This is a genomic window from Gulbenkiania mobilis, assembly GCA_004346645.1.
In the GTDB taxonomy this organism is placed as follows: Bacteria; Pseudomonadota; Gammaproteobacteria; order Burkholderiales; family Chromobacteriaceae; genus Gulbenkiania; species Gulbenkiania mobilis.
This window is the reverse complement of the sequence record SMDA01000006.1, coordinates 46,052-102,316: the sequence shown is the minus strand read 5'-3', so window position 1 is coordinate 102,316 and position 56,265 is coordinate 46,052. Positions and strand designations below refer to the sequence as shown.

Here is a 56,265-nt window from a genome sequence, read left to right as displayed (position 1 = left end):
GCCGATGCCGTTTACTTCCCCAATCGCCACCTGCCGATGCGTGCTGACCTCTTCAACCGTGTAGCCTGGCAGATCCGCACCCGCACGCCGGTGAAGCGCCTGTACGCCTGGATGCCGATGCTCGCCTTCGAGCTGCCGGCCAAGGATCCTGCAGCAGGCGACAAAGTGGTTACACAGCCCAACAAGGCCAACCATGTCTCGATGGGCTACCCGCGGCTTTCGCCCTTCTCGCCGCGTGCCCGGCAGGCCATCCGCGAGATCTACCAGGACCTGGCCCGTGCCGCGCCCTTTGAAGGGCTGCTGTTCCACGACGACGTGACCCTGTCCGACTACGAGGATGCCAGCCCCTGGGCGCTGGCCACCTACAAGGCCTGGGGGCTGCCGCAGGACCTACAGGCGATCCGTGCCAGCGACAGCCTGCTTGGACGCTGGACAATTCTCAAGATCAACGCGCTCGACAACTTCGCCCGTGAACTGGCGGACGTGGTGCGACAGGACCATCCCGGCCTGAAGACGGCACGGAACCTTTACGCCAGCGTGGCACTCAATCCGCGCTCCGAAGTGTGGTACTCGCAGGCGCTTGAAAACTCGCTGAACAACTACGATTTTACTGCCATCATGGCCATGCCCTATATGGAGAACGCACAGGACCCGAAGGCTTTCTATCGGGAAATCTTCGAGCGCGTTTCCGAATACCCCAAAGGACTGAGCAAGACCGTGTTCGAACTGCAGGCGATCGACTGGCGCAACAACGAACCCGTGCCCAGCAAGGAAATGGCCGACACCATCAAGATGCTGTATGGCTGGGGCGTGAAACATGTGGGCTACTATCCGGACGCCTTGCACCGCGACCATCCGGATCCGGCAGTGCTCAAGCCCGTCTTTGCCAGCAAACCGAACGCCCCGCAACTGCCCTGACCTGACCGGACGTGATGCCGAATCTGATGAAAACCCTCTGGCAGGGCCTCCTGGGCTTCGTGTACTACTATCCGCTGTTCATGTCCTACCTGTGGATGGTGGGCGCCGCCCTCTTCTACTGGCGGCACGAGCGGCGCGACGGGCCGTACAACCGGCCGGTTTCGCTGCCCGGCACCCCGCCGGTCAGCGTACTGATCCCCTGCTTCAATGAGGGGGAAAACGCCGAAGAAACCATCAGCCATGCGCTGAAGCTGGACTATCCGGACTTCGAGGTCATCGCCATCAATGACGGCAGCCGCGACAACACCGGCGAGGTGCTGGACCGGCTGGCCGCCCGCCATCCTCGCCTGCGGGTGGTGCACCTGGCACAAAACCAAGGCAAGGCCATGGCCCTGCAGGCCGGCAGCTTGGTAGCCCGTCACGACATCCTGCTGTGCATCGACGGGGATGCACTGCTGGACCCGTATGCGGCGCACTGGATGGTGCGGCATTTCGTGCAGGCACCGGACGTGGCGGCCGTCACCGGCAACCCGCGCATCCGCAACCGCTCCACACTGCTGGGCCGGGTGCAAGTGGGCGAGTTCTCATCCATTGTGGGCATGATCAAGCGGGCGCAGCGCAGTTTCGGCCGACTGTTCACCGTCTCCGGCGTCATCACTGCCTTCCGCCGATCAGCGGTGCACGAAGTGGGCTACTGGAGCCCGGACATGCTGACCGAGGACATCGACATCACCTGGAAGCTGCAGCGTGCCGGGTGGGACGTGCGTTTCGAACCCAAGGCACTGGTGTGGATCCTGATGCCCGAAACCCTCAAGGGCCTGTGGAAGCAGCGCCTGCGCTGGGCCATGGGCGGCGCGCAGGTGCTGCTGAAAAACCTCACCATCCTCGGGCGCCCCAGCCAAAACCATCTGTGGCCACTGATGCTGGAGCTATGCCTGAGCCTGGTGTGGTCCTACCTGATGCTGTTGACGACGCTGCTGTGGATGGCGAGTCTGGTGCTTCCCGCTGGCACGGTGCCCGCAGTCGGCTCGCCGCTGATTCCGCAGTGGAGCGGCATCATCCTTGGGGCGACCTGCCTGTTCCAGTTTGCCCTGAGCAAGTGGCTGGACAGCCACTACGACAAGGGGCTGGGGCGCAATTACTACTGGATGATCTGGTACCCGTTGGTGTTCTGGATCATCAACATCGCTTCCACGGTCACCGCCTTTCCCAAAGTGCTGCGCCGTGGCGACGGAAAAAGAGCGCGCTGGGTCAGCCCCGACCGGGGTATCCGCGTTAAATCAGATAACCCCCCTTCGCAGGGGTCTTGAACCCGCAACTTGTATTGAGGCTGCAGAAAAGACGATGTCCGACAACCTGATCATCAACGCCCGGGACCAGCTCAGCTGGAGCCAGCGCCTGCTTTCGAACGCATCCACCGCCGCTCTGTGGGCAGGCTGGCTTTACCTGTGGCGGCCGTTCGTCAATTTTGGCAACTGGGTGTACGGCTTTGGCGCCAACTATCACAGCGTGGTGCTGAAGATGGCTGCGAGCCTGGCCCCCGGCTCGCTGGAGCATTCGGTGTACGCCTTGGTAGGCACCTCGGGTACCCTGCTGCTGTGGTCGCGCTTGCCGGCACGCCGAGTGAGCGACGCCCAGCCTAGCCGCGAGATCACGGAGTACGCCAGCCACTTCGGTTTGCCGGAAGAGGAGCTGGCCGCCGCGCGTGAAGCTTCCATCACGGTGGTCCATCACGACGATCACGGGCGCATCATCCGTATCGAACGCCGCGCCTGACTCCTACGGCAGGCCCAAAAAAACGGGTCGCATTGCGACCCGTTTTTCATGCCCCGCCGATGGGCAGGGTTGGCCGAAGCCTGTTCATTTCCAGAACCGCCACCACGGCATCTCTTCCACCTTCCACCCGTTGCGCAGATAGGCGCTGTTCGGGTAGTTGAGCGCCAGCACGCGCTTGGCGTCGTTGGACAGATCGGCCATGCCCAGCTTGTCGTAGGCCACGGCCATCAGGGCCAGTGCTTCCTCGTTGTAGCCGGTGTTGGCGTACTCCTTGATCACCGTCTGGGCCCGGTTGGCGGCGGCGAGGTAAGCGCCCCGCTTCATGTAATAGCGGGCCACATGCATCTCATGCCCACCCAGCGCCTGCACCAGGCGCCCCATCTTCTCGGTGGCATCGGCGGCGTACTTGCTTTGCGGGTAACGGCTGGTCAGCTCGCGGAAGGCAATGAAGGCCTCGCGGGTGGCCTTGGGGTCGCGCTCGCTCATGTCCTGCCCGGCCCACTTGGAGAGCAGCCCGGAGTCATCGTTGTAGTAGACCAGGCCCTTCAAGTAGTAGAGGTAGTCAAGGTTGGGATGGGTGGGGTGCAGCTTGATGAAGCGGTCGGCTGCAGCGATGGCCAGCTCCGGCTCGTTATCCTTGTAGTGGGTGTAGGCCAGGTCCATCTGCGCCTGCTGTGCAAAGCGGCCATACGGATAACGCGCTTCCAGCGTTTCGTAGAGCTTGACGGCACGGCTATAATTGCCGCTATTCAACTCTTCGCGGGCTTCGCTGTACAAACGCTCCACGGTCCAGCCGCGCGTTTCGTCATGGGTGTCCGTGGTCGCACAACCGGCGAGTCCCAGCGCCACCAACATAGCTGCAACGTATCTTTTCATGACCGATCCTTATTTTGATTCCGAAGATTATAGCGATATCTCGGAAAACGAGGTATCCGCACCTGTTGTGCTGGATATCCCCTCCTCCCTGTGCGGGGAACGCCTGGATGCCGCGCTGGCCCGTCTGATGCCCGAGTACTCGCGCAGCCGCCTCACCCAGTGGATCAAGGAAGGCAAGGTCAGCGTGGATGGCGCACCCGGCCAGCCCAAGACCCGTCTCCTTGGCGGCGAGCAGGTAGAAGTGGTGCCTGGCACCCTGCCGGAGGCCGTGGCCTTTGCGCCTGAACCGATGGATCTGCCCATCATCTATGAAGACGATGACCTCATCGTCATCAACAAACCCGCAGGACTGGTGGTGCACCCGGCCGCCGGCAACTGGACGGGCACGCTGCTCAACGGTCTGCTGCACCATTGCCCTGCCCTGGCACAGCTGCCGCGCGCTGGCATCGTGCACCGTCTGGACAAGGACACCAGCGGCCTGATGGTGGTCGCCAAGACCATGGCAGCCCAAACCGACCTGGTGCGTCAGCTGCAGGCCCGCACCGTGAAGCGTATCTATCGTGCCATTGCTGATGGCGTAGTGCCCTTCGACGGCAAGATCGAGACGCAGATCGGCCGCGACCCCAACAACCGGCTGCGCATGGCAGTGCTGAAGTACGGCGGCAAGCCGGCGATCACCCATGTGCGCGTGCTGATGCGCTTTGCCACGCACTCTTATGTGGAATGCCAGCTGGAGACGGGACGCACCCACCAGATTCGCGTACACATGCGGGAAGCCGGCCATCCGCTGGCGGGCGACCCGGTTTACGGCAATCCGCGCCACCCCATGCCCGAGGCACTTGCCGCTGCCGTCCGGGCCTTGGGGCGGCAGGCGCTGCACGCCTACAAACTGTCGCTGATCCACCCTGTGACAGGGCGGGAAGCCCATTGGAATGCCCCCTTACCGGATGACATGAAGGCGCTTTTGGCCACGCTGCGCGCCGAGGAAGGCGAGCGCATGCGCCCTGCCGAAGCGTCCGAAGACTGGGAAGGGGAAGATTGGGACGACGATGACGAGGACGACGGCGATGTGGAGGTGATCTATGTCCGTGAATGAGTGGTTGCAGGCGGACTGGCCAGCCCCTGCTACGGTGCGCACGCTCATCACTACCCGCGCAGGCGGCGTCAGCCAAGGCCCTTGGGCCGGTCTGAACCTGGGCGATCACGTAGGCGACGACCCCGTCCATGTTTCGGCCAACCGCGCTCGGCTACGCAGTCATCTTCCGGCCGAACCCGTATGGCTGCAGCAGGTGCATGGCACCCAGGTGCTTGATCTGGCCCGCTACACTGGCGGCACTCCGCCCGAAGCGGACGCCAGCGTTGCCCATGCGCCCGGGCTGGTGAGTGTGGTCATGACGGCGGACTGCCTGCCGGTACTGCTGTGCGACCGCGCGGGCACCGTGGTGGCTGCCGCCCACGCCGGGTGGCGCGGGCTATGCAACGGAGTCATTGAAGCGACCGTGGCGGCCATGCAGGTCGCACTGGGAGAAGTACTGGCTTGGCTGGGCCCGGCCATCGGACCGGACGCCTTCGAAGTGGGCGCCGAAGTACGCGCGGCCTTTTTAGAGCGCGACGCGTCGGCAGCCAGTGCCTTCACTCCCATCGGTGACGACAAATACCTCGCCGACATCTACGCCTTGGCCCGTAAGCGGCTGGGGCGTCTTGGAGTGGACGCCGTCTACGGTGGCGACTTCTGCACCGTCATCGACCGCGAACGCTTCTACTCCTACCGACGCGACGGCACCAGCGGCCGCATGGCCAGCCTGATCTGGCTGGAGACCTGATAAAAAGCCACCCTGCGGGGTGGCTTTTTATCCCCGTGGCAGCCATGCCACACCTCTCTGGCGTCACAGCCATGTAGCATACGTGCATCATCCTGCCGAAGCCTTGCGGATCAAGGCTCAAGCGATTTTTCCCTTCTCCCACCCTCGCGCCGCTTCATTTCGCAAAACCGGCGCAAAGCCAGAAACGGCGCGGTTTTGCGTTTTTCCCGGCTCTGTCAAGGCCTTGTGCCCGCCTACCTTAACCACTAGAATTTGCGACCGTTTGGCAGTACAAACAGTACATATTGTGTTTGTACACAGGCCGCTCACAGTTTTTCAACAGTTTTGTCCACAGGGCACATCGACCCTGTCCCACCACCGAACAGAGGGCACCATGCAACCGACGACCTTTGATGGGCAGATCGCCGCCGAACTCGGCCGCTCCGCCGCCCCGGAAGCCGACTATAGCCAGTACAAGACCATCCGCCGCAACGGCGCAGTGGTGCCTTTTGAGCCGGTGAAAATCTCCATTGCCGTCACCAAGGCCTTCCTGGCCGTGATGGGCCAGCAGAGCGCTACCTCCGCCAGCATCCGCGACAAGGTGGCACACCTGACCGAACAGGTGGTGAACGCCCTGATGCGCCGCAAGCCCGAAGGCGGCGCCATCCACATCGAAGACATCCAGGACCAGGTCGAGCTGTCACTGATGCGTGCCGGCGAACATGATGTGGCCCGCGCCTACGTGCTGTACCGCGAACAGCGCGCGCAGGAGCGCGCCGCCCGGGGCGAGGCGCTGACGCAGATCCAGATCAACGTAGTGCGCAAGGATGGCCGCAAGATGCCGCTGGACGTGGCCCGTCTGCGCGCCACCATCGAGTCCGCCTGCCAAGGGTTGGCCGAAACCGACGTGGACGCCATCCTGACCGAGACGCTAAAGAATATTTATGACGGCGTCTCGGAAGAGGAGGTGAACAAATCCTCCATCCTGGCCGCCCGCGCCATGATCGAGCAGGACCCGGCCTACGACTACGTCACCGCCCGCCTGCTGCTGAACAATATCCGCCTGGAAATCCTGGACGAGGCCGTCAGCCAGGAGGAAATGCGCATCCAGTACGCGCACTACTTCCCCAGCTACATCCGCAAGGGCATCGAGGCCGAACTGCTGGACGAGCGTCTGGGCGAGTTCGACCTGGCGCGACTGGGCGCGGCGCTCGATGCCGAGCGTGACCTCAAGTTCGGCTACCTCGGCCTGCAGACCCTGTACGACCGCTACTTCCTGCACGTGGATGGCACCCGCATCGAGATGCCGCAGGCGTTCTACATGCGCGTGGCGATGGGCCTGGCCCTGAACGAGGTAGAGCGCGAGGCGCGCGCCATCGAGTTCTACAACATCCTCTCCAGTTTCGACTTCATGTCGTCCACCCCCACGCTGTTCAACTCTGGCACCCGCCGCAGCCAGCTGTCCAGCTGCTACCTGACGACGATCGCCGACGACCTGGACGGCATCTACGAAGGCATCAAGGACAACGCACTGCTGTCCAAGTTTGCCGGCGGCCTGGGCAACGACTGGACGCCAGTGCGCGCCATGGGCAGCCACATCAAGGGCACCAACGGCAAGTCGCAGGGCGTGGTGCCGTTCCTGAAGGTGGTCAACGACACCGCCGTGGCCGTCAACCAGGGCGGCAAGCGCAAGGGCGCGGTGTGCGCCTATCTGGAAACCTGGCACGCCGACATCGAGGAATTTCTCGAGCTGCGCAAGAACACTGGTGACGACCGCCGCCGTACCCACGACATGAACACCGCCAACTGGATTCCGGACCTGTTCATGAAACGTGTGATGGAAGGGGGCGAGTGGAGCCTGTTCTCCCCCTCCGAGACGCCGGATCTGCACGACCTCTACGGCCAGGCCTTCGAAAAGGCCTACACCGCCTACGAGGCCAAGGGCAAGCGCGGCGAGCTGAAGGTATTCAAGCAGATCCCGGCGCTAAGCCTGTGGCGCAAGATGCTGACCATGCTGTTCGAAACCGGCCACCCGTGGATCACCTTCAAGGACCCGTGCAACATCCGCAGCCCGCAGCAGCATATGGGCGTGGTGCACAGCTCCAACCTCTGCACCGAGATCACGCTCAACACCAACGATGACGAGATCGCAGTGTGCAATCTGGGCTCGGTCAACCTGGCCGCGCACCTCAAGGCGGACGGCTCGCTGGATCAGGAAAAGCTGCAGCGCACCGTGAAGACCGCACTGCGCATGCTGGACAACGTCATCGACATCAACTTTTACCCGGTGAAAAAGGCGCGTAATTCCAACCTGAAGCACCGCCCGGTGGGCATGGGCATCATGGGCTTCCAGGACTGCCTGCACGCCAAACGCATCGCCTATGCCTCCGACGCGGCCGTGGACTTCGCCGACGAATCCATGGAAATGGTGGCGTACTACGCCTACTGGGCCTCCACCGAGCTGGCCGAAGAGCGGGGCCGCTACCCCTCCTACAAAGGTAGCCTGTGGGATCGCGGCATCCTGCCGCAGGACAGCATCAACCTCCTGGCGGCCGAGCGCGGCGGCTATGTGGAGGTGGACCGCACCGAGCGCATGAACTGGAACGCCTTGCGCGAGCGTATTGCCAAGCACGGTATGCGCAACTCCAACGTCCTGGCCATCGCCCCGACTGCCACCATCGCCAACATCATTGGCGTGTCGGCCAGCATCGAGCCCACGTACCAGAACCTGTTCGTCAAATCCAACCTGTCCGGCGAATTCACCGTCACCAACGAACATCTGGTGCGCGATCTGAAGAAGCTGGGCCTGTGGGACGAAGTGATGGTCGCCGACCTGAAATACTTTGACGGCAGCCTGGGGCGCATCGACCGCATTCCGTCCGAGCTGAAGGCCATCTATGCCACTGCCTTCGAGATCGACCCGAAATGGCTGGTGGAAGCGGCCAGCCGCCGCCAGAAGTGGATCGACCAGGCACAGAGCCTCAACCTCTACATGGCCGGCGCATCGGGGAAAAAGCTGGACGAACTGTACAAGCATGCGTGGGTGAAGGGCCTGAAGACCACCTACTACCTGCGCACCTTGGCCGCCTCCAATGCCGAGAAATCCACTGGCCGCGGTGGCGAGCTGAACGCCGTACCGGCTGCCGGTGGTGTGGGCAGCAGCGCACCGACAGCCGCAGCCCCAGCCGCCACGGTGGACAATACCCCGGCCACCGATGCCAAGTTCTGCAGCATCGACAACCCGGACTGCGAGGCCTGCCAGTAACTGCCTGACGGATGCCGCCCCGGCAACGCCGGAGCGGCCCAAGGTTGGCCGAAGCCTTCGGCCAACCTACATTCTCAAGCCGCTTGTTCCAGGCGGTTTCTGAATGGACGCGGCGCCCTCCCACCAGACGGCGCGCCAGACACCACAGTACATCCACGATTGAAAAGATACGGAGACCCCGATGAGCCTGAGTTTCGACGACACCCCACTGGCCGCCCCCACCGCCAACTCCATGGACGCCCACGGCACCGGCCGCGTCAACGTGGTGGACAAGAAGGTCATCAACGGCACCACCGACGTCAACCAGCTCGTACCCTTCAAGCACAAGTGGGCCTGGGAGAAGTACCTTGCCCAGTGCGCCAACCACTGGATGCCGCAGGAAGTGAACATGCAGCGCGACATCGAGCAGTGGAAGACCGGCCAGCTCACCGAGGACGAGATGCGCATCGTCAAGCGCAACCTCGGCTTCTTCGTCACTGCCGACAGCCTGGCCGCCAATAACATCGTGCTGGGCACCTACCGCCAGATCACCAGCCCGGAATGCCGCCAGTTCCTGCTACGCCAGGCCTTCGACGAAGCGATCCACACCCACGCCTACCAGTACATCGTGGAAAGCCTGGGCCTGGATGAAGGCGAGGTGTTCAATGCCTACCACGAGATCAAGTCCATCCGTGACAAGGATGAATTTCTGATTCCGTTCATCGACGTACTGTGCAACCCGGAATTCAAGACCGGCACGCTGGAAAACGACCAGAAGCTGCTCAAGAGCCTGATCGTGTTCGCCTGCATCATGGAAGGCCTGTTCTTCTACGTGGGCTTCGTGCAGATCCTGGCGCTGGGCCGCCAGAACAAGATGACCGGCGCCGCCGAGCAGTACCAGTACATCCTGCGCGACGAATCCATGCACTGCAATTTCGGCATCGACCTGATCAACACCATCAAGTTGGAACAGCCGGAAATCTGGACAGAGCAGTTCAAGGCCGAAGTGACCGACCTCTTCCGCAAGGCCGTGGACCTGGAATACGCCTACGCCGAGGACACCATGCCGCGCGGCGTGCTGGGCCTAAATGCCAGCATGTTCAAGGAATACCTGCGTTTCATCTGCAACCGCCGCATGCAGCAGATTGGCCTGGATCAGCTCTTCCCGGGGGTAAACAACCCCTTCCCGTGGATGAGCGAGATGATCGACCTGAAGAAAGAGAAAAACTTCTTTGAGACGCGTGTGACCGAGTACCAGACAGGCGGCGCGCTGAGCTGGGATTGACACAAAATCGTGTCGAGCGACACATAAGCTTGCCAGAACGATAGATAAGCTTGCACTCGACGACACATAAAGTTGCACTCTAGTTGAGTTCAGCACAAAAAAGCCCCATCCTTGATGGGGCTTTCGCATGGGCTATTTTTTAGGACATGCGTTTAAAACCAAAATGATCATTCATGCTTTTGTGCTAGCACGGCTGCTACGAATGATTGACGGTCATGTTGATGTGCTGGCCGGACCCACTGTCGGCCAGGGGCAATCATTCGGGACTTGTACTGAAAGCGGGCATTCGCAAGGTGGGCTCGGAGTTGAACGACACCTCACCCTCCCCCTTTGTAAAACCCATGCTGAAAAATTCGAGTTTGACCCTTTTAATCATCACGCAATTTAGTAAAGAGCCGATCCATCAGAAGGGAGCTTGGATAGGCTGTATACGCCTTGGTGCGTAAGAGAAATCAAGGAAGAAAACAGTAAGCTGGGCTGATGCCGGTGTCGTGGACACCGACCTAAGCTTCTTGAGCTTTCTCGAACTGTATCGGACTGACGTAGCCGAGCGTCGAATGGCGCCGCCTGGGGTTATAAAAGCGCTCAATGTAATCGAACACGTCCGCCCGGGCCTGCTCTCGGCTGCGGCAGACCTTCCTGGCAATGCGCTCGGTCTTCCTTGAACTGAAGAGGCTCTCCATGGCCGAGTTGTCCCACACCTCGCCCGCACGACTCATGCTGCCGGTGATGCCGTGCTCCTTGAGCAAATCTTGGAACTGCTTGCTGGTGTACTGGCTGCCTTGGTCGGAGTGATGCAGCACGGCCATCGGTTTGCCTTGCCGCCACACAGCCATCATCAAGTCGTCCGCCACCAACTGCGATGTCATGCTGTCTTGCATCGACCAGCCCACGATCCGACGGGAATACAAGTCTAGCACCACAGCAGCATACAACCAGCCTTGCGCTGTCCAGATATAGGTGAAGTCGGCCACCCACTTCTGATTGGGGGCTGCAGCGGTGAACTCTCTGTCCGGCACGTTGCCGTGTAATGACGCTGCGCTCACCTTTGTCCTGGGGCAATCCGCGCCTGCGGTGCTTGCGCACGCATGAGCCGCTCAATGCGATGCAGGCCACTCTCATAGCCAAGCTCCAGCATGTCGAACCAGACGCGTCTGGCGCCGTAGGTGCGGTCACTTGCAATGAAACTGTGGCGTACATGCGGCGCCATCTCCTCATCATCGCGGCAGCGTTGGCTTTGCGGCCTCGATAGCCAAGCATAAAAGCCACTGCGGGACACACCGAGCGCCTCGTACATCATCGCCACAGGCCAGGCCCCTCGGTGCTTCGCCATGAAGCCGAACTTCACATCAACTCCTTGGCGAAATAGCCCGCCGCTTTTTCAGCAGGTCACGCTCCATCTTGAGCTTGGCATTTTCTTGCGTAGGCGCTTCAGCTCGGCTATCTCTGGCTTCATCACGCCTTGGCCAAGGAAGGCGTACTGCGGGTCAGCCTTTGCATCCCGGACCCATTTGCGCAGGACGTTCTTATGAACATCCAGATCTTTGGCCCCTTACGCCACGGACACACCACACTCAGCGACCAGCTTGACTGCCTCAAGCTTGAACTCGCGGCTGAACAGCCTTCTCGTTGCCATAAACCACCTCCGATTCAACTTCACACCTTAACAAGGTGTACTTCAAACCGGCAGCAGCCCATCCCCCAGCCATTGGGATTGGCATGGCGGAGAGCCATTCACGGAAACTCCTCAGTAGCGTCCAGAGTGCCCGTCTCGGCCGGCGGCTGGAAAATAAGGAATTAGAAAATGGGGGCGATTCAGACCGTTCATACCTTGTGAAGCTCCGCGACAGTCATCGTGAACATCAGAGTGCTGTCGCCCTGATTCGCATAGCGATGCGGCACGTCGGTCTTGGCCACCGCCGAGCAGCCGGCGGGAACGATCAGCTCGATTTGCTCCACCGTCAGCGTCAGCTGACCTTGCTCCACATGGAAAAGCTCGAACGTCCCCTGTGGATGGCCGGGCGATTCGAATAACTCCCCCGGCGGCATTTCCCAGCGCCACAGCTCGATCATGTTGGGCCCCGAGGTGCCCGCTAGCAGCCTGGCGCCCCCCCCCTTGGGTCCCGTCCACAGGGTCGGGATGTCCTGACCCTCAATCAGGTGTACCGCGGGTGCGCTCGCGACGTTCACGATATCCGCCACCGACACACCGAGTGCCGCCGCGATCTTGCACAGGATGGCGATGCTGGGGTTGGCGGCGCATTTCTCGATCTCTACCAGCATGCCCTTGCTGACGCCCGTGCGCCGCGATAGCTCGTCCAGCGAGAGCTTCTGCTTTTTCCGGTGTTCCTTGAGCCTGGCGGCAACCGCCTCGCTGACGCTTTGCACATCGGCGCCCGAATCGGTCGATATATTGACTTTTTTTGCCATTGGTCGGTAAATTAGAATGAATCGGTCACCAAAGGATTCTCCAATGTTCTCTGTTTCACCGTCAATCGACCCGCGGATCGCCAGCCTCGCTCCCGGCTTCCGGGCGCTCAGCCTCAGCGTTAACGCAGCTCCGATCGTCAACCCGGACGTGGCAGGCGAGGCACTGCGCCGCGCCTGCCAATTGCTGCTTACAGGAGGGGCCGCTTGGAGCGAGGCCCATCTGGTGGCTTGGGCCGAGGTGTTCAGGCAATTCGGCGCCAAGCCGCAGCGCACGCCGTGTTCCGCCGAAGCATTACGTAAGCGGGTACTGCGCGACGGCGGGCTGTCGAGCATCGACCCGGTGGTCGACCTGTATAACGCTATCAGCCTCCAGTACGCCGTTCCCGTCGGCGGCGAGAACTACGCCGCCTATGTCGGCACACCCCGGCTGACCATCGCGGAGGGTGCCGAACACTTCGACACCATGAAAGACGGCGCGCTGGCCCACGAATCCCCCGAGGCGGGCGAAGTCGTCTGGCGCGACGACGCCGGCGTAACCTGCCGACGCTGGAACTGGCGGCAAGGCGTTAGGACCCGACTCAATGCCGAAGCAAAGCAGATGTGGTTCATTCTGGAGAGCCTCCCAGCGATGCCGCTCGAGGCGCTGCACGAGGCCGGCGATCAATTGACCCAAGGGCTACGGCTGATGATGCCGGGTGCCGCCATCGCGTCGACGCTGATCGGCTTCGGGGCCCCATAGCCGACACAGGACGCCGACCATGCTGCCATCCCTGACTTTCTTGCTCGCTGCCACCCTGTTGGCTATAACCCCGGGGCCCGGCATCGCCTATGTCGTCGCCTGCACTGTCTCTGGCGGGCGGGCCGAAGGCATCAAATCCACATTGGGTACCGCCGTTGGCGGCATGGTACACGTCTTGGCGGCCGCGCTCGGCCTGTCGTTGCTGATTGCCCAGTCGGCTTTCGCCTTCGCGGCCGTGAAGTACTGGGAGCGGCCTATCTGGTCCATCTCGGCATCCGGATCCTGGCGTCCAAGACAGAGCCTCTGGAAACACCCATCGTCCCGCGCGCAGGAGCCCGCAAGGCATGGCGGGATGGTGTGGTCGTCGAAGTGCTCAACGTGAAGACAGCGATGTTCTTCCTCGCCTTCCTCCCGCAATTCGTTTCCACCCAGCACGCGCTGGCCCCGCAATTCATCCTACTCGGAACCGTCTGCGTGCTGCTGAATAGCCTGGTGGATCTGATCGCCGTTTTCGCGGCAAACCGCATTCTCGCGTCCGGCTCGGCTAAGGCGGCGCGGCAACGGCTGCTGTCCCGTTGCTCTGGCGTCACCATGCTGGCCCTCAGCGTGCTGGTCGCGATAGCGAATCGCGAGTCTTGAGTGGCGGATGGACAACACGCGGGCCCGCCATTCAAGCCCCTACCAACCCGGCATGGAACCGACACATGTACTTACCCGCTCATATCAACGAGTCTCGCACCGAGGTCCTGCACGAGTGCATAGCCCGGCATCCGCTCGGCACCCTGATCACGTACGGCCAAAACGGGCTGGACGCCAACCATCTGCCGTTCGAGCTGTCGGCAAACGAAGGCGAACTCGGCGTGCTGCGAGCGCATATCGCGCGTGCCAACCCCTTATGGCAGGACGTCGAGAGCGGCGCGGAAGTGCTGGCGGTGTTTCGAGCGGGCGATGCCTACGTCTCGCCCAATTGGTATCCGAGCAAACACGAGTCGCATCGACAAGTGCCGACATGGAACTACATCGTCGCCCACGCCTACGGCAGAATCCGTTTTTACGATGATGAGAACTTCGTCAGGGGCGTGGTGGCCCGGCTGACCCGCACCCACGAGGCGTCGCAACCCGCCCCGTGGAAGATGACCGACGCCCCCGGCGACTACATCGCTGGCTTGCTGCAGCGAATCGTCGGCGTGCAGATCGACATCACCCAGCTCGTTGGCAAGAGCAAGCTGGGGCAAGATGAGGAAAACCGTGACATCCTGGGCGCCGGTCAGGCGCTCAAGGAGGGCGGAGATCATGAAATCGGGGACGCGATGCTCGAGGCCATCCAAGCAAAGAGGGGCTAGCGCGATATCGTTTTGAATCACTCCAACTTTTCTAGATACCTTTCATCAAAAAAAGAAGCCGGAATCATCCGGCTTCTTTCCCTGAAAACGCGATGCTGCGTTTTCAGCCCTTTACCACGATAGAACCCCTCAGGCTTTCGGTGCAGTGCCTTCTGCGTGCGACACTACCGCATCGATCTGCACCAGCGCGTCGTGCGGCAGGGCCGATACGCCCACGGTACGGCGGGCAGGTACACCGCCAGGGAAGTAGGCGGCATAAGCTTCGTCCACCGCTTCCATGTCCTCGATGTTCTTGAGGAACACGTTGACCTTGACCACATCGCCCATGACGTGGCCGATGCTTTCCACGATGGTCTTGATGTGCTGCAGGCACTGTGCGGCCTGTTCCTTTACGCCACCAGCGACGAGTGCGCCGGTCTTCACGTCCAGCGGCAGTTGGGCAGAGATGTGGTTGTAGTGGGAGAAGGCCACGGTCTGAGTGGACAGCGGGTTCTTCGGGGCGGCCTCGGTGTTGTTCGGCTTGATGACGATGCCGTGACGGTCTTCAACAGCCTGAGGCGGGGTGCCGTCGCCATGCGATACCACAGCTTCGATCTGCACCAGGGCGTCCATCGGCAGGGCGGCCACGGCGATCACAGTGCGTGCAGGCATGTAGGCCACAGCGCGGGCGATGGCGGAATCCGGGAAGAAGGTGGTGTAAACCTCGTTCACTGCATCGATGTCGGCCAGGTTCTTGAGGAACACGTTGATCTTGACGATGTCGTCAAACGGTACGTCGATGCCTTCCAGAATGGCCTTGACGTTGCGGAAGCACTGCGCAGCCTGCTCCTTGACACCACCTGCCACCAGCTTGCCGGATTTCGGATCGATGGGCAGCTGGGCCGTGATGTTGTTGTAATGCGAGAACGCCACGGTCTGGGTGGACAGCGGGCTTTGCGGAGCTGCTTCGGTATTGCGGGCCAGTTTCACCAGATCACCGGCCTGGGGGGCATTGGGGATGGTGCCTTCGCCGTTGGAAACCAGCGCTTCTACCTGTACCAGCGCATTCAGCGGCAGAGCCGACACGGCAACGGTGGTCAGCGCCGGCACATAGATCGGGAAGAAGGTTTTGTACACCTGGCTGACCGTTTCCAGGTCGGCAATGTTCTTCACGAAAATGGTGATGCGCACCACGTCGTCCATGACGTGATCGATGCTCTCAACGATGGCCTTGATGTTCTTGAAGCACTGTTCGGCTTGCTCTTTCACACCGCCGCTGACCAGCTTGCCCGTAGCGGGGTCGACCGGCAATTGGGCCGACAGGTTGTTGTAATGCGAGAAGGCGACGGTATGCGAATAGGGACCGATGGCCTTGGGGGCTTTTTCAGTATTTCTTGCCAGGACTGCGTTATAGCCGCTCATGAGATGATCACCTGATTGATGTGAGTGGGGTAATTGGCGTGCCAGGCACGCCACCCGTTACGTTATCGACATTTGCCACGTTTTTACGGGCGGTGGGTATGACGTGGCGGGATTTTATGAGCGGCCACCCAGGCATTGTCAACACGGTTTCTTAAAAAAAGATCCGGATCATAATTCCAGATGCGTACAGGTCCGTCATTGCTGAATCTACGTATTTATCATCTTATAAATAACCATTAAACTGCCGTTCCGGATTCAATCATATAGCTACGCTATATCATTTGCCGAGACCCGGCTCTAAAAACCTAATTTTGCTTTAAACAACGCAAAAAGACATCAATGCGCCATGCGGTTTTCTTTTTGGGACAGTAGTGTCTTTTAAAACCGCCATTCTGAAGTTTGTTTGTGTTTCGGCAAAGAAATGACAGGAGCAGAAAACATCGCACCACCCGACAATTCGTTGGGCTTGGCGTAGTGAAGCCCGGCAAGCCGGATGGGGCGTGCTATAGCGGATGAGAGCGCAGGGCGGGCAGAAGTCGGGCGGAAACCGAAAGGTTGGCCGAAGCCTGCAGGAGAGCACCGTGCGCAGGAAAGGTGGCAGGTGTTCTGTACCGGTGCAGCGGCTGCAGCCCTGCCGCAGGGCCTGGATCTTCCTTGGCAGGAAGCACGGGGGCGCAGGCTGGCGATAACTTATACAGCACAGTTATCGCCCGGCCCGGACAAAGGACCACGCCCCTCCGCGTCCCCTGCCCGGCCGTGAGCCCACCGCGCGGCACAGCAGCCGGTCTACACGTTATCGAGGTTAGAGAGGCCTCAGGTCAGCCGACTTCCAGCACTGACAACCCGCCTCCACCCAAGGGCTTCAGTCTTATCTGCACCGCAATGCGCTCCTTCAGGCTCTCCACATGGCTGATCACGCCGATGGATTTGCCGCTGGCATTGAGCGCATCCAGTGCGTCGAGCGCCACGTCCAGCGTTTCGGCATCGAGCGTGCCGAATCCTTCGTCGAGGAACAACGAATCGATGGAAGCCTTGTGGCTGACGAGATCGGACAGGCCCAGCGCCAGAGCCAGGCTGACCAGGAAACTCTCGCCGCCGGACAGGGTGCGGGTGTCGCGCGCCACGTCTGCCTGCCAAGTATCGACGATTTCCAGCTCCAGCTCGCCCCCGGTCCGGCGGCGCAGCTGGTAGCGGCCCTGCAAACGCAGCAGGTGCCGGTTGGCCAGGTGCAGCAGGTGATCCAGCGTCAGCCCTTGGGCAAAGCGCCGGTACTTGTCTCCCTCGCGTGAGCCAATCAGGCTGTTGAGCCGCTGCCAGATGTCGGCCTCTTCCGCTTGCAGGGCGATCTGCTGCCATAGCACAGACTGCTGCTGCCGGCGCTGGGCATCCTCGTGCAGCAGGGCCTGCAGGGCCCCCTGTTCGCCAGAGAGCGTCTGACGGCGCGCATCCAGGTCCGCGAGGGCCTGATCGAGCGTGGGCAGGTCCATCGTGGTAAGGGCCTGCGCCTGCAGGCCTGCCAGCGTAGTCTCTGCGGCCTGGCGCACCGCCTGACTGCGAGCAAGGTCATCGTGCAGCGCGCGCTGCAATGTTTCCAGCCTGCGTCGTTCTTCGGCAGGCAGCAGGGCCTGCAGAAAAGCAGGGGTATCGGCAAACGGGCTGGCCTCCAGCGCTGCCAGCCAGTCCGTTCGAGCCTGGCTGGCGGACTGCTGCTGTGCCTGCAGGTCGGCCTGCAACTGCGCCTGCTGGCCCTGCAGCCGCGACACGGTGGCGGTCAGGGTCTCGACCTGGTCGCTGCAGGCAGCCAGCACCGCCGGGGTGACTTCGCCCGGGCGGACCGTTTCGGCTGGCCCTATCCCGAGCTTTTCGCAACGGGCCTGCCAGGACTGCGCCGCGTCTTCGGCCTGTGTGGCCGCGGCCTGCAGGCGCAGCAGGTCGGCAGCGCATTGCTGTCGTGCCTGCTGTCGGGCGAGCCAGCTTTGCCAGTCGTGCTGCCGGGCCTGTAGCCACAGCGCCATCTCGCCTTCGATCACAAAGCCCTGCCCGGCAATCGCCTGCAGCAAATCGGCCTCAGCCTCCTGCAGGCTGCGGCCGGTGGCATGGGCCTGTGCCTGCAGGTCGGCCAGGCGACTGGCGGCATGGGTGACACCTTCCTGCAGCAGTGCCTGCTGACTGTGCGCCGTCTGCAGGGCGGAGGCGCAATGCGCTTCCTGCTGCCGGGCAGCGCCGAGGGCCTGTTCCGCAGCCTCGGCCTGCTGCAGCGTTGCCTGGCTATGGGTGGCGTCCTGTCGTGCCTGTTGCAGCGCCTGGGCCAGCTGCTCGGCGCCCTGCCATTGCTCCGCCTCCACCCCCAGCGACCCGGCCAGCGTCATCCAGCGTTCGTGTGCTTGGTCCAGGCTGGCTTTCAAGGTCTCCAGCTCGGTCTGTTGTTGTGCCAGCTGGCCTTCCAGCCGGGCCACCTCGCCGGCAGCAGCCAGCCCGCGGGCCTCCAGCTGCTGCAACTGGTCTTGCTTTTCCTGCAATGCACGCGCCGTTGCAGAAACATCCAGCGCCTGATATGCCTGGATGCCCGGATGGTCCAGCGCCCCACACAGCGGGCAGGCTGCTCCAGGCTGCAGGCGGGCACGATGGGCCTCCAAGCTCTGGATGCGCTGCTCCTGCTCCAGCAGGCGGCGCTTGTCCTCCACCTGCTCCTTCAATCGGCGGTACGCCAGCCGCAGTGCTTCACGCGACACCTGGCCGGCCGCATGCTGCTGCCGGGTTTCGGCCAACCGTGCAGCCGCCTGCGCCTGTCGTGCGGCTTGCTGGCGTAGCTGTGCAGCCAGTTCCACGAGTTGCTGCCAGTCTTGCACCCTGCCCTGACAACGTTGCCACGCCGTCCGCAAAGCCGCCAGTGACCGGCCGGACAGCAGCGCCTCCACTGCCGCTTCGGCGGAGCGGACGCCGGTTTGACTGCGGGTGTGGGCGGCCTGGGCGGCCTGCAGGGTCTGCTGCTGTGCGCATAGGCGCGCTTTGGCACCGGCCAGGGTGTCTGCTTGGGCCTCAAGCTGGGCCAGCAGGTGTGCATGCTGCTGGCGCCCCTGTTCGATCTGTTCGTGACGGCTGCGCCAGCCGCTCAGCGCTTCTCCCAACACACCGAAGTGTGCATGGGCCTTCAGCCACGCCTCCTCCCCCGCCAGCGCATCCCGGGCGCGGCCGTGCTGTGCGCAGGCTGCGGCGGCGAGGGCGTCCGCCACGGCCTTGGCCTGCCAGTGGCCGACCAGCGCCTGCTGCTGTGCATCTTGCAGGGCCGCATCGGCGGTAACCAAGGCTGCGCGCGTGCGGGCTTCGCATGTGGTGGCATCCTGCCATGCCTGGTAGAGCGGGCGTAAGGCTTCGGCAGGGGCAGCCTGGGCAAGAGGCTTCAATTGGGGGCTCGCGGCGTGCAGGGCAGCCTCGGCGGAGGCTTCGGCCAACCTTGCCTGCCGCAACGCCTGCTCTGCTTGCTCCAGATCGTACCGCCACTGCCGGAGTCTCTGCGTGCGGACCAGCGCCTCCTGCAGAGTGGCAAGCTGTCCGATCCGCTCGCCCACTTCCTGCTGCATGGCCTGACGGCGTTCGTCCGACAGCAGCTCCACCCCTTCGGCCCGGGCGCGCAGCTGCTCCAGCGCCTGCTGGGCGCTGCGGGCGGCCTCGAACACCCGCTGCGAGATATGGCCGTAGATCTCGGTGCCCGTCAGCTGCTCCAGAAGCTCGGCACGATCATTGGCGCTGGCGTTGAGGAAGGCGGCAAACCCGCCCTGCGCCAGCAGCATGGACTTGGTGAACCGGCCAAAATCCAGCCCGGTAATCGACTCCATGCGCCGCAGCTTGTCATTGATGTGGGTGGTGAGGATGGTGCCGTTGCCATCCGCCAGTTCCACCTTGGGTGCCTGCAGCTGGCCATCGGCCTTGTCACGTGCGCGGCGCTGGCTCCAGAACGCCCGGTACACCTGGCCCTGCACCTCGAACTCCACCTCGGCCAGGCAATCGGCGGTATGACGGGTCATGATCTCGTTGGTGGAGGCAGAAACCGTCTTGAGGCGTGGCGTTTCGTGATAGAGCGCCAGACAGATCGCGTCCAGCAGGGTGGACTTGCCCGCCCCCGTGGGGCCGGTGATTGCAAAAAGCCCGTTGTCGCGAAAGGGCGCGCGGGTGAAGTCGATCTTCCACTCGCCCTTGAGCGCGTTGAGGTTCTTCAGCCGCAGAGTAAGGATCTTCATGCTGCGCCCTCCGTCAGGCTGTCCACCACGCTGCGGTAGCACGCACGCAGCCGTACCTGCAGGGCTTCGTCCAGTGTCTCCTGCGCCATTCGCTTGTCGAACACCTCGAACGGGGTCAATTCGTCCAGCGTCTCGCGCTCGGCGGCGTGCAATGCCCCGGCCGTCTGGGTGCGCTCCCGGCGCAGGCGCAGCACTTCCACTGGCAGCCCTTGCGCAATCTGCTGCACCCGTGCCTGCAGATCCGAAAGGTAATCGTCGCCCCGAACGGTGACTTCCAGCCAGACCGGCTTCTCCGGCAGGGCCAGGCCTGCGGCCTGGTGGATGGCGATCTCCAGCTCGGCGAGCGTGCCGCGTACCGACGCCAGCGGCTGGAAGCACGGGACCTCCAGTGGATGCACGCGTGCCGGGGCTCCCGTCTGAAGCTCCACCAGCAGCACCTCCTTGCGCTGGCCGGTTTCGTCGAAGCTGAGCGGAATCGGGGCACCACAGTAACGCACATGGTCCAGCCCGCCCACCTTCTGCGGTCGGTGGATATGCCCCAGTGCGATGTAATCGGCCGGTGGGAAGGCAGCGGTCGGAAAAGCCTCCAGACTGCCCACGTAGATCTCGCGCACCGACTCGCTGGCGCTGGCGCCTACCGTGGTCAGGTGCCCGGTGGCCACAATCGGCAGCGCCTGCCCCAGCGCCTCACGCTGTCGGCACGCGTGGTCGTGCACCCTCTGGTAGTGATGGCGGATCGCTTCCTGCAGCGCGCGCTGCTTGTCCTCCGCACTTTGGCCCGACTGGCTGTGCAGCACGTCGCGCGGACGGATGAAAGGGATGGCGCAGACGATGGCCCCGGGGGAACCATCGCGCCGGCACAGGGTGAGCACCTGCCGGGCCGGGTCTTCAGCCAGGGCGGGCACCACCGTCACCCCCAGGCACGACAGCACAGGACGACTCTCTTCCAGCGTGGCCACCGAGTCGTGGTTGCCGCCCAAGAGCAGCAGTGCCACCCCGGCGCGATGCAAGTCCACTACCAGCCGGTTGTAGAGTTCACGCGCGTAGCTGGGGGGCGCGCCGGTATCGAAGATGTCACCGGCCACCAGCACGGCGTCCACCGCGTGTGCGTCCACCTGCCGAACGAGCCAGTCGATAAAGGCCTGATGCTCGGCATGCCGGGTCTTGCCCATGAAATGCTGGCCCAGATGCCAGTCGGAGGTGTGAAGAATGCGCATGGAATGAGAAACCGAAAGGATGGGGCAGATTGTAGCAAGCGGCACGGTACGGCTCGCGCTCTTCGAAAGCGGACTGTCCCTGTGCGCCTTTATGACGGCATGCGGACGCAGGCTCTCAGCCGGCACAGACCGCGTGTACCACACCACGCAGCCAGCAGTGGAGCGGGTCTGCATCCAGCCGCGGCGGCCATAACATCGACACCGTGATGTCCGGCAGGGCCACGGGCAAGGGGATGACCGACAGACCCTGCCGCAGATGGCGGGTGTGGTGCTCGGGTACGGTGGCCACGAGACCGGCGTCGCGCACCAGTGCCAGCGCCGGGGCAAAGCCGCCCACCGTGGCCACGATGGTGCGCGCCAACCCCAGCGCGCTCAGGGCGCCATCCACCGGGTCCTGCGCCGGGGCGTGACGGTCGTCGACTACGTGGCGTTCTGCAGCGTACTCGGTCGGGGTGAGCCCTGCCTTGTCCAGTGGATGACCGGCCCTGACAACAGCAACGAAGCGGTCTCGGAACAGGGCACGAGCATGGAAGTCGGGCGCAGTGGTGGCACCGACCACACCGATTTCCAGATCGGCGGCCCCTTCGCGCAAGGGTGCATTGCTGCGCTGCCCCTTGGGGCGAAAATGCAGATGAATGCCTGGCGCTTCGGCGGCCACCCGAGCCAACAGAGCGGCGCCGAAATTCTCCACGAATCCGTCGCTGCACAGCACGGTGAAGCGTTGCCGGACGGTGGATAGGTCCAAGGGCGCGGCCGGGCGCAACATCTGGCCGACTTCCTGGACCAGTCCACCCACGCGCGCACGCAAAGCCAACGCCCGGGGCGTGGGCACCAGGCCCCGTCCGGAGCGCACCAGTAAGGGGTCGCCCGTGGTGTCGCGCAGCCGCTGCAGGGTGCGGCTCATCGCAGAAGCGCTCAGACCCAGTCGCCGGGCGGCTCCGGCCACGCTGCCGGTGTCCAGCAGCGCTTCCAGAGCGATCAGAAGGTTGAAGTCGGGGGAGGTCATCGCGACAGCTTAGCACCCTGCCCTCATGCGTGCACCGGACGCAGGTGTCACTTGCAATCCATGCGTCTTCCGCCCGCACTGGCCACGACTTACGCTTCGGCCAACCCTGCAGCGGAAAAGGCCGCAGGGCGTGGCCCCGCTGGGGGCTCCGATTCTTCCCGCGTCCGGAGATACCCATGACCCTACCCTCTCTTCCTCCGACCTTACGCCCTCCACGGGCGGCGCTGACCAGCCTGGCGCTGGTATCGCTGTTGTCCTCGCTGGGTACCAGCATCGCCCCTGTAGCCCTCCCCGCGCTGGCAGCCGCCTTTCACGCACCATTTGTCCAGGTGCAGTGGGTGGTGGTGGCCTATCTCTTGGCGCTGACCACGGTGATCGTCAGCGCGGGCCGTCTGGGGGACCTCACCGGCCCACGGCGGCTGTTGCTGGCCGGCGTGGCGCTCTTCACGCTGTCGGCGGCCATTGGTGCAGTACCGCGTTTGCCGGTGGTAATCGGCGCGCGGGCCCTGCAGGGGGTGGGCGCGGCAGTGATGATGGCACTCAGCCTGGCCGCCGCCCATGCGCTGGTGACGACGGAGCGGGCGGGCCGGATAGTGGGGCTGCTGGGGACGGTATCGGCGCTGGGTACGGCATTGGGGCCGGCCGTAGGGGGAGCCCTGCTCGCGCTTGGCGGATGGCAGGCCCTGTTCCTGGCCCAAGTGCCGCTGGGCCTGCTGGCCTGGGGCCTGCTGTGGCTTCACCTGCCACCCGACCTGCCGCGTGCGCAGCTGGCCACGCCGTTCGATTGGGGAGGCAGCCTGCTCCTCGCAGCTACGCTGGCAGTTTATGCGCTGGCCATGACAGCGCGGGCCGAAGCCCCTGCCGCTCCACGCCTCATGCTGCTGGCGTGCGCAGTCGCAACCGGCACGGGCTTGGTGCTTCACCTTGGCCGAAGCCCGCATCCGCTGCTGAAACTGGCCCTGCTGCGAGATCCGCTGTTAGCCAGCGGGCTGGTCACCAGCGCCGCAGTTGCCAGTGTAATGATGGCCACGCTGGTGGCCGGCCCCTTCTACCTGTCGGGCGCCCTGAGGCTGGAGGCCGCACCGCTTGGCGCGGTCATGGCGCTGGGCCCGCTGGTGGCGGCTCTGTGCGCCTGGCCTGCCGGACGTTGCGTGGACCGGCTGGGTGCGCCGCGCATGGCGCTGGCCGGGCTTGCCGGCATGGCCGGGGGGTGTGCGGCCTTGGTCTTGCAGGCCCCAACAGGCGGAGCACTGGGGTATGCGCTGTCCTTGGCCGGGCTGACAGGCGGTTACGCATTCTTCCAGACGTCCAACAACACCCAAGTGCTGGGCACTGCCGGCCCGGCGCAGCGTGGGCTGGCAAGCGGCCTGCTCAACCTCGCACGCCATCTGGGCCTGATCACCGGGGCTACGCTGATGGGGTCGGCCTTTGCCGGGGCAGCAGGCGGCCGGGACCCGGCGCACGCCTCCGCCTTCGCGCTGCGTCACGCGCTGGCCTACACCTTCAGCCTCGCCATTCTCGTGCTGGGTCTGGCCGTGCTGGCAACAGTATGGGGGCTGCGGTACGGCCGACGCGCCTGAGCGCAAACCGAGCAAGAGCGGGCCACGTCTGCAGCGGTGGCGTGCTTGGTGTATCCTGCGCGCCTGTCATCCTCACCGCCCTGCCCGTATTCACATGCGCATCCAGGATTTCCACCAGGCACTGGCCGACATCGGTGCCCGACCCTGCCATATCGGCCGCATCACCCGCGCCTGGCTCAAGGGGCTGCCGCTCGATCACGGCACCTTGCGTCAGCGGGGCGAGCACTATTTCCCGCGTGTGGTGCGCGAAGGCCTGCCACAGGTGAGCCACACTCTGGACACACTGGCCCGCATCCATGCGCAGCATGCGGCCGCGGACGGCTCCCTGCGGCTGCTTGTTGCTCTGGCCGACGACCAACTGGTAGAGAGCGTGTTGTTGCCACGCGACGGCCTGTGCGTTTCCAGCCAGGTAGGCTGCGCGGTGGGCTGCACTTTCTGCATGACCGGTAAGAGCGGCCTGCTGCGTCAGCTGGGCAGTGCCGAGATCGTGGCGCAGGTGGCGCTGGCGCGACGGCTGCGTCCGGTAAAGAAGGTGGTGTTCATGGGGATGGGCGAGCCGGCCCACAATCTGGACAACGTACTGGAGGCCATCCAGCTGCTTGGCACCGACGGCAACATCGGCCACAAGAACCTGGTGTTCTCGACCGTGGGCGACGCCCGGGTGTTCCAGCGGCTGCCGACGCTGGCGGTGCGGCCGGCGCTGGCCCTGTCGCTACACACCACGCGGGCCGACCTGCGTGCTCAGCTGCTGCCACGCGCGCCGCGCATCACACCCGAGGCGCTGGTGGCGCAGGGTGAAGCCTATGCCCGTCTGGTGGACTATCCCATCCAGTACCAGTGGACGCTGCTGGCCGGCATCAACGACACTCAGGAAGAGCTCGATGCAGCGGTAGGCCTGCTCAAAGGCCGATACGGCGTGCTCAACCTTATCCCTTACAACAGCGTGGTGGGCGACAGCTACCGTCGCCCCAGCAGCGCCCGCATCGAGACCATCCGTCGGTACCTGCAGAGCCATGGCATTCTTACCAAGATCCGCGACTCGGCGGGTCAAGAGGTGGAAGGCGGCTGCGGGCAGCTGCGGGCGCGGGCGGCCGGGCTGATCGACCATAGCCGCCTGCTGCGCCGCAAGGCGAGCGCCGGGGCTGCGCCTTCGGCCGGCTAGCCGCCAACGGGGAAGGCCGCCTCAGGGTTGGCCGAAGCAGGGGGCGCTGCCGGTACCGTGCCGGCTGCCCGCCGGGCCAGCCGTTCGGTAAGAAAGCCGCGCAGCGCCTGTACCACCGGGCTGAGCTGGCGCCGGTCGGCGCACAGCAGGTTGAGCGGCGCCGCTTCACCTTGCCATTCCCCACATAAACGCACCAGCCGGCCGGTCTGCAGGTCGTCGGCCACGTCCAACGCCGACTTGTAGGCGATGCCATGCCCTGCCACCGCCCAGCGCCGCACGGCCTCGCCGTCGTCGGCCATGCGGTCCCCACGCACCGTCACCGTCGCCACTTCGCCTTCCCGCTCAAAACGCCAGACGCTGTGCAGCTCTTCACCCAGGATGTAACACAGGCAATTGTGCCGCTCCAGCTCGTGGGGGGTGCCTGGATAGCCGGCACGGGCCAAGTAGGCGGGCGCGGCACACAATACCCGACGGTTGAAAGCCGCCAGGGGCAGCGCGATCAGGCTGGAGTCCGACGGCGCACCATAGCGCACCGCCAGGTCCACCGGCTGCCGGTAGATATCAGCCAGCCGGTCCGAAAGCTGCACGCGCAGTGTGACCTGCGGATGCTGCGCCTGGAAGGCGTCCAGCCAAGCCAGGATGACGTTGCGGCCCAGATCCGACGGCAGGGACAGCTGCAGCAAGCCACGCATCACCTGCTGCCCACCTTGCACAGCGTCACGTCCGGTGGCCAGCAGCTCCAGCGCCTGGCGGCAATGGGCGAGGAACAGCTCGCCCTGCGGCGTCAACCGCAGACTGCGGGTGGAGCGCACCAGCAGGGGGGCCTGCAGCTCAGCTTCAAGACGCTTCACCGCAGCGCTGGCCGCCGCTGGTGTTACTCCCAGCTGTCGGGCTGCCCCCGACAGGCTGCCGGCATCGACTGCACGAACGAAAACCTCCAGATCCTGCAAGCCCTGCATTTTCAAATCCAGCATGAAAGTGGTTAAAAAGAATGGCAGTTTTTCAATCTGAACAATAAGACGATGATAGCACCTGTCCCGTCCGGCCTGGCCGGACGGCCAAGACCAACATTGCAAATCACACGAGACCGAACCATGGACATTGCTGAACTGGCCTGCCGCCGCTACACCACCAAGGCTTTCGACCCCACCTTCCGCCTGAGCGCAGAGCAGGTAACCCAGATCGAAACGCTGCTGCGTTTCAGCCCCTCCTCCACCAACCTGCAGCCCTGGCATTTCTTTATCGCCTCCAGCGACGAAGGCAAGGCCCGTGTGGCGCGCGCCACAGCAGGCGCCTATGCCTTCAATGAAGCCAAAGTGCGCAATGCCTCCCATGTAGTGGTGTTCTGCACGCGGGCGATGGCAGACGATGCCCACCTTGATGCGGTGCTGGCGCAGGAGGCCCGCGACGGCCGCTTTGCCGACGAAGCCGCGCAGGCTGGCCAGCAGCGAGGCCGCGCACACTTCGTCAATATGCACCGATTCGAACTACGGGATGCACAGCACTGGATGGAAAAGCAGGTCTATCTCGCGGTCGGCACGCTGCTCTTGGGCGCGGCAGCGCTGGGCATCGACGCCTGCCCGATCGAGGGCTTTGACCAGAAGGTGATGGATGAGGCGCTGGGCTTGCGCGAGCGTGGCCTCGTCAGTGCGGTGATCGTGGCGTTGGGCAAGCGCAGCGCCGAGGACTTCAACGCACGCCTGCCCAAATCCCGCCTGCCAGCCGACAGCGTCATCACCCGGCTGTAAGGAAAGAACAGCCTGCCGCTCAGGCAGGCAGATAGCGCGCCAGCAGGGCCGGCGTGTCAGGCGCTCCGAGCGCCAGCGCCGCATCCAGCGCGGAAGCGCCGCGCAGGTCGCGGGCCGCCGCATCGGCGCCATGGTTCAGCAGCAGCGTAGTCACGTCCACCCGGTTGAACATCGCCGCCAGCATCAGCGCCGTCTTGCCATCCGGTGAGGCACTTTCCGGATCGGCGCCGTGATCAAGCAGCAGCTGCACCACGTCCACAAAGCCCTTGAAAGCCGCGCCGGCCAGCGGCTTCTGCCCCATGTCGTTGGCCACTTCCGGATCAGCGCCATGCTCCAGCAGGGCGCGGGCGGTTTCCAGATGCCCGTGATAGCAGGCGAGCATGAGCAGGCTGTCTCCGCGCTGGTTGCGCAGGTTGGGCGGCACCCCCTTTCCCAGCAGAGGACGCAAACGGACGGCATCACCCAGACGCACCAGCTGGAATACCTGCTGGGCAAAGGCCAGGGTTTCGTCATCCATGCCTGCGGGAACGGCAACGGTGGGCTTGGCGGCTTCTTGCATGGATACTCCTTGAGGTGGCAGACAGGCACGCCCCGGACGGGGCCTGCGCTGCACAGAAGCAAGCCTTGCGCCTGCCCCGAGCAGCCCAGGGATCTCAAGGCCGCCCTCATGGTCCGGCTGGCCTGGACGGCTCACAGCGTTGGCCGAAGCCGGCGCGCCGCCTACGCACCCGCTTGCGCCCATTTACGCTGAAGGCGGGGGCTGCCTGAAAGGCGGCGGGCGCTAGGCGCCGAACAAGCCCTGCTGGCGTGCCGTTTCCAGCTGCGCTTCGAGATACGCCCACAGCCGGGGGCAGCCGGCTTGGATCGGCGGGCCGATGCGGCGCACCACGCGCGCATGGCTGATCCCGTTCTCGCGCCAGCTCTGGCCGTTGTTGGCCAGGTTCAGCAGCACCGGCATGGCCCGATCGGCCGCGTGTGCAAAGCGTGCTTCCGGCGTCTGGGCAGCCTCGAACTCGTGCCACAGCCCCAGGAACTCTGCGGCCTGTGCCTCGGGCAACAGGCCGAATATGCGTGTGACGGCGGCAAGCTCGGCCGCCTTGCGCTCCTCCCATCCCTCCTCGGCGTAGACGATGGTGTCGCCAGTTTCGATTTCACCGATGTCGTGCAGCAGCAGCATGCGGATCACCCGGTCGATGTCCACCGGCGAGTCGGCATACGGCGCGAGCGAGGCGGCCAACAGTGCGATCTGCCAGCTGTGTTCGGCAGAGTTTTCCTGCCTGTCCAGCCCCAGCGGGCGCGTCTTGCGCGTCACGCCTTTGAGCCTGTCGATTTCCAGAATGAAGCGGACTACCGATTCCATGTTGCATCTCCACGATCTGACGGGCGCGACTCTACCACAGCGGCGGCGTTTGGCCGCGTCCGCAGCATAGGCCAGCGTGCAGGCGGAGGCGGCTGCCCGGTAGAAGTGGCAGCCGCCCGCAGGGTTGGCCGAAGGTTTCGGCCAACTCGAGAACGAAGAAGGGCCCGTTCGCACAGGCCCTTGAGCAACGCGACGCTTCAGCGCTCGGCGTACAGATGCCGGGCGTGAAAGTGCAGATGCGCCTCGATGAAACTGGCCACGAAGTAGTAGCTGTGGTCGTAGCCTGGCTGCATGCGTAACTCCAGCGGCCAGCCCGCCTTCCGTGCCGCGGCGACCAGCACCTCAGGCTGCAATTGCTCGCCCAGGAAGCTGTCGGCCTCGCCTTGGTCCACCAGCGCCGGTAGTGAGACAGCATGGGTGGCGAGCAGCCGAATGCTGTCGTACGCCGCCCAGGCCGAGCGATCGTTGCCCAGATAGGCGGCAAAGGCCTTTTGCCCCCAGGGCACGTCACAGGGGTTGACGATGGGCGAGAACGCCGAGACCGAGCAGTAACGTCCGGGATTGCGCAGCGCCAGCATCAGCGCACCGTGCCCGCCCATGGAATGGCCGCTGACCGAACGCTGCGCCGTCACCGGGAAGTGCGCCTCCACCAGCGCGGGCAGCTCGGTGGCGACATAGTCGTACATCCTGTAGTGTGCCGACCACGGCGCCTCGGTCGCATTGACGTAGAATGACGCCCCTTGGCCCAGGTCGTAGCCCTCCGCATCCGCCACTTCCGCACCGCGTGGGCTGGTGTCCGGCATGACGAGAGCCAGCCCGAGCTCGGCGGCCACCCGCTGTGCACCAGCCTTGGTGGCGAAGTTCTCATCGGTACAGGTTAGCCCCGACAGCCAGTACAGCACCGGCACCTTGCGGCCTTCGGCGGTCTGCGGCGGCAGGTAGACGGCAAAAACCATGTCGGTCCCGGTAGAAACCGACCGATGCCGGTAGCGCTTGTGCCAGCCGCCGAAGGCGCGCTGGCTGGACAGGCATTCCAGTGTGCTCATGCCAGACTCGCCTCAGAAATGGATCACGCTGCGAATCGACTTGCCTTCATGCATCAGGTCGAAGGCGGTGTTGATCTCTTCCAGCGGCATGGTATGGGTGATGAAGTCGTCCAGCTGGAACTCGCCTTTGAGGTAGCGTTCCACATAGCCGGGCAGTTCGGAGCGGCCGCGCACGCCGCCGAAGGCAGAGCCCCGCCATACCCGACCGGTGACCAGCTGGAACGGTCGGGTGGAGATTTCCTCGCCCGCACCGGCCACGCCGATGATGACCGATTCGCCCCAGCCTTTGTGGCAGCACTCCAGGGCAGAGCGCATCACCTGCACGTTGCCGATGCACTCGAAGGAGAAGTCCACGCCGCCATCCGTCATCGCGACGATGACGTCCTGGATGGGCTGGTCGTGCTCGCGCGGGTCGACGAGGTCGGTGGCACCCAGCTTGCGGGCCAGCTCGAACTTGGAGGGATTGATGTCGATGCCGATAATACGGCTGGCCCCGGCCATGCGGGCGCCGATGATGGCTGACAGACCGATGCCGCCCAGACCGAAGATGGCCACGGTGTCGCCAGCCTTGACCTTGGCGGTGTTCATCACCGCCCCCATGCCGGTGGTCACGCCGCAGCCGAGCAGGCATACCTCTTCCAAGGGGGCGGACTGGTCGATACGGGCCAGTGCGATCTCGGGCAGCACGGTGTATTCGCTGAAGGTAGACGTGCCCATGTAGTGGTAGATGGGTTTGCCGTCCTTGGAGAATCGGGTGGTGCCGTCCGGCATCAGGCCCTTGCCCTGGGTGGCGCGGATGGCTTGGCATAGGTTGGTCTTGCCGGAGCGGCAGAACTTGCACTCACCGCATTCGGGTGTGTAAAGCGGGATCACGTGATCGCCCACTGCCACGCTGGTAACCCCATCGCCCACCGCTTCCACGATGCCGGCCCCCTCGTGTCCGAGGATACAGGGGAACACGCCCTCGGAATCCTTGCCCGACAGGGTGTAGGCATCGGTATGGCAAACGCCGCTGGCCACGATGCGCACCAGCACCTCGCCGCGTTGCGGCGGCATCAGGTCTACCTCTTCGATGGAGAGCGGCTGGTTGGGCGCCCAGGCTACGGCAGCACGGGTTTTGATCATGTTCATCTGCGGGGCTCCTTGTGGATGGGCTTTCATTGTAGAAAGCGCCGGCCGGGAAACAATCCGGGCGGACAGAAAGATATTTTTTCGGTACCGTAAAAATGATGCACTGGGAAGGGATCGTAGAATTCGTGACGGTGGTCGAGACACAGAGTTTCACCGTCGCTGCCCAGAGACTCGGCGTGTCGGTGGCTCAGGTCAGCCGCCAGATCTCGGCGCTGGAGGCCCGGTTGGCCACGCGCCTGTTGTACCGTACCACCCGCAAGGTCAGCGTGACGGAAGCGGGCCAGCTGTTTTACCAGCATTGCCGACCGCTGCTGGATGGGCTGCAGGCCGCCGAGCAGGCTCTGTCACAGTCACAGACGCGCCCTACCGGCCACGTGCGCCTGACGGCGCCAGTGTATTACGGCGAGACGGTGGTCGCGCCGGTGCTGCACCGCTATCTCTTGGACTTCCCTCAGGTAACAGCCGAACTCATCCTCGACAACCGCAAGATCGACCTGGTGGCCGATGGCTTCGATCTGGGCATCCGCCTGGGCCCGATGGATGGCTCTTCCCTCGCGGTCAAGCGGCTGGCCAGCCGCATCCATCATGTCTGCGCCGCACCCGACTATCTTTCCCGCCACGGCGAACCGCACACGCTATCCGAGCTGTCGAGCCACCAGTGCCTGGTAGGCACCATCGATGTGTGGCGCTTCTCGGTAGGCGACCGGCTGCACGAAATGCGGGTGTCGGGCCGCCTGCGCTGCAACAACGGCACTGCACTCGTGGATGCGGCACTCAAGGGCCTGGGCCTGATCCAGCTGCCGGACTACTACGTGGCACGCCATATCGAGGCCGGTACGCTGGTGCCGGTGCTGACGGCCTATACGCTGGAAGACGGAATATGGGCCACTTGGCCACGCAGCCGCTACCTGCCCCCGAAGGTCAGCCGACTGGTGGACTATCTGCAAACGACGATCGCCCCTGCTCCGCCCGCAGCGCCGACGATCCCTGCCTAGCCACGTTGGCCGAAGCGCTTCGTGCGGTGCGCACCCACCCGGCGCCCAGACGGTGGGGGCAACGGCACGGCGCCCTGCCCGACAGGCCCATCCGGAACGTGCCGGAACGCTCGCGGTTACCCGGCGCCCGCTGCCGGCCCGATTCAAAATTAAGCCGTCACCGTACAAACATACAGTCTTCCGGCTGGGCATAGGGAGGGGCCATTCTGGGCGAGAGGGATGCCGAGGTACGGCACCGGCCCGCCGGGCATGGACAGCCAATGTCTGTCCTGCCTCAGAAGCCGGCATAGCCGTTTCCACACGTAAGCCTGCCTGAGTGCGGCCTGCGTCTCCTGCCTTTGGCTGATTTCGGGGTGCTTCACTGGCCGGCACGGCGGCCTCACACTACGCTGGAGGCATCGGACCCTGCCGCCCAAGCGACCCCATCATGAAACCTGTTCCCACTTTGATGCTGCTGGTGCTGGCCGGTAGCCAACCTGCCCACGGGCAGCCCTTGCTAAGGGAGGCTTCGGCACCGCTACCGGTGCAGCCCCCGGGGCACCGTCTCCCTCATCAGTCCCCCATCCCACTGCAGGCACCGCTGCCCATGGTAACCGAGCCTGCGACGGAGGATTTGCACCCGCTGGAAGCCGGGCCAGCCGCACCTTCGGCCTCCCGTGCCAAAGCAGCGCCCCGTACCGGCCACGGGCGCACCGGCGCAAGACGCCGGCCTTAGTGCTTGCGACATGAAAGACGCCCTGGCCCGCTTTCTGCCTCTGCATGGGCTGACGTACAGCCGCTTCGAGCATCCGCCGGTCTACACCTGCGAGGACGCGTGGCACCTCGCGCCGGAACTACCGGGGGCCGAAACCAAGAACCTGTTCCTCTGCGAGGTCAAGGGACGGCGCCATTTCCTGCGCGCGCTTCCCGCCACTGCCACTGCCGACCTGCGGCTACTTTCCGATGTGCTGGAAGTAAAGAGGCTGCGCCTGGCCTCGGCGGACGGGCTCCTGCATCATTCGGGGTCTGACCCCGGTGGCCGTCACGCTGCTGGCGGCCTTCAACGATCCGGACAGTGCCGTGGAGATAGTGTTGAACCGCCGGCTCTGGTTGGCCGAAGCCGTGCTATGCCATCCGCTTATCAATACCGAACCCCTCGCTTTGCCCCACGATCACTGGCACGCTTTCTCGCACTCACCCGGCGCCCCCCGCGCAGCGTGGACATGTCTCAGCCTGCTTCGTCTGCCCGCCAGCCTGCTGATCCTTAAGGGTTTATTCTACGGCCATGGCTGGCAGGCATCGGTTTTGCCAATGGTTTTCTGCCGTCTCTTCCCGTGCTGCGCACGCCCGGGAAGGCATGTCTTTTGACAAGAAAGGAAACCGACCGATGAAAAAACCGATGACTGCCGTAAAAACTCTCACCATCGCTGCCCTGATGGCCCTGGCCGCAGGCCCCGCAATGGCCGCCTCGGCCACCACCACGGTGGTGAGCGAAACCACCACCCTCACCCCGGTGGACCCGTCCAGCGTCAGCGTGCTGCCGGACGGTACCGTAGTTGCCCAGCCCGGCGGTGTGCCGGTACAGCAGTACAGCACCACCGACACCGTCACCACTACCACGAATGGTCAAGGTGGCACCAATACCCAGGATTACCGTATCGGCCAAGGCCAGCCTGCCTCGCAGGGGCAAGTGCATGGTCAGGGCAGCCAAGCACAGCAGCCGCATACCCCGATGCACGGGCAACAGAGCCAGATGCAAGGCCAGCCTGGGAAAATGCCGGCCCAAGGTGTTCCCGACACCCAGTCGCTACTGCCCAAGCCGATGACCTCCGAGCAAGGGGTGGAGTACATCTCCGGGGGGGTGGGCGATGCCTCGCAGAAGGCGATGAACAGCGCCCGCGGCTACAACCTTAAGCTGACCTTTGCCGCACCCACCGGCGAATATCTGGCCGACGTGCAGGTGCGCGTCGTGAACGCCAAGGGTCAGACGGTTCTGGATACCGTTTCCACCGGCCCGCTGCTGTATGCCAAGCTACCGGCCGGTAGCTATCGCGTCACGGCCGCCGTCAACGGTCAAGAGCAGACCCGCAAACTGACCGTATCGTCCAAGAAAGCTGCATCCACCGCCTTCACCTTCAAACAGAAGTAAGGCAGCACTACAAAGCGAACACGGCCCCGGTCCTGGCTGGACCGGGGCCGTGCGTTTGCAAGAACGGATCAGGCTGGCAGTTTCAACCTGCGCCCCTGGCGCACCGGCCCCGCTGCCGCCTCGATTTGGGTGGCTACCTCGCGCCGCCAGCCCAGCATGAACGCCCACTCGGCCACGATGAACAGCGGACCGATCAAGAGGCCGATCAGGTCGTCTACGAAAGCCGGCTTGCGCCCTTCGAACAGATGACCCAGGAACTGCAGCATCCACCCCATCAGGAAAAGTCCGGCAGCCACCACCAGCCACAGTGGGGTGGGCATGGCGGCCACCGCCACCCCTGCCCAGAGTGCCAACCCCATGAAGGCCAGCATCGCCCAGCCAAAGCCTCGGTCCAGCCGGAAGTAGTACACCAGCGTGGCGAGGACGGCCGCGTGCGCCGGCGTCAACAACAGCGGCCCCAGCGCCCACTGGGGACGGCCCAGAAGCGCAGCGACAGCGATCACGATCAGCGGGATGCCGAAGAAGTGGGTGAGAATGTTGCGGCGGTCGCGATGGTAGGCCGCATACTGGATCAGGTGTTCGTTGAGCGTCTTCATCGGCTGGCTCCCTGAGCACGGATGATCGTGCCCTGCTGGTAAACAGTGTGGTGGGGGGCTCTTGGCCGGCCCTTTCACGCATTCTGGCGTCATTGTACGCCTTCAGCCATGCTGTACGGCGACGGCGCTCGCTGGTGAGGGCAGAGGGCCTCGTTTAGCATGCCCCCGTATGTTGCAACAAGGAACCCCCGTGCTGACCGTCCACCACCTGAACAACTCGCGCTCGCAGCGCATCCTGTGGCTGCTCGAAGAATTGGGCGTGCCCTATGAGATTCGTCCCTACCAGCGCAACCCGGAAACCCTGCTCGCGCCGCGCACCCTGAAGGGCGTGCACCCCTTGGGCAAGGCACCGGTCGTCACCGATGGCGACATCACCGTCGCAGAATCGGGCGCCATCATCGAATACCTGGTCGACACCTACGGGGCTGGCCGGCTCAAGCCGGCCGTGGGCACCCCGGCAAGAAGGCAGTACACCTATTGGCTACACTACGCCGAAGGCTCGCTGATGCCCTTGCTGCTGATGAAGCTGGTGTTCTCGCGCCTGTCGCATCCGCCGATGCCGGTGCTGCTGCGGCCCATGACCGGCATGATCGCCCGCAGCGTGAGCGAGCGCTATCTGCAGCCACAACTGGCCCAGCACTTCGCCCACATCGAAACCAGCCTGGCCACCAGCGGCTGGTTCGCCGGAGACGAACTGACGGCAGCCGACATACAGATGAGCTTCCCGCTGGAGGCGGCAGCGGCTAGCATGCAGCAGGTAGAGCGCTACCCGGCCATCCGTGCCTTTCTCACCCGCATCCGCGATCGCCCCGCCTACCAGCGGGCGCTGGAAAAAGGCGGCGAATATGGTTTTGCGCTCCGTTCGCCCGATTGATTTTCTAGACGCAACCGTCATGCCCGTTACCGCCCCTGCCCGCCCGCTGGACCCGGCCGAACGCTTCTTCTGGATGCTGGACCGGCTCTCCACCATGAACTTCCTTGTCCTGGCCGAACTGGCCGGTCACGTGGAGCCCGCCACGCTCAAGGCTGCACTCGACCGTGTACAGGCCTGCCATCCGATGGCCCGGGTGCGCATCGACCGGTCCGCGGCCGGCGACCTGGAATTCGTGCCGGACGTCACACCCATCCCCTTGGCGGTACAGGTCACCACCGCCCGCGAGGATGCGCTGGCCGCCACGCTGGCCTGGCGCTTTCAGCCCAACGAAGCGCCACTGATCCGTGCACTGTGGTTGCCCGCCGAAGGCGGAGGCTGGCTGGCCCTGACCTTCCACCACGCCATTGCCGATGGCCGGTCGGCCATGGCTTTCCTCCAAGAGGTGCTCGCAGCTGCGGCTGGCGAGCAGGTAGAGACCACACATCCGCTCCACCCGCCCCTGCATGCGCTTTATCCGCCACAGTGGCAGGCGGAGGCTCGCGGTGAGGCGGCGCAGTCGGTGCGTCAGGCACGCAAGGCCGCGCTCAAGCGCCACGGCCGCCCCGAGACGCTGCCAGCGCACCGGCCTTCGGCCAACCCGGCCCACCCCGCTCTGGCGCGCATCCTGTTGTCGGCTCCGACGACCAGCGCCCTGCAACGCTGCGCCCGCGCGGCAGGCACCACGGTGCACGGTCTGATCGGTGCTGCGCAACTTTTGGCACTCTGTCAGACGTTTGGGGATGCCGCCGCGCACGTCCTGTCGCTGACGAGCCCGGTGGATCTGCGCGCCAGCTTGGTGGAGCCGGTCAGTCCGGCCACGCCGGGCTTTTATGTCAGCCTGCTCACCACCAACGCGCACGTGATGCCGGGCGCCGACCTCAAGGACCTGGCCCGGACATTGAGCGATGACATCCGTCTGCAGCGCGAGCGCGGAGACGGCCATCTGCTGTATGAGATGATGGCGCCGCTGATTGCCCTGCCCGCCACCGACGCCGGCCTGGCCGCGTTTGGCGAGGCAGTGCTCGCCACGCCGCCGTCCTCGCTCGTCAGCAATGTGGGCGTGATCGAAGGTCCCGCCCTGCTGGAGGGGCTGACGGTAGAACGTCTGTCTTTTGCACTGTGCCCGATGCCCTACCAGCCGCTTTTCACCGCGGTCAGCACCTGGCGCGGCGAGATGACGCTCAATCTCAACTGGGATGCTGCCCGGCTGGAAAGCTCCGCGGCCCTAAAGGTGCGTGAGGCGATGGCACATCACCTGCACACCCTGTCCGCCTCGGCCATCGAAGCCTGACACGCAAAAAAGGCGACCCGTGGGTCGCCTTGTCCTGTCCGCCAGACGGCTCAGCCGTAATGGCACACATAGTGCAGCGTCTCGCTCACCTCGATGGTGAAACTGCTGTCGGCCTCGACATGGAAGGCGTCGCCCGCGCGGTAATCGCTGGCGGTGGTCTGCCCCGCAAGCGTGACGCTACAGACCCCCTCGATGACCTCGATCACCTCCGGCGCAGCGGTGTTGAACACCAGCTTGCCCGGCAGGATCACCCCAACCGACTTGCGACTGCCATCGGGCAGGGTAATGGCATGGCTGACGCACTTGCCTTCGAAATAAACATTCGCCTTCTTGCTGACGCTGACGTTGCTGAATTGCTGCTCCATGGGTTCTCCGTGTCGGTATGCCAAGGGCTTATCGCTGCCCGTCCGACAAGTTAACCATAAGCGGCCGCCCAGGTCACGCCCGCTCAATAGAAGCGCACCGGCTCTCCGTCGCGTCCGAAGGCCACATAGCGGCTGATGTCACCGCCGGTGCGCACCGTCTGCACCATGCGCTTGAGTGCCTGGTCCACCTCTTCGGCCGAGGGCGGCTCGCTGCCCTTACCCGAGAGCGCCGCCACGAACACCATCAGCCATGGCTGCCCGGTGGCTTCGGACTCCTCGCGCAGCGCGTCAAAATCGCCCACTTCATCCGGGTGCTTGTCCACGCATAGCATCGGTTCAAGTACGCCGCCTTCGCCACGTTCGAAATGCAGACGCTCCTCCGGGGTGGCATCCTCGGGCAGGACTGCGTCCACGAACACGAACAGCAGGCGCTGCGGGCTACTCTGCTGGCGCGCAGCCTGCAGTAACTGGGAAAAATCTTTCAGGGTGGTCATCAGACGACAATCCCGTGGCAGTAAAAGCCTCATTGTAGGCGAGCCGGCGGATTTGCCCATCCACCGGATGACGGAGGCGCGCCCGCTTCTGCCGGAACCGGGCAGGACGTCAACCTCCGGCGTTGCCGACCGTTAGCCAGAGAGCCCCAAGGAGATGCAGCATGACCCAAGACAACAAACACATCCGCTACCTTGCAGAACACCTGCTCCACACCGGCGTAAACGACCTGACCGACCGGGAAAGGCACGCCCTGCTGCGAATCGCCCGCAAGCTGCAGGCCAACCGCAGCGACCAGCCCCTGCACGACCCTGGGCTGACTTTCGGCGAGCGGCTAGCCGACCGTGTAGCCGAATTCGGTGGTTCGTGGACCTTCATCACGCTGTTCGGGGCTTTCCTGTTCGGCTGGGCGCTCGTCAACACCGAGATCCTCGGAGCGCGGGCATTCGACCCCTACCCTTACGTGTTTCTCAACCTCGTGCTGTCGATGCTGGCCGCGATCCAAGCCCCGATCATCATGATGTCGCAGAACCGGCAAGCCGCGCGTGACCGGATGACAATGCTGCGCGATTTCGAGGTAAACCTGAAGGCGGACGCTTCGATTGATGAACTTCATCGCCGTCTGGACCATCTGACCTGGCAGGTGCTGTCGGACCTGGATGCCATCCGCCGCACCCTGCGCCCCGCGCCCCCGGAAGAAGAAGCTCCGCCACTGCAGTAACTGGGCGCGCCTTGCCACCGCCACCGTCGCACCGACCATTGCGGCGGGCACGACAGGAGACCCCCATGACGATCGATAAAGACAACCAGACTCTTCCCACCGAACGTACCCAGGCCTCGGCTCACAATGACGGGCGTCGGGCTTTCCTGTCATTTACCCTCGCCTCGGGTTTTGCCATGGCAGTCCAGCCTGTGATGGCCGGCGCGATTACCACCGACGGTACCGGCCTGCTCACCTCGACAGTTGCCATCCCGGTCAGCAGCGGTATGCTGCCCGCCTATCAGGCACGCCCCGCCGAGGCCAAGGGGCTATTGCCGGTGGTGCTGGTGGTGCAGGAGGTCTTCGGTGTGCACGAACACATTCAGGATCTGTGCCGGCGCTTGGCCAAGTCAGGCTATCTGGCCATCGCGCCGGAACTCTACTTTCGCCAAGGGGACCCGCGGGCTTACAAGGCTATCGGCGACCTGGTCTCGAAGCTGGTCAGCCGGGTGCCGGACCAGCAGGTAATGGCTGATCTCGATGCCACCCTCGCCTGGGCTTCGGCCAACGGGGGAGACAGCGAGCGTGCCGCGGTGACTGGCTTCTGCTGGGGTGGACGCATCGTCTGGCTGTACGCCGACCACAACCCACGCCTGAAGGCCGGAGTGGCCTGGTACGGTAAGCTGGCCGCCGAGCGGACCGAGAACACGCCCATCCAGCCGGTCGACGTGGCGACACGCCTCAAGGTACCGGTGCTGGGCCTTTATGGCGGCGAGGATGCCAGCATCCCACACGACACCATCGAGGCGATGCGCGCTGCGCTGCTGAACGCGCCGGCGCGTTCCGAGATTCGCGTATACCCCGACGCCGGCCACGGCTTCAATGCCGACTACCGACCCAGCTACAACGCGCCCGCCGCCACAGACGGCTGGGCACGGATGCTCGAATGGTTCACCCACCACGGCGTCCGTTAGACAGCTTTTGCCGAAAACCTTACCGGGCGGCCCGCCTCTGGGCCGGCTGCCCCTTCGCGGCGGGATTTGTTATCATTGTTTATTGCAATGGAAAACCGAGCTGACGATTGATGGCTATCACCCTCAAAACCCCGGAAGACATCGAGAAGATGCGCGTAGCCGGCCGCCTGGCAGCCGAAGTGCTGGACTACATCACCCCATTCGTGAAACCTGGCGTGACCACGGAAGAGCTGGACCGCCTCTGCCACGACTACATGGTGAACGTACAGGGCACCATTCCCGCTCCGCTCAACTACGCTCCGGACGGCAGCAACCCCTACCCCAAGTCGATCTGCACCTCGATCAACCACGTCATCTGCCACGGCATCCCCAATGACAAGCCGCTCAAGAGCGGCGACATCATGAATATGGACATCACCGTGATCAAGGATGGCTACCACGGCGATACCAGCCGGATGTTCTACGTGGGCGAGGTGAGCGAACACGCCCGCCGCCTGTGCAAGATCACCTACGAATGCATGTGGAAAGGGATCGAAAAGGTGAAGCCGGGCGCGCGCCTGGGAGACATTGGCTATGCCATCCAGCAGCATGCAGAAAACGCCGGCTACAGCGTGGTGCAGGAATTCTGCGGCCACGGCATCGGCAAGAAATTCCACGAAGAACCGCAGATCCTGCACTACGGCCGGCCTGGCACCGGGCTGGGACTCCAGGCGGGGATGATCTTCACCATTGAGCCGATGATCAACCAGGGCAAGCGCCATCTGCGCATCCTGGGCGATGGCTGGACGGTGGTGACCAAGGACCGCAGCCTTTCCGCCCAGTGGGAGCACACCGTCCTGGTCACCGAAACCGGCTACGAGATCCTTACCACGTCGGAGGGCACGCCGCCCAAACCGGTTTTCAGGCACTGATGAAGCCGCCCCGCCAGCGGGGACGGAAACGGAAGGAAGGCGTGGCCGGGGCCACGCCTTCTGCTTTTTGGCAAGCCGCCAGCAAGGCGCAACCACGAGGAGGTATAACATGTCCATCCAACAGCCCAGCATCACCGTTTCCACGAGGGACCTCGAGCGTCTGAGTACCCTGCTTGCAGGCGCGGCGGGCCAAACCGAGGCCGGCCGCGCACTGGAGGCAGAACTGGACCGTGCCCACGTAGTGGAGGACGACGCCTTGCCTGGGGATGTGGTGGCCATGCACCGCCGCGTCCGATTCTCGCAAGAGGACGGCCCCTGCCGCGAGATGACGCTGGTGTACCCGCATGAGGCCGATGCCGAACAGGGCCGCATCTCGGTGCTGGCCCCAGTAGGCAGCGCACTGCTCGGGCTGTCGGTCGGCCAGCGCATCCGTTGGCCGTTGCCCTCGGGCGCGCACACCATCCTGACCATTGAGGCGGTCACCGCCTGACCGGCCGATACCGCCCCAGTCCAAGGGTTGGCCGAAAAGAAAACGGGCAGCCTGTGGGCTGCCCGTCTTGCATGCAATGGCGTTTACCAGCAGCGCTGGATGGTCTGCGCCAGCGGCACAAGCCGCCCGTGAAAGAAGTGACCGGTCCCCGGAAACACAATCACCGGCAAGGCTTGCGGACGGGCCCAGTCCAGCACCGCCGACAGCGGAATCACCTCATCTTTCTCGCCATGGATCACCAAGGTGTCTGCCGGCACCGGGGGGGTGGGAATGGCGTACTTCCCGACGGCCACGCCCATCAGCAACAACTTGTCGGACGTGACGCGCTCGCGGGCACGGGCCGCCACAAAGCCGCCAAACGAGAACCCCGCCAGCGCCAGCGGCAGATCACCGTGCAGGCTGCGCGCATGCGCCACCACCGCCAGCACGTCGTCCACCTCGCCGACGCCATGGTCGTGCAAGCCCTCGCTCTCCCCGACGCCCCGCAGGTTGGGGCAGTAGCAGACGTACCCCATCTGTGACAACGCCTTGGCAGCGGTCTGCACCACCTTGTTGGAATGGGTGCCGCCTTGCAGCGGGTTGGGATGGCAGATCACCGCGATCCCGCTGGGCGGCGTTTCCGGGGCCACAACGATGGTATCCAGCCGGCCCACAGGCCCGGCGATCACGGTCTTGGGAGGGTGTTTCAGCATCAGACACGCAGCCTTTCCACCACCCGGCCCTGTCGGAGGTGACTGTCCAGGATTTCATCCAGGTCCTCGGTATCGACAAAGGTGTACCACACCGCCTCCGGGTAGATCACCATCACCGGTCCGTCATCACAGCGTCCCAGGCACCCCGCCTTGGAAACGCGCACCTTGCCGGGTCCGGCCAGCCCTGCCGCCTTTACGCGGTCCTTGAAATAGCCCAGCAGTGCAGGCGTGCCGTGATTGGCACAGCAGTCTTCGCAGCCCGAACGCTGGTTGGTGCAAATGAAAACATGCTTGTCGAAAAAGCTCATGTCGCCCTCCCGGCTTAGGAATCATTGTCCGCCCAGCCCTGCGCACCATGCAGAGCGGCATTGTCGAACTTGGCGTAATGTCCGAGGAACGCCAGCCGCACCGTGCCCGTGGGGCCGTTCCGGTGCTTGCCGATGATCGCTTCGGCCAACCCCTTTTCCGGGGTGTCCGGATTGTAGTACTCGTCCCGGTACATGAAAATGATCAGGTCGGCATCCTGCTCGATCGCGCCGGATTCACGTAGGTCGGACATCATCGGGCGTTTGTTGGGACGCTGTTCCACTGCGCGCGAGAGCTGCGACAGTGCGATCACCGGTACCTGCAACTCCTTCGCCAGCCCCTTCAGACCACGGGAAATCTCGCCCAGCTCCGCGGTTCGGTTGTCGCCCCGGCCAGAGCCGGACATCAGCTGCAGATAGTCGATGACGATCAGGCCCAGCTTTCCGCCGTGCTGGCGGGCCAGGCGGCGCGCCCGGGCGCGCAGTTCCAGCGCAGTCAGAGCGGGGGTCTCATCGATGTACATCGGCGCATCGGAGAGCTTGCCGATGGCGTAGGTCAGCTTGCTCCAGTCCTCGTCCTGCAGCTTGCCGGTGCGTAGCACGTGCTGGTCCAGCCGACCGACCGACCCGAGCATACGCATCACCAGCTGGGCACCCCCCATCTCCATCGAGAACACGGCCACCGGCAAGTGCTGCTCCACGGCCACATGCTCGGCAATATTCATCGAGAAGGCCGTCTTGCCCATCGACGGACGCCCAGCCACGATGATCAGGTCACCAGGCTGCAAGCCGGAGGTCTTGCTATCCAGATCGATGAAACCGGTGGGGATGCCGGTCACCTCGTCGGGGTTGTCGCGGCTGTAAAGCATGTCGATGCGCTCCACCACCTCCTTGAGCAGGTTGGGCATTTCCAGGAAGCCCTGCTTGGACTTGGCGGTGGATTCGGCGATCTGGAACACCTTGCCCTCTGCTTCGTCCAGCAGCTGGGCGGCATCCCGACCCATCGGCGCATAGGCCGACTCAGCGATTTCGGTCCCCACCTGCGCAAGCTGGCGCATGATCGAGCGCTCACGCACAATCTCGGCATAGCGGCGAATGTTGGCAGCCGAAGGCGTGTTTTGCGCCAGCGAGGCCAGATAGGCCAGCCCGCCGGCATTCACCAGCTCAGCGCTCTTGTCGAGGCTTTCGGCCACCGTCACTACGTCGGCCGGCCGTGATTGCTCGATGAGTTTGGCGATCTCCTTGTAGATGAGCCGGTGATCCTGCCGGTAGAAGTCGCCTTCGGCCACGACGTCTGCAATCTTGTCCCAGGCACTGTTGTCGAGCAGCAGGCCACCTAGCACGGATTGCTCGGCCTCGACAGAATGCGGCGGGGTGCGGATGGCCAGCGTTGCGCTGTCCATCACGGTGTCTATCAGTTCGTTCATCTGGGGGTTTCTGCGGCGGCTGTACGGACAGCCGCAAGGAAATCGGAGGTGCAATTCTAACAGGCTTGCCAGCGCCGAACCCTCGGGCATGCAAATGAAGCAATCGGCATACGCGAGCGTCCTGGCACACGCTACCGGCAAACACGGCCACGCCTGCCACAGGCCCGGCCTTTAGTCTACTTATTTAGTCAACTATTGGCCAGAAACGGCCCTTCCAGTAAAATGACGGTTTAGGCCAACCGCCTAAGCGGCTTACTTTCTCAACAAGGAGAGCATGATGGAACACAAACTGCCGGAACTGCCGTACGCCCTGGATGCCCTGGAACCGCACATCTCCCGCGAAACTCTGGAGTTCCACTACGGCAAGCACCATCAGACCTATGTCACCAACCTGAACAACCTGATCAAGGGCACCGAGTTTGAGAATGCCTCCCTTGAAGAGATTGTGAAAAAGTCCTCCGGCGGCATTTTCAACAATGCCGCCCAAGTCTGGAACCACACCTTCTACTGGCACTGCCTGGCACCCAATGCCGGTGGCGAGCCGACCGGTGCGCTGGCCGAGGCCATCAACGCCAAGTGGGGCTCGTTCGAAGAATTCAAGAAAGCTTTCAATCAGGTGGCGATCAGCACTTTTGGCTCCGGCTGGGCCTGGCTGGTAAAAACCCCGCAGGGCGAACTGGACCTGGTTTCCACCAGCAATGCCGCCACTCCGCTGGCTAGCGACAAGACGGCGCTGCTGACCTGTGACGTGTGGGAGCATGCCTACTACATCGACTACCGCAACAGCCGCCCCAACTACATGGACAACTTCTGGAAGCTGGTGAACTGGAACTTCGTGGCACAGAACTTCGCCGCCTGATCCCTCCCGCAGCAGAAAGGCCCCGTAAAGGGGCCTTTTTTGTTGCCAGTTGAAGGGGCAGACCGTCTAGTCTGCCTCACCTTCAAAGTTACTGTTCGGTGGCCAGCTTGCCCATGACTACCGGGTACTTCTGCCGCAGAGACTCCAGATAAGCCGCCACCTGGGCGTTGGCGTACATCTCGGATACCACCTGAGAGAGCTGGGCCTTTTCCTGCGGCTGGCTGGCCTGCCCGGCCTCTACCTTTTCCACCCGGTAGATTACATAAGTGCCGTTGTCACGCTTCACGCCGGCATAGCCGGGCAACTTGCCACTGGGCACTGCAAACACAGCACGGACTTCGTTCAGACCTAAATCCCCCAGGGCACGCCTGGAAATACTCAGGGGTTGGCCGAAGGCCGGCAGACCGGCGGGCTGAGTACCCTGGCGCAGGGCCGCCAACACGGCCTCACCCTGCTTTTCGGCAAGCTTCGCGCTTTCCTTAGCCAACAGCTCTTGGCGGATGGCGTCCTGCACTTCGGCAAGGGGCAGCTGGCGGGCCGGACGATGCTCCTTGGCACGCACCACCACCATCACGCCATTGGCAGCCTCCACCGGCTCACTGTTGTGCTTGCCCTTGATGACATCATCGCTGAAGGCTGCTTCCAGCACCTTCGGACTGGCCAGCACGCCTTGCGCGCCTTGGGCGCCGCGCCCCACCCAATCGCTGGTCTGGATCTCCAGCTTCAGACCTTCGGCCACAGCCTTGAGCGAATTGGGCTGCTGATAGGCAAGCTCAGCCAGTTTTTCGTTCTGACTGCGGAAGAGTCCGGCCGCCTTCTGGCGCTTGAGCTTCATCTCGATTTCCGGCTTCAGCTTGGCAAGGTCGGCGCCTTTGACCTCTTCCAGGCGCAGGATGTGATAACCGAACTCGGTTTCCACCACCTCGCTGATCTGCCCCGGCTTCATGCGGAAGGCCACATCCTCGAAGGGCTTAACCATCATGCCCTTGCCAAAGAAGCCCAGGTCCCCGCCGTTGGCGGCAGAGCCCGGGTCCTGCGAACGGGCCTTGGCCAGTTCGCCAAAGCGCCCGGGGTTGGCGCGCACCTCTTTGAGCAAGGCCTCAGCCTCGGCACGCACCTTGGCGCGGGCAGCCGCCGGAGCATCTTTGGGCACAGCCAGAAGGATGTGCGCCACACGCCGCTCCTCGCTTGTCAACTCATTGCGATGCTGGTCATAGTATTGCTGAACTTCGGCATCCGTGACGGTCTGCGCTTCAGCCAAGGCTTCCTGCGTGAGCATGACGTACTCGAGCCTCACCGCTTCAGGCGCTTGGAAGCGCTTGGTATTGGCTTGGTAGAAAGCTTTGACCGCTGCATCGTCCACCTTGGCCTGCGTCATGTAATCCGTCGGATTGAACACTGCACGGCTCACAAAACGCGTCTCGCCCATCACTTGTCCCAAGCGACTCAGCAATGCGCCTGACACCAGTTGTTCGTTGGCAAACGGGGCCAGCGCCCCCTGCAGCAGCAGGTCCCGGCGCACCTGAGCTTCGAAAGCGGCAGGCGAAGGATAGCGGTTGGCCAGGAATTCCTTGTACTTGGCCTGGCTGAATTTACCGTTGTCCTGGAAGGCGGGAATGGAGGCGATCGCCTGGCGCAGCTGTTCCGGCGATACGGCCACATGCGCATCACCGGAAGCGGCAAGCAGCAGCTCCTGACGGATCAGGTTTTCCAGTACCGCCTGACGAACTGCCGCGTCAGCCGGTCGCCCCTCCAGGGCACGGTCCAGATCCTGCTTTACGATCTTGGCATGGCCGACCTTGGCCAGATAGGGATCTTCCACGACGGAAGAGTAACTGCCGACACCAAAGCCGACAAAAGTCAGGGCAATCGCCCCCAGGATTACCTTGATGGCTAACTTGTTGTTCTCGACAAACTCGAACATGGCTGTATGGCGTAGCGCCGTTCCGGTAAAAAAAAAGGTGAACGACGATCCGTTCACCTTTTTGTCTGTATCTGGCGGAGCGGACGGGACTCGAACCCGCGACCCCCGGCGTGACAGGCCGGTATTCTAACCAACTGAACTACCGCTCCGGACCTTGGTGGGCGTTGACGGAGTCGAACCGCCGACATTCTGCTTGTAAGGCAGACGCTCTACCAACTGAGCTAAACGCCCGGGAAGACTAGACGCAGATTATAGGGCGTCTTTCAGTGCCTTGCCAGCACGGAATTTCGGGGAACGCGCGGCCGGGATGGTGATGGTGTCGCCGGTCTTGGGGTTGCGGCCGCTACGCTCGGCACGCTCGCCCACGTAGAAGGTGCCGAAACCGACGAGGGTCACGGTATCGCCTTTTTTCAGGGCTTCGGTTACGGCGTTGATCATGCCTTCCAGTGCTTTGGCGGCAGCGCCTTTCGGGAGGTCGGCCTCTGCGGCGATCGCATCAATCAGTTCAGACTTGTTCACGTAAGTCCCCTTTCGTCGTTCTTCGGTCTGGGTCGTTCGGATAAAAACCGCTTGCTTTATAACAAGCCCAAAATCCTTGTGTCAAGCGGCTTCCAGCGGCATTCTGCCACGCTGTCATGCGCACTGGAAGCCTTGACAGCCAGCCCCGAACGCGAATCAATGGGTTACGAGGGGAGCGGGAGGTTCCTGACCGTTGGCGGGCGGTGCCACATCCTTCGAAGCACCCTCTTCCAGAGGCGCCGGCATGCGTTCCAACGCCAGTGCCAGCACTTCGTCGATCCACTTCACAGGATGGATCTCCAGCTTTTGTCGCACACTACCCGGGATGTCGGCCAGGTCTTTGGTGTTGCCTTTGGGGATCAACACATGCTTGATGCCACCGCGATGGGCGGCCAGCAGCTTCTCCTTGAGGCCACCGATCGGCAGCACCTCACCCCGCAGAGTGATCTCGCCGGTCATGGCGACATCTTTGCGCACCGGAATACCCGTCAGTACCGATACCAGCGCCGTGGTCATCGCGATGCCCGCGGAGGGACCATCCTTAGGGGTGGCCCCCTCAGGGACATGGATATGCATGTCGTGCTTTTCGTAAAAGTCGGCGCGGATGCCCATGCGCTGCGCACGGCTACGCACCACCGACATGGCAGCGGTAATCGACTCCTGCATCACCTCTCCCAGCTGGCCGGTACGGATGATGTTGCCCTTGCCAGGCAAGGCAGCCGCTTCCACCGTCAGCAGTTCACCACCCACTTCGGTCCAGGCAAGCCCGGTGACCTGGCCGATGCGGTTTTCCTCTTCCGCCACGCCGTAGTCGTAGCGTCGTACACCTAGATATTTGTCCAGGTTCTTGGCCCCTACTGTGGTCCTTGCCGAACGCGTCTTGCCTTCCGCATGGCTCTTGACTACCTTGCGGCAGATCTTGGCGATCTCACGATCCAGCCCGCGTACACCGGCCTCTCTGGTGTAGTAGCGAATGATATCGCGCACTGCGGACTCTTGGATCACCACCTCGTCTTCGGCCAACCCGTTGGCCTTTTTCTGCTTGGGCACCAAGTACTTAAGCGCGATGTTGACCTTTTCTTCCTCGGTGTACCCGGACAACCGGATGATCTCCATCCGGTCCAGCAGCGCCGGCGGAATGTTCAGCGAGTTGGCAGTCGCAACGAACATCACATCCGAGAGGTCGTACTCCACTTCGGCGTAATGGTCGACGAACGCATGGTTCTGCGAAGGATCGAGCACTTCCAGCAGTGCCGAAGCCGGATCACCCCGGAAATCAGCGCCCATCTTGTCCACTTCATCCAGCAGGAACAGCGGATTCTTCACGCCGGTCTTGGTGATGCTCTGTAGCACCTTGCCCGGCATGGACCCAATGTAGGTACGTCGATGCCCCCGGATCTCAGCCTCGTCTCGCACGCCACCCAGCGCCATGCGGATGAACTTACGGTTGGTGGCCTTGGCGATCGACTCGCCCAGCGAGGTCTTGCCCACCCCTGGCGGTCCGACCAGGCACAGGATTGGCCCCTTGAGTTGATCGACCCGCTGCTGTACGGCCAAGTATTCGATGATGCGTTCCTTAACCTTCTCCAGACCAAAGTGGTCCTCGTCCAGCACGCTTTCGGCCTGGGCGATATCCTTGTTAATCTTGGTCTTCTTCTTCCAGGGAAGCTCGACCAAGGTATCAATGTAGTTGCGCACCACCGTGGCTTCGGCCGACATCGGCGACATCATGCGTAGCTTCTTGAGCTCGCCATTGGCCTTGTCGCGCGCTTCTTTGCTCATGCCGGCGGTGCGGATACGTTTCTCAAGTTCATCAAGATCGGAGGTTTCGTCCAGTTCCCCCAGCTCTTTCTGGATGGCCTTGACCTGTTCGTTCAGGTAGTACTCGCGTTGGCTCTTTTCCATCTGCCGCTTCACCCGGCCACGGATGCGCTTTTCCACCTGCAGGATGTCGATTTCGCTTTCCAACTGCGACAGCAGGTGTTCCAGGCGTGCCTTCGGCTCGAACATCTCCAGAATTTCCTGCTTCTGTTCGATCTTAAGAGGTAGATGGGCGGCCACAGTGTCGGCCATGCGTCCGGCAGACTCGATACCAGACAGCGAAGACAGAATTTCTGGCGGAAGCTTTTTGTTCAGCTTGACGTAGTTCTCGAACTGGGCCAGCAATGCACGACGCATTGCCTCAGCCTCGGTGGAGTCTTCCTCGTCTTTCTCCACTTGGCGGATAGAGGCAAGAAAGCTCTCCTCATTCTCTTCGATGCGGTCCACGAGCGCGCGATGGCGTCCCTCGACCAGGACCTTCACGGTACCGTCGGGCAGCTTCAGCATCTGCAGCACAGTCGCCACCGTTCCAACGGTGTGCAGATCTTCTGCAGCCGGCTCATCCTTGGCGGCGCTGCGCTGGGCCACCAGCAGGATCTGCTTGCCCTCGTCCATGGCGATCTCGAGCGCACGGATGGACTTGGTACGGCCTACAAACAGCGGGATCACCATGTGCGGGAAGACCACCACATCCCTCAATGGAAGAAGGGGTAGTACGGTGTCTTCTGGAAATTCTGCGGGTTGCGGCATATCACCTAACCTTGCTTGTGAACGATCCGAGGGAAATGGGGGGCAAACCTATCAAATCAACCTCCCCATACTAAAACAGTTCTATTTGGGACGAAAAGTGCGAAAAACCGCTTGTGCACTTTCCTGCAAAAAACATGCGTAGCTGTCTGGCGCGCAAACTGGGGGAACTCCCCGCACGAGAAAGAAAAACGCCACGGTTACCCGTGGCGTCTGGCTGACAGCTGGCGTGGGCATTAGGCCGACTGCAAGCCGTCCTCTTCCTTGTGCAGGTAGAGCGGCTTCTCGCCCTTTTCGATGACCTTCTCATCCACCACGACCTTGTAGACACTCTCCAGTGAAGGCAGTTCATACATGGTATCCAGCAGAGCCCGCTCGAGGATGGAGCGCAGGCCACGTGCTCCGGTCTTGCGCGCCAGTGCCTGCTTGGCGATGGTGCGCAGCGCCGACGGGCGCACTTCCAGTTCCACACCTTCTAGCGAGAAGAGGCGCTGATACTGCTTGACCAGGGCATTCTTTGGCTGGGTGAGGATAGTGACCAGTGCCTCTTCGTCCAGCTCCTCCAAGGTGGCTACCACTGGCAGACGCCCAATCAGTTCCGGAATCAGGCCGAACTTGATCAGATCTTCCGGTTCGGCATCGCGGAACAGCGCTGTCAGCGATCGCGTTTCGTCCTTGGAGCTCAGCTCGGCACCAAAGCCGATTCCGCCCTTCTCCGAACGGCGACGGATGATCTTGTCCAGCCCATCGAACGCACCACCGCAAATGAACAGGATGTTGGTAGTGTCGACCTGGATGAACTCTTGGTTAGGATGCTTGCGCCCCCCTTGCGGCGGGATGGAAGCCACCGTACCCTCGATCAACTTGAGTAGTGCCTGCTGCACCCCTTCCCCGGACACATCCCGAGTGATGGAAGGGTTTTCGGACTTGCGTGCAATCTTATCGATCTCGTCGATGTAAACGATGCCCCGCTGGGCCTTGTCCACATCGTAATCACATTTCTGCAGCAACTTCTGGATGATGTGTTCGACATCCTCCCCCACATAACCGGCCTCGGTCAGCGTGGTGGCATCGGCAATCACGAAAGGCACATCCAGGAGCCGGGCCAGCGACTGGGCAAGCAGCGTCTTGCCTGAACCGGTGGGACCGATGAGCAGAATGTTGCTCTTGGCAATCTCCACATCTTCGGGTGTGCTGGGAGTGCGCAAGCGCTTGTAGTGATTGTACACCGCCACCGACAGCGTCTTCTTGGCATACTCCTGTCCGATGATGTACTGGTCCAGGTCGGTACGAATTTCCTGCGGCGTGGGAAGGCGAGAGGCCTCCCCGTCAACAGTAGCCTCGCCCACGGTGGCATTTTCCAGCTCTTCGCGGATGATGTCGGTGCAAAGGTCCACGCACTCATTACAAATGAAGACCTGAGGTCCCGCAATCAGCCGCTGCACTTCGTGCTGGCTCTTGCCGCAAAACGAGCAGAAAAGCAGTTTCTCGTTGCCGTTCTTATCAGACATCGGCGTAAAGCCCTTTCATCAGGCGCGCAAAGCGTCGCGCGCGGCCAGCATCTTGTCCACCAAACCGTACTCGACCGCCTCTTCGGCCGACATGAAGTTGTCGCGCTCGGTATCGTGGGCGATCTTCTCGATCGGCTGACCGGTGTGCTTGGCCATCAGTTCGTTCATGCGCGCCTTAATCTTCAAAAGCTCGCGAGCATGAATCTCGATATCGGTGGCCTGACCGGACAGCCCGCCGATCAGCGGCTGGTGAATCATCACCCGGCTGTTCGGCAGCACGAAACGCTTATCCTTGGCCCCTGCCGACAGCAGGAACGCCCCCATGCTTGCGGCTTGGCCGATGCACAAGGTGGAGACGTCCGGCTTGATGAAGTTCATCGTGTCGTAGATCGACATGCCGGCCGTAATCGAACCGCCAGGCGAGTTAATGTACAGATGAATATCCTTGTCCGGGTTCTCCGATTCCAGGAACAGCAGCTGTGCAACGATCAGATTGGCCGACTCATCGGTTACGGGTCCAACCAGGAAAACGATACGCTCCTTGAGCAGGCGCGAATAGATGTCATAGGCGCGTTCGCCACGACCGCTCTGCTCAACCACCATCGGTACGAGATTCAAGGCTTGGGGTTCCATAAGATTCATCGGCCACTCCGGTTATACCTGATCAGGATCAGGCGTTGTTACCCATCAGTTCGTCGAAAGCCAGCGGCTTTTCAACAACATTGGCCTTGGACAGGACAAATTCAACCACGTTGTCTTCCAGAACCATGGAAGTCGGGCCTTCCAGGCGGTCCGGGCTAGCGTAATACCACTTCACGACCTCTTCCGGCTGCTCGTAGCTGTCGGCAAATTCCTCGATCATGGCCTTGACCTGCTCGGGCTTGGCTTCCAGCTGATTGGCTTCAACCAGTTCCGACAGGATCAGCCCGAGCGCAACGCGACGCTCGGCCTGCTGCTGGAAGAGCTCCGGCGGGAAGGGCATGTCCTGCACCTTCATACCACGCGACTCCAGATCGCGACGGGCCTGTTCGATCAGCCGACCGACTTCCAGCTGCACCAGAGACTTTGGCAGTTCGATCTCGGTCACGTCCAGCAGGGCCTGCATCACGTTTTCCTTCACGCGAGCGGACAGGCGGCGCTTGCTCTCGCGCTCGACATTTTTGCGAATTTCGGCGCGCATTTTCTCAACGTCGCCGTCGGCGATGCCGAGCATCTTGGCGAAATCGGCATCCACTTCCGGCAGCTGGGCTTCAGCCACGTTCTTCACGGTAATTTCGAACACGGCCTTCTTACCGGCCACTTCCTTGCCGTGATAGTCCTCGGGGAAGGACACTTCCACGCTCTTGGTCTCGCCTTCTTTCATGCCGGTGACACCGGTCTCGAAGTCAGCCAGCATCTGACCCTGACCCAGGACGAAGGGAAAGTTCTCTGCAGAGCCGCCTTCAAACGGTACGCCATCGATGGTGCCCTTGAAGTCGATGATTACGCGGTCACCACTGGCGGCCTCGCGCTCGACACGGCTGTAGCGGGTGCGCTGCTTGCGCAGGATGTCGACGGTCTTGTCAACCTCTGCCTCGGTCACCTCAGCCACCGGCTTCTCGATGTCCTTGCCGGTCAGATCGCCCACCTTCACTTCGGGGTAAACCTCGAAAGTGGCTGCGAACTTGAAGGTTTCCTTGTCGCCCTCATTATTCACCGGCTCGAAACGCGGGTAGCCAGCCACGCGCAGCTTTTCTTCACCGACCGCCTTGTAGAAGGCCTGCTGGACCTGCTCGCCGAGCACTTCCTCGCGCACTTGCGCACCATAATTCATTTCGACGATTTTCATCGGCGCCTTGCCCGGGCGAAAGCCCTGGATCTTGGCATTGCGGGCTACGCGCTTGAGGCGCTCGCCAACTTGGGCATCGATTTCGGCCATGGGCAGGGTGATGCTGATGCGGCGCTCGAGAGTGCTCAACGTTTCCAGCTGTACTTGCATGTCCAATCCTTAACGGTGTTTCGTATCTTTTATATGTTACCGGCAGCATACCGGCGGCCAGACGCGCTGCGACACAGATACCGGAGGGCTTTCTGACGGGCCACTTCGGCGGCCAAGCCAGCCCGTGTGCGGCTTGATCAAGAGGCCGAGTTTAGCGCAACACCGGTTTTTCTCCAACCGCCGGGCACGTCGCCTGTCGCAGGCGACGGACAACAAAAAATCCACTTTTGCGGTTTGCCGCAAACAGTGGATTCAGGTCCAGACTGCCCAGCGCCTGGTGCTGTGCTTCACGTAGTTCAAGGGAAGCACCCCTTGCTTACCGTCCCTTTGCAAGCTTCTAGCCCTTTACCCAAAGCGGCTCTCTTGCTGCCTGCGTTAGGACAGTGCCTGGAACGACTCTGGAATACCGCGACTCAAACACGGGAAGCCCTGCAAAAACGCAAGCAGCGAGAACAAATAAAACTGTAAATTCATGTACTTACTTGAATTTACATGCTTTGCGTGCATCCTAGCCTTGCGTGGTGCGAGAGGAGGGACTCGAACCCTCACGCCATAGGCGCTGGAACCTAAATCCAGTGCGTCTACCAATTCCGCCACCCTCGCCCGGGACGGGTGTCTCAGTTGTCACCCTTGGAGGCTGCGCAGGATACCCCAGCGCAGTCACGCGCGCAAGACGGAATGGGCCGATGCACTTGAAACTTTTTCCGGTTCAGGCACTCTATTTGCGCACAAGAAGCAAAAACATCCCTTGTTTTGCCCTCTCAGGAGATCTATCGCATATGCAGCCTACCTTCCAAACCCAGTACCAGACGACGTCTGTTGGCAGCGTGCGCCAAAAGGTACTGCGCAATACCTACATGCTGCTGGCCATTTCGCTGATCCCCACGGTGATTGGTGCCGCGGTCGGCGCCAACATGAGCTTTGCGTTCATGATGGGTAGCCCGATCGTCTCCACCCTGCTGATGCTTGCAGTGATCTACGGACTCTTCTTCGCCGTTGAGAAGAACCGTGACAGTGGCGTGGGTGTGGCGCTGCTACTTTTGCTGACCTTCGTGATGGGCGTGCTGCTTGGCCCCTTGCTGCAGGTGGCCCTCAGTTTGGCCAATGGCCCACAACTGATCATGACCGCCGGCGGCGCCACCGCTGCGGTGTTCTTCGTAATGGCCGCAATCGGCACCACCACGAAGCGCGATCTGTCGGGCTTGGGCAAGTTCCTGACCGTAGGGGCCGTGGTGCTGATGATCGCTGTCGTGGCCAACATCTTCCTGCGCCTGCCGGCTCTGCAGTTGACCATTGCCGCTGCCTTCGCACTCTTCAGCTCGCTGATGATCATGTGGGAAGTGAAAAACGTGGTGGACGGTGGCGAAACCAACTATATCTCCGCCACGCTTTCGATCTTTATCAGCGTTTACAACCTGTTCTCCAGCCTGCTGCAGCTGCTGATCGCCTTCTCGGGCAACAGCCGCGACTGACCACAACGAAGCACTTGCCTTACATTCAAACGCCCGGAAGTTTCCGGGCGTTTTTCATGAGGCGATCAGGACGCATCGGGCTGCCACTCGGGCCACCAGCCTAAGCGGTCATCCTGCCACGCTGACGAAACCGCCACCCCAACGACGGCAATAAGCTCCTCGTCCAGAAACAGCAGTGGCCAGCCAGGACGCAGCACCGCCGGCACCCCTGCCTCTTGAAACAGGGTTTTCAGTGGCTTTCGGCCAACCTTCTGCTGCAGGCGCTCGCCGCCGGCCCGCAGCTTCAGACACACCCTTCCCTCGTGCCAGACGCCCTCCTTCAGCCCACCCGGCTTGCGTTGCCAGCTGATGCACCCGCCCCACCCCTCTGGCCGCCAACGTGGCACCTCCTCTGGTAAAGGCACAGGCCCTTCTTGCCGAGTGGTCTTCTCCGACCCCACGGCCTTCAGGTGACGTAGCGTCTGCCCGTCCGAAACCAGCCAGCCGTCCATCATGGCTCTCTGCCAGCGCTGGGTCGCGGCCAGCATGCCCTGAACGACACGCAACTCTTCCGGCCGCGGCAGGCGGGCCTGCGGGTGGAGGCCCTCCAGCCAGGTCAGCAGCAGATTACGCTGCCGAGCAGGCGACAGCTTCCGCAGGCCTACCAGGCTCAGGCCTTCATCTGTATAAACGTGTTGGAGATCTTCGGCCGCCACTTCATCAAGGATGGAGGCCGCGTCGGCCATACGGGCCGCCAATCCCACCGCATGGCTACGGTAGTGCGGCACGGCCGCTTCAATCTGAGGCAGGAGCGTGTGTCGCAGCCAGTTACGACGGTAAACGAGACTGTCGTTGCTTTCGTCCTCCACCCACGAGAGGCCGTGCGCGCAGGCATAGGCTTCGATCTCGACACGGCGCACACCTAGCAGCGGCCGCCATAACGGGGGGTGTACGCCGGGCTGCCAGACGGGCATTGCCGCCAAGGCACGTGGGCCGCCGCCACGCAGCGCCTGCAGCCACACGGTTTCCACTTGGTCGTCACAGTGATGCGCCAGCACCAGAAGGTTGGCCGAAGAACGGGCAAAGGCCGCATAGCGCACTCTGCGCGCCTCGGCTTCGACACTCTTGCCAGCCGCCATGGCTACGCTGACGTGTTCGATGCGCAGGGATACCCCCCGACTCGCACACAGCTCCCGACAGAAGTCTGCCCACGCATCTGCATTGGGGCTGAGCCCATGATGCACATGCACGGCCGTGACCTGCGGCCCACCTTCAGCCCGCCAGCGACAGCACAGGTCGAGCAACACCACCGAATCGCAGCCGCCACTTAAGCCAACCTCCAAAACAGAAAGGCCGGAATCAGATTCCGGCCAGCTGGCGATCAGTCGCTGCAGAAGGTCAGGCTGCTTCTTCCCGGTAGCGGCCATATTGCATCAGGCGATCGAAACGGTTCTTGAGGAGTAGCTCCGTCGGCTGGGTGTTCAGATCCTTCAGTTGCTCCTGCAGCACGCGCCGCAGGGCATTCATCATCTGCGCATGATCGCGGTGCGCCCCACCGAGCGGCTCGCTCACCACGCGATCAACCAGCCCCAGTGTCTTGAGTCGGTTGGCGGTGATGCCCAGCGCCTCGGCAGCGTCGGATGCGCGCTCGGCGGTTTTCCAGAGAATGGACGCACAGCCTTCCGGCGAAATCACCGAATAGGTGGAGTACTGCAGCATGTTGACGTAGTCACCCACGGCGATGGCCAGGGCGCCGCCAGAGCCCCCTTCCCCGATCACCGTGCAGATCACCGGCACGCGCAGCTTTGCCATTTCGTACAGATTGCGGCCGATGGCCTCAGACTGGCCCCGCTCTTCGGCGCCGATACCAGGATAGGCGCCGGGGGTGTCGACAAAGGTCACTACGGGCAGGCCAAACTTTTCGGCCAGCTTCATTAAGCGCAGCGCCTTGCGGTAGCCCTCCGGACGGGGCATGCCGAAGTTGCGATAGATCTTTTCTTTGGTGTCGCGCCCCTTCTGGTGCCCGATCACCATCACCGCCTGCCCGTTGAAACGGGCCATGCCACCGACGATGGCCGGATCGTCCGCAAAGCTGCGGTCGCCGTGCAGTTCGTGAAAATCGGTGAACAAGCCCTGGATATAGTCCAGGGTGTAGGGACGCTGGGGATGACGCGCCACCTGCGAAATCTGCCAGGGCGTTAGTTTGCCGTAGAGGGCCTTGGTCAGCTCCTGGCTCTTCTTCTGCAGCCGGGCGATTTCTTCGGAGATATCCAGAACGGAGTCGTCCTGAACAAAGCGTAATTCTTCGATCTTGTTCTCGAGCTCGGCGATCGGTTGCTCAAAATCGAGAAAGGTTGGTTTCATTCTGTCCATCTTCCGAGAAGAATAAGCGGCCAATCATACATGAGCCCCGAAAAAATCGTCACCCCCTCTGTCGGACAAAATTCAATCAAAACAGTCGTTCGAACGGAGCAGTCCCAGAGCAAACCGAACAATTTCACCGCCCCCTCTTGCGCAAGCCAAAGTGCTGTGTTTTAATTCGCCACCTCGCCGGACGCAAACCAAAACGCGGCGAATTAGCAGAACTTATCGGGCGTTTAGCTCAGTTGGTAGAGCGTCTGCCTTACAAGCAGAATGTCGGCGGTTCGACTCCGTCAACGCCCACCAAGGTTCGGAGTGGTAGTTCAGTTGGTTAGAATACCGGCCTGTCACGCCGGGGGTCGCGGGTTCGAGTCCCGTCCACTCCGCCAACCTCATAATTCAGCAGTACCCGATTTCCGGGCGTTTAGCTCAGTTGGTAGAGCGTCTGCCTTACAAGCAGAATGTCGGCGGTTCGACTCCGTCAACGCCCACCAAGGTTCGGAGTGGTAGTTC

Annotated in this window: 48 protein-coding genes, 6 tRNA genes and 2 pseudogenes (1 of these 56 running past the window's edge); 27 read left to right on the top strand and 29 right to left on the bottom strand. The window is 62.9% G+C overall.

What is annotated here, in order from left to right:
• The 3 genes in view from pgaB to pgaD are tightly spaced (at most 34 nt apart) and all read left to right on the top strand, a layout consistent with a single transcriptional unit that may run on beyond the window.
• A protein-coding gene (gene pgaB, locus EV669_RS10350; protein ID WP_054286396.1) for a poly-beta-1,6-N-acetyl-D-glucosamine N-deacetylase PgaB crosses the window boundary here: on the top strand, positions 1–918 show its final stretch. The gene continues 1,047 nt to the left of window position 1, outside the view; the window shows 918 of its 1,965 coding nt (coding positions 1,048–1,965); its start codon lies beyond the left edge, outside the window; the stop codon is at positions 916–918.
• 26 nt (positions 919–944) lie between these two features.
• Positions 945–2,228 carry a poly-beta-1,6-N-acetyl-D-glucosamine synthase gene (gene pgaC, locus EV669_RS10345; RefSeq protein ID WP_235445594.1) on the top strand — a complete coding sequence of 428 codons (1,284 nt, stop codon included), beginning with the start codon at positions 945–947 and terminating at the stop codon, positions 2,226–2,228.
• Positions 2,229–2,262: 34 nt separating this feature from the next.
• The gene (gene pgaD / locus EV669_RS10340; RefSeq protein WP_055433728.1) at positions 2,263–2,694 is read left to right on the top strand and encodes a poly-beta-1,6-N-acetyl-D-glucosamine biosynthesis protein PgaD; all 432 of its coding nucleotides are present in this window, start codon (positions 2,263–2,265) and stop codon (positions 2,692–2,694) included.
• An 84-nt stretch (positions 2,695–2,778) separates the two neighbouring features.
• Here the strand turns inward: pgaD and EV669_RS10335 are convergent, their stop codons facing one another.
• Positions 2,779–3,570, bottom strand: coding sequence for an outer membrane protein assembly factor BamD (locus EV669_RS10335; RefSeq protein WP_054286393.1), 792 nt, complete (start codon positions 3,568–3,570; stop codon positions 2,779–2,781).
• Here EV669_RS10335 and rluD point away from each other — a divergent pair.
• The 4 genes from rluD (at position 3,569) to EV669_RS10315 (ending at position 9,901) form a co-directional block, all read left to right on the top strand.
• Positions 3,569–4,666, top strand: a complete 1,098-nt coding sequence (rluD, locus tag EV669_RS10330; protein WP_132098623.1) for a 23S rRNA pseudouridine(1911/1915/1917) synthase RluD — start codon at positions 3,569–3,571, stop codon at positions 4,664–4,666. The two genes, EV669_RS10335 and rluD, sit on opposite strands and share 2 nt — an antisense overlap.
• Positions 4,653–5,393 (top strand): peptidoglycan editing factor PgeF, encoded by a 741-nt coding sequence (gene pgeF, locus EV669_RS10325; protein ID WP_132098622.1) that lies wholly within the window; start codon positions 4,653–4,655, stop codon positions 5,391–5,393. The genes rluD and pgeF overlap by 14 nt, the downstream gene beginning before the upstream one ends.
• A gap of 373 nt (positions 5,394–5,766) precedes the next feature.
• Complete coding sequence (locus EV669_RS10320; protein ID WP_132098621.1) at positions 5,767–8,637, top strand: ribonucleoside-diphosphate reductase subunit alpha; 2,871 nt, start codon at positions 5,767–5,769, stop codon at positions 8,635–8,637.
• Positions 8,638–8,818: 181 nt separating this feature from the next.
• Positions 8,819–9,901: a ribonucleotide-diphosphate reductase subunit beta gene (locus tag EV669_RS10315; RefSeq protein WP_132098620.1), complete on the top strand. Its 1,083-nt coding sequence runs from the start codon at positions 8,819–8,821 to the stop codon at positions 9,899–9,901.
• A gap of 503 nt (positions 9,902–10,404) precedes the next feature.
• Here the strand turns inward: EV669_RS10315 and EV669_RS10310 are convergent.
• Positions 10,405–11,537, bottom strand: a pseudogene (locus EV669_RS10310) (IS3 family transposase).
• 188 nt (positions 11,538–11,725) lie between these two features.
• Complete coding sequence (locus EV669_RS10305; protein WP_132098619.1) at positions 11,726–12,331, bottom strand: helix-turn-helix domain-containing protein; 606 nt, start codon at positions 12,329–12,331, stop codon at positions 11,726–11,728.
• 43 nt (positions 12,332–12,374) lie between these two features.
• On the opposite strand from EV669_RS10305, the gene EV669_RS10300 reads away from it, so the two are divergent.
• The 3 genes and pseudogenes from EV669_RS10300 (at position 12,375) to EV669_RS10290 (ending at position 14,413) form a co-directional block, all read left to right on the top strand.
• On the top strand, positions 12,375–13,070 hold the full coding sequence (locus EV669_RS10300; protein ID WP_132098618.1) for a B3/B4 domain-containing protein: 696 nt from the start codon (positions 12,375–12,377) through the stop codon (positions 13,068–13,070).
• A 19-nt stretch (positions 13,071–13,089) separates the two neighbouring features.
• Positions 13,090–13,709, top strand: a pseudogene (locus EV669_RS14305) (LysE family translocator).
• 65 nt (positions 13,710–13,774) lie between these two features.
• Positions 13,775–14,413 carry an FMN-binding negative transcriptional regulator gene (locus tag EV669_RS10290; protein WP_132098617.1) on the top strand — a complete coding sequence of 213 codons (639 nt, stop codon included), beginning with the start codon at positions 13,775–13,777 and terminating at the stop codon, positions 14,411–14,413.
• A 129-nt stretch (positions 14,414–14,542) separates the two neighbouring features.
• Here the strand turns inward: EV669_RS10290 and EV669_RS10285 are convergent, their stop codons facing one another.
• From EV669_RS10285 to EV669_RS10270, 4 genes are all read right to left on the bottom strand, one after another.
• Complete coding sequence (locus EV669_RS10285) at positions 14,543–15,814, bottom strand: RidA family protein (RefSeq protein ID WP_054286843.1); 1,272 nt, start codon at positions 15,812–15,814, stop codon at positions 14,543–14,545.
• An 818-nt stretch (positions 15,815–16,632) separates the two neighbouring features.
• Positions 16,633–20,052, bottom strand: coding sequence for an AAA family ATPase (locus EV669_RS10280; protein WP_132098616.1), 3,420 nt, complete (start codon positions 20,050–20,052; stop codon positions 16,633–16,635).
• The gene (gene sbcD / locus EV669_RS10275) at positions 20,049–21,269 is read right to left on the bottom strand and encodes an exonuclease subunit SbcD (RefSeq protein WP_055433723.1); all 1,221 of its coding nucleotides are present in this window, start codon (positions 21,267–21,269) and stop codon (positions 20,049–20,051) included. The genes EV669_RS10280 and sbcD overlap by 4 nt, the downstream gene beginning before the upstream one ends.
• Positions 21,270–21,384: 115 nt before the next feature.
• Positions 21,385–22,275 (bottom strand): LysR family transcriptional regulator, encoded by an 891-nt coding sequence (locus EV669_RS10270; RefSeq protein WP_055433722.1) that lies wholly within the window; start codon positions 22,273–22,275, stop codon positions 21,385–21,387.
• Positions 22,276–22,451: 176 nt separating this feature from the next.
• Here EV669_RS10270 and EV669_RS10265 point away from each other — a divergent pair, with 176 nt between their 5' ends.
• Together EV669_RS10265 and EV669_RS10260 are read left to right on the top strand one after the other, a co-directional pair.
• Positions 22,452–23,855, top strand: a complete 1,404-nt coding sequence (locus EV669_RS10265; protein WP_132098615.1) for an MFS transporter — start codon at positions 22,452–22,454, stop codon at positions 23,853–23,855.
• A 94-nt stretch (positions 23,856–23,949) separates the two neighbouring features.
• Entirely contained in the window at positions 23,950–25,017 is a 1,068-nt protein-coding gene (locus EV669_RS10260; RefSeq protein WP_132098614.1) for an RNA methyltransferase, read from the top strand.
• On the opposite strand, the gene EV669_RS10255 is transcribed toward EV669_RS10260, so the two are convergent.
• Positions 25,014–25,976, bottom strand: coding sequence for a LysR family transcriptional regulator (locus tag EV669_RS10255; RefSeq protein WP_132098613.1), 963 nt, complete (start codon positions 25,974–25,976; stop codon positions 25,014–25,016). The two genes, EV669_RS10260 and EV669_RS10255, sit on opposite strands and share 4 nt — an antisense overlap.
• 135 nt (positions 25,977–26,111) lie before the next feature.
• On the opposite strand from EV669_RS10255, the gene EV669_RS10250 reads away from it, so the two are divergent.
• Positions 26,112–26,765 (top strand): oxygen-insensitive NAD(P)H-dependent nitroreductase NfsB, encoded by a 654-nt coding sequence (locus EV669_RS10250; protein WP_054286837.1) that lies wholly within the window; start codon positions 26,112–26,114, stop codon positions 26,763–26,765.
• A 19-nt stretch (positions 26,766–26,784) separates the two neighbouring features.
• On the opposite strand, the gene EV669_RS10245 is transcribed toward EV669_RS10250, so the two are convergent.
• The 4 genes from EV669_RS10245 to EV669_RS10230 all read right to left on the bottom strand — a co-directional run bounded on the left by EV669_RS10245 (position 26,785) and on the right by EV669_RS10230 (position 30,296).
• Positions 26,785–27,324: an ankyrin repeat domain-containing protein gene (locus EV669_RS10245; RefSeq protein WP_318271418.1), complete on the bottom strand. Its 540-nt coding sequence runs from the start codon at positions 27,322–27,324 to the stop codon at positions 26,785–26,787.
• Between the two features lie 222 nt (positions 27,325–27,546).
• Positions 27,547–28,125, bottom strand: a complete 579-nt coding sequence (locus tag EV669_RS10240) for an HD domain-containing protein (protein WP_132098612.1) — start codon at positions 28,123–28,125, stop codon at positions 27,547–27,549.
• Positions 28,126–28,322: 197 nt separating this feature from the next.
• Positions 28,323–29,162 carry an S-formylglutathione hydrolase gene (gene fghA / locus EV669_RS10235; RefSeq protein ID WP_404810867.1) on the bottom strand — a complete coding sequence of 280 codons (840 nt, stop codon included), beginning with the start codon at positions 29,160–29,162 and terminating at the stop codon, positions 28,323–28,325.
• A gap of 21 nt (positions 29,163–29,183) precedes the next feature.
• Positions 29,184–30,296: an S-(hydroxymethyl)glutathione dehydrogenase/class III alcohol dehydrogenase gene (locus EV669_RS10230; RefSeq protein ID WP_342667727.1), complete on the bottom strand. Its 1,113-nt coding sequence runs from the start codon at positions 30,294–30,296 to the stop codon at positions 29,184–29,186.
• Positions 30,297–30,397: 101 nt separating this feature from the next.
• On the opposite strand from EV669_RS10230, the gene EV669_RS10225 reads away from it, so the two are divergent.
• From EV669_RS10225 to EV669_RS10215, 3 genes are all read left to right on the top strand, one after another.
• Positions 30,398–31,297 carry a LysR family transcriptional regulator gene (locus tag EV669_RS10225; RefSeq protein ID WP_054286832.1) on the top strand — a complete coding sequence of 300 codons (900 nt, stop codon included), beginning with the start codon at positions 30,398–30,400 and terminating at the stop codon, positions 31,295–31,297.
• A 725-nt stretch (positions 31,298–32,022) separates the two neighbouring features.
• Positions 32,023–32,544 carry a YbaK/EbsC family protein gene (locus EV669_RS10220; protein WP_318271417.1) on the top strand — a complete coding sequence of 174 codons (522 nt, stop codon included), beginning with the start codon at positions 32,023–32,025 and terminating at the stop codon, positions 32,542–32,544.
• A 119-nt stretch (positions 32,545–32,663) separates the two neighbouring features.
• Positions 32,664–33,425 (top strand): hypothetical protein, encoded by a 762-nt coding sequence (locus tag EV669_RS10215; RefSeq protein WP_132098610.1) that lies wholly within the window; start codon positions 32,664–32,666, stop codon positions 33,423–33,425.
• A gap of 68 nt (positions 33,426–33,493) precedes the next feature.
• On the opposite strand, the gene EV669_RS10210 is transcribed toward EV669_RS10215, so the two are convergent.
• Positions 33,494–34,021 carry an Mpo1 family 2-hydroxy fatty acid dioxygenase gene (locus EV669_RS10210; RefSeq protein ID WP_132098609.1) on the bottom strand — a complete coding sequence of 176 codons (528 nt, stop codon included), beginning with the start codon at positions 34,019–34,021 and terminating at the stop codon, positions 33,494–33,496.
• 190 nt (positions 34,022–34,211) lie between these two features.
• Between EV669_RS10210 and EV669_RS10205 the strand changes: the two genes are divergently transcribed.
• Positions 34,212–34,895, top strand: a complete 684-nt coding sequence (locus EV669_RS10205) for a glutathione S-transferase (RefSeq protein ID WP_132098608.1) — start codon at positions 34,212–34,214, stop codon at positions 34,893–34,895.
• A 19-nt stretch (positions 34,896–34,914) separates the two neighbouring features.
• Positions 34,915–36,225 (top strand): phthiocerol/phthiodiolone dimycocerosyl transferase family protein, encoded by a 1,311-nt coding sequence (locus EV669_RS10200; RefSeq protein WP_165922745.1) that lies wholly within the window; start codon positions 34,915–34,917, stop codon positions 36,223–36,225.
• Between the two features lie 50 nt (positions 36,226–36,275).
• Here EV669_RS10200 and ppnP read toward each other — a convergent pair whose 3' ends face one another.
• A complete protein-coding gene (gene ppnP, locus EV669_RS10195) occupies positions 36,276–36,590 on the bottom strand; it encodes a pyrimidine/purine nucleoside phosphorylase (protein WP_054286827.1) in 315 nt (104 codons plus the stop codon).
• A gap of 83 nt (positions 36,591–36,673) precedes the next feature.
• Positions 36,674–37,084, bottom strand: a complete 411-nt coding sequence (locus EV669_RS10190; protein ID WP_054286826.1) for a hypothetical protein — start codon at positions 37,082–37,084, stop codon at positions 36,674–36,676.
• Positions 37,085–37,245: 161 nt separating this feature from the next.
• On the opposite strand from EV669_RS10190, the gene EV669_RS10185 reads away from it, so the two are divergent.
• From EV669_RS10185 to rnk, 4 genes are all read left to right on the top strand, one after another.
• Positions 37,246–37,803 carry a DUF1003 domain-containing protein gene (locus EV669_RS10185; RefSeq protein ID WP_054286825.1) on the top strand — a complete coding sequence of 186 codons (558 nt, stop codon included), beginning with the start codon at positions 37,246–37,248 and terminating at the stop codon, positions 37,801–37,803.
• A gap of 65 nt (positions 37,804–37,868) precedes the next feature.
• The gene (locus tag EV669_RS10180; RefSeq protein ID WP_082446383.1) at positions 37,869–38,756 is read left to right on the top strand and encodes a dienelactone hydrolase family protein; all 888 of its coding nucleotides are present in this window, start codon (positions 37,869–37,871) and stop codon (positions 38,754–38,756) included.
• Between the two features lie 110 nt (positions 38,757–38,866).
• A complete protein-coding gene (gene map / locus EV669_RS10175) occupies positions 38,867–39,667 on the top strand; it encodes a type I methionyl aminopeptidase (protein WP_132098606.1) in 801 nt (266 codons plus the stop codon).
• Positions 39,668–39,776: 109 nt separating this feature from the next.
• The gene (rnk, locus tag EV669_RS10170) at positions 39,777–40,157 is read left to right on the top strand and encodes a nucleoside diphosphate kinase regulator (RefSeq protein ID WP_132098605.1); all 381 of its coding nucleotides are present in this window, start codon (positions 39,777–39,779) and stop codon (positions 40,155–40,157) included.
• Between the two features lie 83 nt (positions 40,158–40,240).
• On the opposite strand, the gene EV669_RS10165 is transcribed toward rnk, so the two are convergent.
• The 3 genes from EV669_RS10165 to dnaB are packed head-to-tail and all read right to left on the bottom strand — an operon-like array spanning position 40,241 to position 42,581.
• Positions 40,241–40,849, bottom strand: a complete 609-nt coding sequence (locus EV669_RS10165) for an alpha/beta hydrolase (protein WP_132098604.1) — start codon at positions 40,847–40,849, stop codon at positions 40,241–40,243.
• Positions 40,849–41,157: a (2Fe-2S) ferredoxin domain-containing protein gene (locus tag EV669_RS10160; protein WP_055433708.1), complete on the bottom strand. Its 309-nt coding sequence runs from the start codon at positions 41,155–41,157 to the stop codon at positions 40,849–40,851. The genes EV669_RS10165 and EV669_RS10160 overlap by 1 nt, the downstream gene beginning before the upstream one ends.
• 14 nt (positions 41,158–41,171) lie before the next feature.
• Entirely contained in the window at positions 41,172–42,581 is a 1,410-nt protein-coding gene (gene dnaB, locus EV669_RS10155; RefSeq protein WP_055433707.1) for a replicative DNA helicase, read from the bottom strand.
• 277 nt (positions 42,582–42,858) lie between these two features.
• On the opposite strand from dnaB, the gene EV669_RS10150 reads away from it, so the two are divergent.
• Positions 42,859–43,440, top strand: a complete 582-nt coding sequence (locus EV669_RS10150) for a superoxide dismutase (RefSeq protein ID WP_132098603.1) — start codon at positions 42,859–42,861, stop codon at positions 43,438–43,440.
• 88 nt (positions 43,441–43,528) lie between these two features.
• On the opposite strand, the gene EV669_RS10145 is transcribed toward EV669_RS10150, so the two are convergent.
• The 9 genes from EV669_RS10145 to EV669_RS10105 form a co-directional block, all read right to left on the bottom strand.
• Complete coding sequence (locus EV669_RS10145) at positions 43,529–45,364, bottom strand: SurA N-terminal domain-containing protein (RefSeq protein WP_132098602.1); 1,836 nt, start codon at positions 45,362–45,364, stop codon at positions 43,529–43,531.
• 72 nt (positions 45,365–45,436) lie between these two features.
• Positions 45,437–45,513, bottom strand: a tRNA-Asp gene (locus EV669_RS10140).
• A 6-nt stretch (positions 45,514–45,519) separates the two neighbouring features.
• A tRNA-Val gene (locus EV669_RS10135) sits at positions 45,520–45,595 on the bottom strand.
• Positions 45,596–45,613: 18 nt separating this feature from the next.
• A complete protein-coding gene (locus EV669_RS10130; RefSeq protein WP_054286818.1) occupies positions 45,614–45,883 on the bottom strand; it encodes an HU family DNA-binding protein in 270 nt (89 codons plus the stop codon).
• Between the two features lie 156 nt (positions 45,884–46,039).
• Entirely contained in the window at positions 46,040–48,454 is a 2,415-nt protein-coding gene (gene lon, locus EV669_RS10125) for an endopeptidase La (RefSeq protein ID WP_132098601.1), read from the bottom strand.
• 233 nt (positions 48,455–48,687) lie between these two features.
• Positions 48,688–49,962, bottom strand: a complete 1,275-nt coding sequence (gene clpX / locus EV669_RS10120) for an ATP-dependent Clp protease ATP-binding subunit ClpX (RefSeq protein WP_132098600.1) — start codon at positions 49,960–49,962, stop codon at positions 48,688–48,690.
• A gap of 18 nt (positions 49,963–49,980) precedes the next feature.
• Positions 49,981–50,604 (bottom strand): ATP-dependent Clp endopeptidase proteolytic subunit ClpP, encoded by a 624-nt coding sequence (clpP, locus tag EV669_RS10115; protein WP_072242834.1) that lies wholly within the window; start codon positions 50,602–50,604, stop codon positions 49,981–49,983.
• 28 nt (positions 50,605–50,632) lie between these two features.
• Positions 50,633–51,940, bottom strand: coding sequence for a trigger factor (gene tig, locus EV669_RS10110; RefSeq protein ID WP_132098599.1), 1,308 nt, complete (start codon positions 51,938–51,940; stop codon positions 50,633–50,635).
• Positions 51,941–52,459: 519 nt separating this feature from the next.
• Positions 52,460–52,543: transfer RNA gene (locus tag EV669_RS10105), tRNA-Leu, on the bottom strand.
• A gap of 176 nt (positions 52,544–52,719) precedes the next feature.
• Here EV669_RS10105 and EV669_RS10100 point away from each other — a divergent pair.
• Positions 52,720–53,412, top strand: a complete 693-nt coding sequence (locus tag EV669_RS10100) for a Bax inhibitor-1/YccA family protein (RefSeq protein WP_054286813.1) — start codon at positions 52,720–52,722, stop codon at positions 53,410–53,412.
• A gap of 65 nt (positions 53,413–53,477) precedes the next feature.
• Here EV669_RS10100 and tilS read toward each other — a convergent pair whose 3' ends face one another.
• The gene (gene tilS / locus EV669_RS10095; protein ID WP_132098598.1) at positions 53,478–54,818 is read right to left on the bottom strand and encodes a tRNA lysidine(34) synthetase TilS; all 1,341 of its coding nucleotides are present in this window, start codon (positions 54,816–54,818) and stop codon (positions 53,478–53,480) included.
• Positions 54,790–55,755 (bottom strand): acetyl-CoA carboxylase carboxyltransferase subunit alpha, encoded by a 966-nt coding sequence (locus EV669_RS10090; protein ID WP_054286811.1) that lies wholly within the window; start codon positions 55,753–55,755, stop codon positions 54,790–54,792. Before EV669_RS10090 ends, tilS begins: the two co-directional genes overlap by 29 nt.
• A 227-nt stretch (positions 55,756–55,982) precedes the next feature.
• Between EV669_RS10090 and EV669_RS10085 the strand changes: the two genes are divergently transcribed.
• The 3 genes from EV669_RS10085 (at position 55,983) to EV669_RS10075 (ending at position 56,246) form a co-directional block, all read left to right on the top strand.
• Positions 55,983–56,058: transfer RNA gene (locus EV669_RS10085), tRNA-Val, on the top strand.
• 6 nt (positions 56,059–56,064) lie between these two features.
• Positions 56,065–56,141, top strand: a tRNA-Asp gene (locus EV669_RS10080).
• A gap of 29 nt (positions 56,142–56,170) precedes the next feature.
• Positions 56,171–56,246 (top strand) — tRNA-Val (locus tag EV669_RS10075).
• Positions 56,247–56,265: the final 19 nt, after the last annotated feature.

Bases quoted from the DNA above. Each gene is read 5' to 3' on its own strand.
- rluD (WP_132098623.1), top strand. From the start codon at position 3,569: ATGACCGATCCTTATTTTGATTCCGAAGATTATAGCGATATCTCGGAA.
- EV669_RS10190 (WP_054286826.1), bottom strand. From the start codon at position 37,084: ATGACCACCCTGAAAGATTTTTCCCAGTTACTGCAGGCTGCGCGCCAG.
- clpP (WP_072242834.1), bottom strand. From the start codon at position 50,604: ATGAATCTTATGGAACCCCAAGCCTTGAATCTCGTACCGATGGTGGTT.
- EV669_RS10290 (WP_132098617.1), top strand. From the start codon at position 13,775: ATGTACTTACCCGCTCATATCAACGAGTCTCGCACCGAGGTCCTGCAC.
- pgaD (WP_055433728.1), top strand. From the start codon at position 2,263: ATGTCCGACAACCTGATCATCAACGCCCGGGACCAGCTCAGCTGGAGC.
- EV669_RS10255 (WP_132098613.1), bottom strand. From the start codon at position 25,976: ATGCAGGGCTTGCAGGATCTGGAGGTTTTCGTTCGTGCAGTCGATGCC.
- EV669_RS10245 (WP_318271418.1), bottom strand. From the start codon at position 27,324: ATGCAAGAAGCCGCCAAGCCCACCGTTGCCGTTCCCGCAGGCATGGAT.
- EV669_RS10335 (WP_054286393.1), bottom strand. From the start codon at position 3,570: ATGAAAAGATACGTTGCAGCTATGTTGGTGGCGCTGGGACTCGCCGGT.
- lon (WP_132098601.1), bottom strand. From the start codon at position 48,454: ATGCCGCAACCCGCAGAATTTCCAGAAGACACCGTACTACCCCTTCTT.
- pgaC (WP_235445594.1), top strand. From the start codon at position 945: ATGAAAACCCTCTGGCAGGGCCTCCTGGGCTTCGTGTACTACTATCCG.
- clpX (WP_132098600.1), bottom strand. From the start codon at position 49,962: ATGTCTGATAAGAACGGCAACGAGAAACTGCTTTTCTGCTCGTTTTGC.
- EV669_RS10240 (WP_132098612.1), bottom strand. From the start codon at position 28,125: ATGGAATCGGTAGTCCGCTTCATTCTGGAAATCGACAGGCTCAAAGGC.
- EV669_RS10225 (WP_054286832.1), top strand. From the start codon at position 30,398: ATGATGCACTGGGAAGGGATCGTAGAATTCGTGACGGTGGTCGAGACA.
- EV669_RS10285 (WP_054286843.1), bottom strand. From the start codon at position 15,814: ATGAGCGGCTATAACGCAGTCCTGGCAAGAAATACTGAAAAAGCCCCC.
- EV669_RS10315 (WP_132098620.1), top strand. From the start codon at position 8,819: ATGAGCCTGAGTTTCGACGACACCCCACTGGCCGCCCCCACCGCCAAC.
- EV669_RS10270 (WP_055433722.1), bottom strand. From the start codon at position 22,275: ATGACCTCCCCCGACTTCAACCTTCTGATCGCTCTGGAAGCGCTGCTG.
- dnaB (WP_055433707.1), bottom strand. From the start codon at position 42,581: ATGAACGAACTGATAGACACCGTGATGGACAGCGCAACGCTGGCCATC.
- EV669_RS10210 (WP_132098609.1), bottom strand. From the start codon at position 34,021: ATGAAGACGCTCAACGAACACCTGATCCAGTATGCGGCCTACCATCGC.
- EV669_RS10250 (WP_054286837.1), top strand. From the start codon at position 26,112: ATGGACATTGCTGAACTGGCCTGCCGCCGCTACACCACCAAGGCTTTC.
- tig (WP_132098599.1), bottom strand. From the start codon at position 51,940: ATGCAAGTACAGCTGGAAACGTTGAGCACTCTCGAGCGCCGCATCAGC.
- EV669_RS10145 (WP_132098602.1), bottom strand. From the start codon at position 45,364: ATGTTCGAGTTTGTCGAGAACAACAAGTTAGCCATCAAGGTAATCCTG.
- EV669_RS10220 (WP_318271417.1), top strand. From the start codon at position 32,023: ATGAAAGACGCCCTGGCCCGCTTTCTGCCTCTGCATGGGCTGACGTAC.
- EV669_RS10305 (WP_132098619.1), bottom strand. From the start codon at position 12,331: ATGGCAAAAAAAGTCAATATATCGACCGATTCGGGCGCCGATGTGCAA.
- EV669_RS10090 (WP_054286811.1), bottom strand. From the start codon at position 55,755: ATGAAACCAACCTTTCTCGATTTTGAGCAACCGATCGCCGAGCTCGAG.
- EV669_RS10320 (WP_132098621.1), top strand. From the start codon at position 5,767: ATGCAACCGACGACCTTTGATGGGCAGATCGCCGCCGAACTCGGCCGC.
- rnk (WP_132098605.1), top strand. From the start codon at position 39,777: ATGTCCATCCAACAGCCCAGCATCACCGTTTCCACGAGGGACCTCGAG.
- EV669_RS10185 (WP_054286825.1), top strand. From the start codon at position 37,246: ATGACCCAAGACAACAAACACATCCGCTACCTTGCAGAACACCTGCTC.
- EV669_RS10260 (WP_132098614.1), top strand. From the start codon at position 23,950: ATGCGCATCCAGGATTTCCACCAGGCACTGGCCGACATCGGTGCCCGA.
- EV669_RS10165 (WP_132098604.1), bottom strand. From the start codon at position 40,849: ATGCTGAAACACCCTCCCAAGACCGTGATCGCCGGGCCTGTGGGCCGG.
- EV669_RS10100 (WP_054286813.1), top strand. From the start codon at position 52,720: ATGCAGCCTACCTTCCAAACCCAGTACCAGACGACGTCTGTTGGCAGC.
- sbcD (WP_055433723.1), bottom strand. From the start codon at position 21,269: ATGCGCATTCTTCACACCTCCGACTGGCATCTGGGCCAGCATTTCATG.
- EV669_RS10160 (WP_055433708.1), bottom strand. From the start codon at position 41,157: ATGAGCTTTTTCGACAAGCATGTTTTCATTTGCACCAACCAGCGTTCG.
- EV669_RS10280 (WP_132098616.1), bottom strand. From the start codon at position 20,052: ATGAAGATCCTTACTCTGCGGCTGAAGAACCTCAACGCGCTCAAGGGC.
- EV669_RS10230 (WP_342667727.1), bottom strand. From the start codon at position 30,296: ATGATCAAAACCCGTGCTGCCGTAGCCTGGGCGCCCAACCAGCCGCTC.
- EV669_RS10180 (WP_082446383.1), top strand. From the start codon at position 37,869: ATGACGATCGATAAAGACAACCAGACTCTTCCCACCGAACGTACCCAG.
- EV669_RS10300 (WP_132098618.1), top strand. From the start codon at position 12,375: ATGTTCTCTGTTTCACCGTCAATCGACCCGCGGATCGCCAGCCTCGCT.
- EV669_RS10150 (WP_132098603.1), top strand. From the start codon at position 42,859: ATGGAACACAAACTGCCGGAACTGCCGTACGCCCTGGATGCCCTGGAA.
- pgeF (WP_132098622.1), top strand. From the start codon at position 4,653: ATGTCCGTGAATGAGTGGTTGCAGGCGGACTGGCCAGCCCCTGCTACG.
- EV669_RS10265 (WP_132098615.1), top strand. From the start codon at position 22,452: ATGACCCTACCCTCTCTTCCTCCGACCTTACGCCCTCCACGGGCGGCG.
- EV669_RS10215 (WP_132098610.1), top strand. From the start codon at position 32,664: ATGAAAAAACCGATGACTGCCGTAAAAACTCTCACCATCGCTGCCCTG.
- tilS (WP_132098598.1), bottom strand. From the start codon at position 54,818: ATGGCCGCTACCGGGAAGAAGCAGCCTGACCTTCTGCAGCGACTGATC.
- EV669_RS10200 (WP_165922745.1), top strand. From the start codon at position 34,915: ATGCCCGTTACCGCCCCTGCCCGCCCGCTGGACCCGGCCGAACGCTTC.
- map (WP_132098606.1), top strand. From the start codon at position 38,867: ATGGCTATCACCCTCAAAACCCCGGAAGACATCGAGAAGATGCGCGTA.
- ppnP (WP_054286827.1), bottom strand. From the start codon at position 36,590: ATGGAGCAGCAATTCAGCAACGTCAGCGTCAGCAAGAAGGCGAATGTT.